Origin of the sequence: Streptomyces sp. NPDC086077 (assembly GCF_040686175.1) — a bacterium.
Classification (GTDB): Bacteria; Actinomycetota; Actinomycetes; order Streptomycetales; family Streptomycetaceae; genus Streptomyces.
In genome coordinates this window covers 1-53,480 of the sequence record NZ_JBFBJT010000041.1, presented here as the reverse complement: position 1 = coordinate 53,480, position 53,480 = coordinate 1, and the positions used below count along the sequence as shown (strand labels likewise).

Genomic DNA, 53,480 nt, shown 5'->3' with positions numbered 1-53,480 from the left:
GCGTCGTCCTGCGTCGGGCACGCCACCCGGACGATCTGACAGCCGGAAGCCGTCAACTCGGCGATCTGCTGAAGCGTGGCCCCGATGTCCGACGTACGCGTCGTCGTCATCGACTGCACCGACACCGGTGCCCCGCCCCCGACCGCCACCGGCCCGACCTGGATCTGCCGCGACACCCGCCGTTCGGCGACCGGCCGCACCGGCACCTCGGGAACGCCCAGGGAGATGGCGGTCATGACATCACTCCCGGTTTCCGGAGACCGTCTCGCGCATGGCGCGCAGCGACTCCTTCAGCGACCCCATGGTGGCGAGGACGGCGGTGGGCTCGTAGCCGCAGTGCGCCATGCAGTTGGCGCAGCGCGGGTCCTTGCCGCGGCCGTACTTGTCCCAGTCGGTCTCCTCGATCAGTTCGCGGTACGTCGGCACGTACCCGTCGCTCATCAGGTAGCAGGGGCGCTGCCACCCGAAGAGCGAGTAGTTCGGGATCGCCCACGCGGTGCACGGGAAGTCGACCTTGCCCTCCAGGAAGTCCAGGAAGAGCGGCGAGTGGTTGAGCCGCCAGCGGCGCCGGTTGCCGCCGGAGAAGGCCTTCTTGAACAGTTCGCGGGTCTGCTCCACGCCCAGGAAGTGCTCCTGGTCGGGCGCCTTCTCGTAGGCGTAGGCGGGCGAGATCATCATCTCGTCGACCTTGAGGTCGTCGTTGAGGTAGTTGAGCACCTCGACGATGGTCTGGGGGGTGTCGGTGTTGAAGAAGGTGGAGTTGGTGGTGACGCGGAAGCCGCGCCCCTTGGCCTCCTTGATGGCCGCCACCGCCTCGTCGAACACGCCCTCCTTGGCGACCGACTCGTCGTGCCGCTCACGCAGGCCGTCGATGTGCACGGCGAAGGCGAAGTAGGGCGACGGAGTGAACTTGTCCATCTTCTTGCGCAGCAGCATCGCGTTGGTGCACAGGAAGACGTACTTCCGCTTGGCCACCAACTGCCGCACGATCTCGTCGATCTGAGGGTGCATCAGCGGCTCGCCGCCCGCGATCGACACCATCGGAGCCCCGGACTCCAGCACCGCTCCCACGGCCTGCGCGACGGGCATGCGCTGCTTGAGCACCCCGGCGGGGTGCTGGATCTTGCCGCAGCCCTCGCACTTCAGGTTGCAGGCGAACAGGGGCTCCAGCTCGACGATGAGCGGGAACTTGTCGCGCCTGCGGAGCTTTTGTTCAGCCAAGTATGTAGCGACCTTGATGGACTGGCGCAATGGCATGGCCATCGGGCTCACCTCCTGGGGAGCAGCACATTACGGTGCCATTCAAAGAATGCGGGAAGAAGGGAACGAAGGACGCGGAAAGCCGATATTCCACCGCGCACCGTGCCGATACGGACGAGTTCATGTTCTGGAGCGTCCACGACCACCCGGACGGCCGCAACCGGACGTGCCCCTGCGCGCCCGGCGCTCAGGAGCGTTGCGGCGGACTCCATGTCGACGGCGATCGCGCCGGTGGCCAGCAGATCGGACCGTTCCTGCCCGCGCACGACGTGGCCGGAGCCGGTGACCGGGCCGGTGTGGACGGTGCGGCCGGGCACCGCACGCCTGAGTTCCCTGACGAGCAGGTCGGTGCCCTCGCAGGGCGTGGTGCCGCGCGGATCCCGGGCCTCCTCGGCGACGACCAGGTCACCGGGGTGCATGCCGGGTGCCAGCCCCGCGCAGAAGCCGGTGGCCAGCACAGCGGCCCCGGCGAGCGCCGGGTCGGCCAGCGCCCGCGTGACGGACCGCTCGGCCGCGGTGGGCCCCATGCCCGTGCGCAACACGGTCACCGGCCCGTCGGCACCTCCCCGCTCCCCCAGTCGCAACGCCAGCCGTTCGATGCCGAGCGCACAGGCGATCAGCAGGGGTTCCGGAGCGGAGCGGGCGCTCATCCGCTCCCCTTGGCCCCGGCGAGCGCCGTCCGGGCGAACGGCTCACCGTGCACATAGCGGCCCAGCGCCGTGAGCGGGAAGACCTGCCGGTACAGGTGGTAGTTGATCGAGAAGTCCCACGGGAAGCCGGTACCCGTGAAGTACGGCTCGTCCCAGGAGCCGTCCTCCCGCTGGGTCGCGGCGAGCCATTCGACACCGCGTTCGACCGCCGGCGAGTCCCGCTCCCCGGCCGCCAGCAGCGCCATCAGCGCCCACGCGGTCTGCGAGGCGGTGGAGGCGCCCCTGCCGCTCCACTCCTTGACGTACCGGTACGAGCGCAGGTCCTCGCCCCAGCCGCCGTCGTCGTTCTGCACGCTCTCCAGCCAGGTCACCGCCCGCCGGATCGCCGGGTGCGAGACGGGGAAGCCGGCGGCGGTCAGCGCGGGCACCACCGATCCGGTGCCGTAGATGTAGTTGACACCCCAGCGCCCGAACCACGAACCGTCCGGCTCCTGTGCGGCGAGCAGCCATTCGATGCCCCGCCTGGTGCGCGGGTCGCGGGTGAGGCCCTCCACCGCGAGCATCTCCACCACGTGCGCCGTCACGTCCGCCGACGGCGGGTCGATGACCTCGCCGAAGTCGCAGAACGGCAGCCGGTTGGGGAACGGGCTGGTGTTGTCGACGTCGAAGGCGCCCCACGCGCCCTCCTTCGACTGCATGCCGAGGTTCCAGCGCACCCCGCGCGCGATGGCCTTGTCCATCCGCTCCGGGTCGTGATGCCGGACGCGGCGCAGCGCGAGGACCACCTCGGCGGTGTCGTCGATATCGGGGTAGTTGTCGTTGTGGAACTCGAACGCCCAGCCACCCGGCGGCAGTTGCGGTCGGCGGACCGACCAGTCGCCCGGCCGCACCACCTGCTCCCCCAGCATCCAGTCGGCGGCCCTCACCAGCTGTGGATGGTCCGCGGGAACCCCGGCGTCGAAGAGGGCGATGGTCGCCAGGCAGGTGTCCCACACCGGCGACTGGCAGGCCTCGATCATCCGGGCCCCGTCCTCGCGCCACACGGCGTACCGGTCGAGGGACTTCAGACCGGCCCGCATCACCGGGTGCTGGAGGTCGTAGCCCAGCAGGTGGAGGGCGATGAGCGAGTACACGGCCGGCGGCTGGATGCCGCCCCAGCAGCCGTCGTTCTCCTGCCGCTCGATGATCCAGCGCGCGGCCGACCGCATCGCCGCGCGCCGCAGGGTCCGCGGCACGACCTTGCGCAGGGCGTGCAGACCCTTGTCCAGCCGCTGGAAGGCGCCGTCCCAACTCACCACCGGGGCCAGGGGTTTCGCCGGGTTCGGATGCTCCGGATCGGTGTGCAGCTCGTCCAGCGGGAAGGGGGCGGGCCGTACCGGGCGCTTGGCGGAGACGACGGTCAGCGGGACGATCGTCTGCCGGGCCCAGCATCCGAAGTCGTAGATGTTGAGCGGCAGCCACTTCGGGAAGTACATGAGCTCCGGCGGCAGTTCGGGCAGGTCCTCCCACTTCCACCAGCCGAACAGGGCGAGCCAGATCCGGGTGAAGACCCGGGCCGCGGCGATGCCGCCCCGGGAGCGGATCCACTCGGCCGCCCGGACCATGTGCGGCGCGTCCGGCGCGTCGCCGGCCAGGCGCAGGGCGACGTACGCCTCGATGGTGGTGGAGAGTTCGCCGGGCCCGCCGTGGAAGGTGGCCCAGGTGCCGTCCTCGCGCTGCTCGCCGCGGATGAAGAGGGCGGCGGCGGTCGTCGTGGACTCGTCGCGGATGCCCAGGAACTGACGGAGCAGCAGGTCCTCGGCGTCCATGGTGACATTGGTCTCCAGGTCGCCCTTCCACCAGCCTTCCGCGTCCTGCCGGGCGAGCAGGTGGTCGGTGGCGCGCCGGACGGCGCGTTCGGCGGCTTCGTGGACCCCGGCCGCCACCGGGGTGGTGCTGTCGCTTTCGCTGGCCGCGGCAGCGCGGGGCGACACGGCCCCGGTGCTTCCGTCGGTCGTCGCTGTCATGGCTTCCCCTTCGTGCAGTGCTGCAATCGGTGCGTCTGCTGTGGGTCCGCCGTCGGCCGGTGCACACGAGAATCCCGCGGCACCGGCCGGCGACTAAGCGAGGGCTATGAGGCCGATAGTGATCATCTCTTTCGTACGACGACGAAGTCGGCGAGGGCCACGAACCGGTCCCGCACCCGGTCAGGCATGTCGACGGCGTCGAGGGCTTCGATGGCGACACGGTGCTGACGGCGTGCCTCTTCGGCGGTCCACTCGCGGCCGCCGGCCTCCTCGATCAGGGCGGCGCGGGCCGCGAACTCCTCCTCGGAGAACTTCGCGAAGTCGCTGCTCTTGGCGTCGGCGGCGAGCAGCTCACCGAGCCGCTCGGAGGCGCTGCCCCCGGCCGCGAGGGCGGCGACGACCGGCAGGGACTTCTTGCGCTGGCGCAGATCGCTCCAGGTCTGCTTGCCGGTGGCCTCCGGGTCGCCCCAGATGCCGAGCAGGTCGTCTACGGCCTGGAAGGCCAGGCCGAGGTGGTAGCCGTACTTCTCCAGGGTGTCGGCGGTACGGTCGTCGGCGCCGCCCAGCACGGCGCCGATGGAGCTGGCGCAGGCCAGCAGGGCGCCGGTCTTGTTGCCCTCCATCTCCAGGCACTCCTCGACGCTCACGCGGTCTCGGTGCTCGTAGGAGATGTCCTGGGCCTGGCCGTCGATCAGGGCACGGGTCGCGGTGGTCAGCCGGCGGGTGGCGCGGCCGGCCTCGACGGTGCCGAGTTCCAGGAGCACCTCGTTGGCCAGCGCGAACAGGGCGTCGCCGACCAGGATGGCCTGGGCGGGGCCGTGCACCTTCCAGACGGTGTCGCGGTGCCGGCGCTGCTCGTCGCCGTCCATCAGGTCGTCGTGCAGCAGGGAGAAGTTGTGGACCAGTTCGACGGCGACCGCGCCGGGAACGCCGACCTCGGGCGCGCCCCCGGTGACCTCGGCGGACAGGATGGCGAGAGCGGGGCGTACGGCCTTGCCGCCGTCGCCGTCGGCCGGGTTGCCAGCGGCGTCGATCCAGCCGAAGTGGTAGGCGGCGACCGTGTCCATGGGAGGGGCCAGGCGGTCGACGGCCGCCCGCAGTACCGGTGTGGCCAGGGTCCGGCCGCGCTCCAGGATCGCGGCCACGTCCACCGCGGTCTCTCGAGCGGCCTTCGAGGCCGGGGGCACAGTGGGCACTTTCTCTCCTCTTGTTGCGGTACCGGAGGTGCGGGGGCCTGCCGCGCGCTGCCTCGTCGTCACGCCGCCTCCTCGACGTCGAAGAGATGGCGGGGGCGGGGCCGGCCGAGGGCACGCAACGCGGCGTCCGCCGCGCCGATGCCGCTGCGGACCGCACTTTCCATGGTCGCGGGCCACCCGGTGGCGGTCCACGCTCCAGCCAGGTACAGGCCGGACGCCTTGGTGCCGGCGCCGGGCCGCAGCTGTCCGACGCCGGGCGCGGGAGCGAAGGTCGCGGTGCGCTCCCTGGTCACGAAGAAGTCCCTCACCTCGGCACTCCGGCTCCGCGGCAGCAGGCGCTCCAGCTCGGGCAGATAGCGCTCGCGCAGTGCGGCCACGGGCGCGTCGATCTCGTCCTGCGCGGCCGACTGCGACAGCGCGAGGTACTGGCCGGACCTCAGCCCCGAGGCGTCGGTGCGGTCGAAGACCCACTGCACGGGCGTGCCGAGCGCGGTGAGGAAGGGGGCGTCGACGACCTTGCGGTCGTAGACGACATGGATGTTGAGGATCGGCGCGGTACCGATCCTCAGCAGTCGTGCCGGATCGTCGAGCGCGCCGTCCGGCAGCAGGTCGTAGGTCTCGCGCTGGGGTACGGCGAGCACGACGGCGTCGGTCTCGATGACTTCGCCGGGAACCTGAACGCTCCAACGCCCGTTGCCGTTCTGGGAGATGGAGGTGACGCGTGAACGGATCCTGGTTCGGACGCCGACGGAGTCGAGCGCCCTGCGGGCCAGCCGGTCGTGCAGTTCGCCCAGCGGGACGCGCGCCCAGCCGATGTCGGCCGCGCCCGGGTCGGAGAGCAGACCGGTCTTGAACACCATCGCGGCGAGCCCCAGGGAGGCGTCGGCCGCGACCGCGTTGAGGGTGGCGACCCCGACCAGGTCCCACAGGGCCTCGACAGCACGCGCCGACTGACCGTGCGCGGTCAGCCAGCTGCCGAAGTCCTGTGCGTCCAGCGTCGGATCGGCGAGGTCGAGACCCTTGAGTGCGAGCGCGGCCCGGCCGACCTTGGCGCGCTCGGCGAGTGAGAGATGCGGATACGTGGCGAGGCTGCGCCCCAGATGCAGGGGCACCGGCAGCGCGTCGCGCCGCAGCCTGCCGAGTCGCCTGCCCTCGGGCTTGGTGACGTCGAGGACGGGCACGTCGAGACGGTCCTGCAGCGGGGCAAGTGCCGCGCCGCCGATCCGGTCGAGGAACCAGCGGTAGGCGGTGCAGCAGCGCAGATACACGTGCTGGCCGTTGTCGACGGCCAGCTCACCGCGCTGGAAGGAGAAGGCGAGGCCACCGAGTCTCGGCCTGCCTTCGAGCAGGGTGACGCGCACCCCGGCGTCGGCGAGCGCGAGCGCGGCGGTGACTCCGGCGAGCCCTCCGCCGACCACCACCGTGTCCCGTGCGGGCCCGGACCGCATGTCGTCGGTCATCGCGCACCCTCCCCTGCGCTCCCGCCGCGACGCGTCACAGCGCCCCGGCAGGCCGTCGCAGTCAGGGACGCCATCCGGCCGCGGAGGGTTGCGTGCCGCTTTCCGCCGTCGGCGTCACCTTGCCCCAGGCTGTCCATCAGGCGCGCCTCCTGACGGCCCGCCGGGTCACATGCCGAGCGTCCAGACCGGACAGGCCGCGCACGGCGACGTAGGCCTTCTCGCGTCCGGGCAGCGAGACCCGGCCGCGCAGCACGGCCTCGGGTTCACGCTCGATGCGGTCGAGGAGGCGGCGGTAGATACCCGCCATGGCCGCGACGCAGGCGCCGCTGCGCCGGTCGAGCATGGGCAGCAGCTGGTAGCCCTCGGCGAAGAGGGCTCGGGCCCGCCGCACCTCGTAGTGCACGAGGCCCGCGAAGTCGGAGCCCTTCGGCGGGTTCGGCCCGCTGAACCCGGCCGAGCAACCGAACTTGGCGAGGTCGTCGGCGGGCAGGTAGACGCGCCCGCCCTCGGCGTCCTCGCGGATGTCCCGCAGGATGTTGGTGAGCTGGAGCGCGAGCCCGAGCGTGTCGGCGTACTCGGGCGCGCGCTCGGCGCCGCGCGCCCCCGGTTCCGTACCGAAGACACCGAGCGAGAGCCGGCCGATGGCCCCGGCCACACAGCGGCAGTAGACTTTCAGGTCGTCCCAGGTCTCGTAGGTCTCGCCGCGTACGTCCATCAGGACGCCGTCGATGAGCTCGTCCAGGCCGTCGAGCGGGATCGGGAAGTGCCGGGCGGCGTGGGCCAGGGCGACGCCGACCGGGTCGGTGTCGTCCTCGCCGATCTCGTCCTCACGAATGCGGTCGAGCAGCGACCGGGTCTCCTGGAGCCGGTCGAACTTCAGGTCGTCGGTGAGCTCACCGTCGCCGATGTCGTCGACCCGCCGGGAGAACGCGTACAGCGCCGACATCGCGCGGCGCTTGGGCGTCGGCAGCAGCCTGATGCCGTAGGCGAAGTTACGTGCCTGCTGTCCGGTGACGGCCTCGCAGTAGCTGTAGGCGGCGAGTACCGGTGCGGACACGTGTGGTGCAGACTCCACTGTCCGGATCACCCCTCTCCTCGCAGGGTCACGCCCACCTCACGCAGCAACCGGAGCTTGCCGGGCTTGGGCGGGCCGGGAAGTACGTCGTACCGGGCGGCGGCGATCGCCTCGACGGCCGCCCTTCCCCCCGCCACGAACCCCGCGAGCAACAGCCTCAGTCTGCCGTGCACGCTACCCACGAGGGGGGCGCCTTCATTCAGGAGGTCGCGGGCGCGTTGCGCTTCGTACGCGACCAGTGCGCGCACCGATGCGCCGGTGGTCGCCGCGGCGAGATCAGCCTCCTGGACGTGAAAGCGCTTCATGTCCTCGGCGGGCAGATAGACGCGGTCGCGGCCGAGGTCCTCGGCCACGTCCTGGAGGTGCTCGACGATCTGCAGGGCCGTGCAGATCGCGTCCGAGCGGCGGACGCGCTCGGGGGTGGAGGTTCCGGTGACGCCGAGGACGAGCCGGCCCACGGGGTTCGCGGACAGTTCGCAGTAGGCCAGCAGGTCGTCGTAGGTCTCGTACCGCTTGACGAGCTGGTCCTGGCGGTTGGCGGCGATCAGGCCGAGGAAGGGCTCGGGCGTCAGGGCGCGGCGGCGGACGGTCGGCTGGAGACGGCGCAGCAGGGGGTGGCGCGGGGCCGAGTCGAAGACGCGGTGAAGGTCTGCTTCGAAGGCGTCCAGCAGGGCCATGCGGTCGCCGGCCCGCTCGGACGGCACGCCGAGGAGGCGGGCGTCGGCCCCGCCGGGGGCGAGATCGCCGTCACCGATGTCGTCGACGAGGCGGGCGAAGCCATAGACGGCCATGAGGTCGGTGCGCCAGGCCCGGGGCAGGAAGAAGGGGGCCACGGGGAAGTTCTCTGCCGTGGCCTTGTCCAGCGTCGCGCGCTCCGTGTCGTCGTCGCGCGCCGTGGCGGTTCCGGTCACCGTTCGCTTCCCAGGGCGGGGACGGCACATGCTTCGCGGAGCTGGGGAGTTTCCGTAGCCATTGCCGTCACATCTCCCGTTCTACACTGCCGACCCAATTCACACTATTTCGGACACGCCGCCATGCGTTCAGGCGGCTATCACCTTGGAGGGTGTCGCGCATTATGGCCCTACTTGCCGTGTTTCGGCGCTGGTACAGCTTACGTTGTACAACGCGGCGCGGACCGAGGGGGTGTCCCGCGCATCACAAGAACACACCGATTGGCTTCAAGATTCCTACGGTCGGCCAGAGTTGACGCTTCCTTTGCGGCCGGCACAAGGGCCCTTCGCCGATGACGCAGGGCCCCGCCGGAGCAGTTCCGGCAGGGCCCTGAACGGCTGTCTACTTACCCGTGAACTTCTCGTACTCCTTCAGGACCTCGCCCGTGGGTCCGTCCATGCGCAGTTCGCCACGCTCCAGCCACAGCACGCGGTCGCAGGTGTCCCGGATCGACTTGTTGTTGTGGCTGACCAGGAACACCGTACCGGCCTGCTTGCGCAGCTCGCGAATGCGCTCCTCGGAGCGCTTCTGGAACTTGCGGTCGCCGGTGGCCAGCGCCTCGTCGATCATCAGGACGTCGTGGTCCTTGGCGGCCGCGATCGAGAACCGCAGGCGGGCGGCCATGCCGGAGGAGTACGTCCGCATCGGCAGCGTGATGAAGTCGCCCTTCTCGTTGATGCCGGAGAAGTCGACGATCTCCTGGTAGCGCTCCTTGACCTGCTCACGGGTCATGCCCATCGCGAGTCCGCCCAGTATGACGTTGCGCTCACCGGTCAGATCGTTCATCAGGGCCGCGTTCACACCGAGCAGCGAGGGCTGGCCGTCGGTGTAGACCTTGCCGCTCTCGGCGGGCAGCAGTCCGGCGATGGCACGCAGCAGGGTCGACTTGCCGGAGCCGTTGGAGCCGATCAGGCCGATGGCCTCGCCCCGGTACGCGACGAACGAGACACCGCGCACCGCGTGCACCTTGCGCACCCCGCGGTCCTCGCGACGCTTGACGATGCGGCTGAGGGCGGCGGTGGCGCTGCCCCTGCCGGACTTCGCGCCGTTGACGCGGTAGACGATGTGCAGGTCGTCCGCGACGACGGTGGGGATGCGTTCCTCGGTCGTATGGTCAGCCACGGCCGTACCTCTCCTCCGCCTTCCAGAAGTACACGAAGCCGCCCAGGGCGAACAGCACCGCCCAGCCGCCGGCGATCGCCCAGACATGGTCGGGGAGGTTCTCGGAGCCGTAGCCGTCGATCAGCGCGAAGCGCATCAGGTCCATGTAGATCGCGGCCGGGTTCCACTGGAGGATGTTGGCGATCCAGGACGGCTTGTCGGCCAGCATGATCGGGATGGAGTACATGACACCGGACGCGTACATCCACGTCCGCATCACGAACGGCATCAGCTGCGCCAGGTCCGGGGTCTTGGAGCCGGCCCGGGCCATGATCAGCGCGAGGCCGGTGTTGAAGCAGAACTGCAGCGCCAGCGCCGGCACGATCAGCACCCAGGACAGATCCGGGTAGCTGCCGAAGACGCAGGTCACGGCGAACAGCACGATCATCGAGAAGAGCAGCTGCTGGAGCTGCTGGAGCGCGAAGGAGACCGGCAGCGAGGCACGCGGGAAGTGCAGGGCGCGCACCAGGCCGAGGTTGCCGGAGATCGCGCGGACGCCCGCCATCACCGAGCTCTGCGTGAAGGTGAAGACGAAAACACCCGTCACGAGGAACGGGATGTACACCTCCCGCGGCATGCCCCGGTCGGCCTCCAGGATCACGCCGAAGACGAAGAAGTACACGGCCGCGTTGAGCAGCGGCGTGACGACCTGCCAGAGCTGGCCGAGCTTGGCCTGGCTGTACTGGGCGGTCAGCTTCGCCCGCGAGAACGCGAGGATGAAGTGACGACGGTCCCAGAGCTGGCGGACGTACTCGACGAGGGAGGGGCGGGCGCCGCTCACGGTCAGGCCGTACTTCGCGGCGAGCTCAGCCGCGGACAAACCCTCGTCGGGTGACACGGGCGCGGTCACCGCGACTGTGCCGTCGTGTGTGGTCTCACTCACTAGTCGAAACTTTCGTCTTCGAGATGCGCAGCCTGTGCGGGCTGGGCAGCGGCCGGGAGCCGAGCGTTACGCCCCGAATGCTCTCAGGGACGAGCTTGTCAGATGACAGGAGGTCGGCCCAGTCGAGTCAGCCGCCACACCGTACGCCACTTCATGGGCCGGCGGGGCCCGCAGGGGGACCTCCAGCCTTCCCGGAAGCCACCGAACCATGCCCGCAGGGCCGGCCGCGAGGGGCGGCGCAGCAGCGTGAGGGCAAGCCAGATGCCCAGGTAGACCGGGACGAGGGCGGCCGGCAGGTTGCGGCGGGCGAGCCAGACGCGGTTGCGGGCGACCATGCGGTGGTAGACGGCGTGCCGCGAGGGCGCGGTCGTCGGGTGGTAGAGCACCATGTCCGACCGGTAGTCGATCAGCCAGCCCGCGTCGAGGGCGCGCCAGGCCAGGTCGGTCTCCTCGTGCGCGTAGAAGAAGTCGTCGGGCAGGCCGCCGACCTCGGCGAACACCCGGGTGCGGACCGCGTTGGCGCCACCGAGGAAGGTGGTGACGCGCGAGGAGCGCATCGGGTCGGAGGCCCGCAGCCGGGGGACGTGGCGGCGCTGGGTGACGCCGGTGTCGGGGTCGGCTATACGGAAGCTGACGATGCCGAGCCGGGGGTCGGCCTCGAAGGCCTCGCGGCACAGCTCGGCGGTGTCGGCGCGGGCGAGCAGGCCGTCGTCGTCGAGAAACAGCAGTATGTCGACGTCACGCCCGCTGGGGCCGAACGCCTCGATGCCGACGTTGCGGCCGCCCGGGATGCCGAGGTTCTCCGGCAGCTCGACGGTACGCACTCCGGCGGGGACCTCGGGCACCGGTGAGCCGTTGCCGACGACCACGACGTCTATCGGGTCGCCGTCCTGCTTGGCGACCGACTCCAGCAGCGCGCGCAGTTCCTCGGGCCGGTTGCCCATCGTGATGATGACGGCCCCGACCCGCGTCCCGGGGCTCACCGGAGCCTGCTCGAAACGAGGATGGACACCAGGTGCAGCAGTGTCTGGAGCAGCGCGATCCCGGCGAGCACGGCGACGCCGAGCCGGGTGAAGAACAGGTCGCCGCGGCTCGCGTCGAGGATCGCGAGGACCAGGATCAGCAGCGACGCCTCGATGCCGAGGACCAGCCGGTGGAACTTGAGCGCGGCGGCGGCCCGGCGGGCCAGCGCCATGCCTGAGGAGCGCGGCTCCGAGGCCGCCTCCTTGACCGGCGGCAGCCCGCCCTGGTGCCGGGCGACGCCGACGAGGTCGGTCTCCGCCTTGATCAGGATCGCGCCGAGGGCGGCCAGGGTGCCGAGGAAGGCCCACAGCCAGTCGACGCGGCCGCTGCCCCACAGGTCGGCGGCGCGCAGGCCGAGGCCGACGAGCACGGCCGCGTCGGTGAGGTAGGCGCCGACCCGGTCCAGGTAGACGCCGCCCAGCGAGAACTGCTGCTTCCAGCGGGCGATCTCGCCGTCGACGCAGTCCAGCAGCAGGTACAGCTGGACCATCACCACGCCGAGCACGGCGCCCGGGATGCCCGGCACCAGCAGGGCGGGGGCCGCGAGCACGCCGCAGACGGTCATCAGGTACGTGAGCTGGTTGGGCGTGACCCTGGTGTTCACCAGGTAGCGGTCGATCCGCAGAGACACCTCACGCATGTAGAGGCGTCCCGCCCAGTGCTCACCGCTGCGCCGGTCCTTCACCCCGGCGGGGTGGACGACGGGGCGGAGTTCAGCTACCGATGGCCTTGACATAGTCGGCGTAGGTGTCCTTGATCTGGTGGGTTTGCAGGTCGAGGTGTTCGAGGATCGTGTAGCGGCCGGGCCGGGTCCGCGGGGCGTACTCCACGACCCGGACGAATTCGTCCGGGGTGAAGCCGATCTCCTCCGGCAGCACCGGCAGCCCGTGCCGGCGCAGCACCTCGGCCATGTACGCCGATTCCTCGTGCGCGCCGCGCAGATACATGGCGAAGGCCGCGCCCAGTCCGCACTGCTCGCCGTGCGCGGCCGCCCGCTGGGGGAAGAGCAGGTCGAAGGCGTGGTTGATCTCGTGGCAGGCACCGGAGGACGGGCGGGAGTCGCCCGAGACCGACATGGCGATACCGCTGAGGACCAGGGCCTCGGCCAGCACCTGGAGGAAGTCGTTGTCGCCGATGCCACCCGGGTGCCGCAGCACCGCTTCGCCGGCCTGGCGGGCCATCGCCGCGGCGAGGCCGTCGATCTTCTCGCCCTTGACGCGGTGGGCGAGCTCCCAGTCGGCGATCGCGGAGATGTTGGAGACCGCGTCGCCGATACCGGCCCGGACGAAGCGGACCGGGGCCTCGCGGATGACGTCCAGGTCGATGACGACGGCGATCGGGTTGGGCACGCCGTACGAGCCGCGTCCGGCGTCGTTGTCGAGGGTCGCGACCGGAGAGCACAGGCCGTCGTGCGCGAGGTTCGTCGGCACGGCGACCAGCGGGAGGCCGACGCGTGCCGCGGCGAACTTGGCGCAGTCGATGATCTTGCCGCCGCCGAGTCCGACGAGCGCGTCGAAGTGGCCCGTCTTCATGTCGCTCGCCAGCCGCACCGCGTCGTCCAGGGTGCCGCCGTCCACCTCGTACCAGGTGGCGCCGGGCAGTTGGGGAGCGACGCGGTCGCGCAGCCGGGCGCCGGAGCCGCCGCTGACGGCGACGGCGAGCCTGCCGGAGTGCGATATGCGCTCGTCGGCGAGCACGCCGGCCAGGTCGTCGAGGGCACCCGGGCGGATGTCCACGACGACCGGAGTCGGAACGAGCCTGGTCAGTACCGGCACGCGATCTCCCGTCCCCGGGCCAGGTCGTCGTGGTTGTCGATCTCGACCCACGGCACGTCGCCGATCGGGGCCACGTCGATCTTGAAGCCGCGGTCGACGAGCTCCTGGTAGCCGTGCTCGTAGAACTGCTGGGGGTCGCTCTCCCAGACGGTCCGCAGGGCGTCCGCCAGTTCGGGGGCGGCGTCGCCCTCGATGAGGGTGACGCCTATGTACTCGCCGGTGGCCTCCGCCGGGTCCATCAGCTTGGTGATCTTCCGGACGCCCTGCTCGGGGTCGACGACGACCTTCATCTCCTCGTCGGCCAGCAACTTCACGGTGTCGAGGGCGAGGATGATCCGCCTGCCCTCACCGCGCGCGGCGAGCAGCGTCCGCTCGACGGAGACCGGGTGGACGGTGTCGCCGTTGGCGAGGATCACGCCGTCCTTGAGCGCGTCACGCCCGCACCACAGGGAGTAGGCGTTGTTCCACTCCTCGGCCCTGTCGTTGTCGATGAGCGTGAGCTTCAGGCCGTACTTGCGCTCCAGCTCGGCCTTGCGGGCGTACACGGCCTCCTTGCGGTAGCCGACGATGATCGCGGCCTCGCTCAGGCCGATCTCGGCGAAGTTGGCGAGGGTGAGGTCGAGCACCGTGGGACCGTCCTCGTCGCCCGCGGGCCCCACCGGCACCAGCGCCTTGGGCAGGGTGTCGGTGTAGGGGCGCAGACGCCGGCCGGCGCCGGCCGCCAGCACGAGGCCGATCATGCGGGTTCTCCTTCGTCGTGTACGGCGGGTGCGCCCTGTCGATGGGCGGACACCCAGAACCGGATGCTCTCCAGGAGCACCAGCAGGGCGACGGCCACGGCGAGGACCGTGAGCGCGACCGTGAACTGCGCGGCGGTCAGCACCACGGCGAGCACCACGACCACCAGCGTCCGGCCCTCGTGCCCCCCGATCGCCCGCACCAACCAGTGCGGGGGCGCACCCGCGTCGCCACGGATGCGGTAGACCGTGTCGTAGTGATGGTAGGCGACGGCCGCAACCAGCCCGAAAGCCGCGGGAAGTGCCCCGTTCACCTCCGATTCAGCCGCCAGGGTCAGCACGGTCCCGTACTCGGCGGCCCGGAAGAAGGGCGGAACCAGCCAGTCCAGCGCGCCTTTGAGGGGGCGTGAGACGGCGGCCGCGGAGAGCGCGACGTAGGCGAGCGCGGCGAGCAGGGTCGGCCAGGTCGCGCCCAGGAGTGCGGCGGAGGTCACGACGAGGAGACCGCCGACGGCCGCGCAGAGGGGCGCCGCGGCTACGCGCGCCTTGCGTGTGAGAAGTTCCACCAGGGGCCCGCTGTCCGCCAGATCGGCCAGCGCCCGTGCCGCGCGGTCGGTTCGCACGGCCTTGCGGTTCAGCGACCGCAGGACGCGGCCCGCCGTGGTGTAGCTCGCGGCGAACGCGCAGCCGATGAGCAGCACGTAGAAGGTGATGCGCGGGGTCGTGAGGGCCGTGAGCACGGCGATCAGCGCCCAGCGTTCACCGATCGGCAGGACGATCATCCGGCGCACCCACACCGTCCAGCCGACACTGTCCAATTTGTCAGAAAATGCGGCGGTAGGACTGGTGTTGGCGGTGGCGGACGGATCTCCGACGTTCGCCTCGTTGAAGGAGAAGTCGACGACATGCCGGCAGGTCTGCAGGATCATCGCGCCGAGGGCGAGGGCCCACACGTCGTCGCCGCCCCGGGCGGCGCCGAGGGCGAGGCCCGCGTAGTAGGCGTACTCCTTGGCGCGGTCGAAGGTGGCGTCCAGCCAGGCGCCGAGGGTGGAGTACTGCAGGGAGTAGCGGGCCAGTTGGCCGTCGGTGCAGTCCAGCACGAAGGAGGCGATGAGCAGCACGCCGGCCGCGACGAACCCGCCGCGGGTGCCGGTGGCCGCGCAGCCCGCCGCTATCAGGGCGGTGAGCAGGGAGGCGGTGGTGACCTGATTGGGGGTCAGCCCGCGCCGGGCGCACCAGCGGGCGACGTAGCGGGAGTACGGGCTGATGAAGTGGGTGGTGAAGAAGCCGTCGCGCGACTTGACCGCCGACTTCAGGCGTACGGCCTCGTCGTCGACGGCGGCGACGGCCTGCCGGGCCTCGTTGCGGGCCTGCGGGTCGGCGGGCACGACGGCGACCAGGCTGCCGAGCTCGGGCCGGTGCACGTCCGTGTCCAGCGTGCCGGTGATCCGGTCGGGGAGGCTGTCGACCAGCAGCGCCCCCTGGGCGGAGGTCTCACGGGCCAGCGCGCGCGTCAGGGCCTGACGGCCGGCGGGCTGGGCCGTGACGGCGCCGGGGATCGCGGCGAGCGGGAAGCGCGGGTCGGTGAGGCCGAGGCGCAGTGCGTGCAGATGGCCGACGAAGCGGGCGTCGACCACGGCGACGCGCTGGTCGCCCGGCACCTGGGCGAGGAGGGTCTCGGTCTCGGCGGGGTCGGCGGCGATGCGCACCTCGAAGCCGAGCGACCGCAGATCGCCCTCGATCGACGATCCGGGGACCGGCTGACCGGTGAGGATGGCGGTCGGCAACCGAACTCACTCCCTGGTGGCCGGCGTTTCCGCGCCGGTCGCGTGCATGGTGGGGCGCCCTCTGGGGCAGACGGAGCTGCACCGGCGGACGGCATGTCGGCAGAGGCTATCGGATGATAGGAAGCCCGTGTTCACCGGCCGTTAACGGTCCGGTCGACACGGTCTGCAGGCACCTCCGCGGCGATCATCATCGGGGATGCCCGGGCCGGCGTACAAGATCGGGCTCCCGGAAGCGGGCAAGCATGGCATACGGGACACAGGACCGGGCCGGGGCGGGCGTCGACCGGGATTAGGGTGGGCCACCATGACATGGCTGATCACCGGCGGTGCCGGATACATCGGAGCGCATGTGGCGCGGGTCATGGCGGAGGCCGGGGAGCGCGTCGTCGCGCTGGACGACCTCTCCGCCGGGGTGCCCGCGCGGCTCCCGGCGGACGTGCCCCTGGTGCGGGGCGCGGCCGGGGACGCCGAACTGCTGAAGCGGGTGTTCGCCGAGCACGCGGTGACGGGTGTGGTGCATCTCGCGGCGCGCAAGCAGGTCGGCGAGTCCGTCGCACAGCCCACGCGCTACTACGAGGAGAACGTCGGCGGTCTCGCGACCCTGCTGGACGCGGTCGCCGGCGCCGGGATCGGGCGCTTCCTCTTCTCCTCCTCCGCGGCCGTCTACGGCAACCCCGATGTGGAACTCATCACGGAGGACACACCGTGCGCCCCGATGAGCCCCTACGGCGAGACCAAACTCGCCGGTGAGTGGCTGGTGCGCGCGGCGGGCCGGGCACACGGCATCGCCACGGTGTGCCTGCGCTACTTCAACGTGGCGGGCGCGGCCGCGCCGGAGCTGGCCGACACCGGCGTGTTCAACGTGGTCCCCATGGTCTTCGACCGGCTGACGCGCGACGAGGCCCCGCGGATCTTCGGCGACGACTACCCGACGCCGGACGGCACCTGCGTGCGCGACTACATCCATGTCGCCGACCTCGCCGACGCGCACCTCGCGGCGGCCCGGCGGCTGTCGGTGCCCGAGGCCTCGGGCGACCTGACCGTGAACATCGGCCGCGGCGAGGGTGTCTCGGTACGTGAGCTGGTCACCCTGATCGGCGAGGTGACCGGCGACGCGCGTCCCGCCGTCGTCGAGGCGCGCCGGCCCGGGGACGCGCCGCGTGCCGTCGCCTCGGCCGCGCGGGCCGCCTCGGAGCTGGGCTGGGCCGCTCGGCGCGGAGTACCCGAGATGGTCGAATCGGCATGGCGGGGGTGGCGGCTCCACCACGGCCGCTGAGCGCCTTCCCGATCACCGCAGCGCCCTGACCTGCCGGTCGTTTCCGCAGGTCAGGGCACATGACAACGGTGTTCAGTGCCGCGTTGCCGGATACCCCCCACCCGTAGTTGACTGGGGTCCGGACCCGATTGCAGGAGGCGGCTTTCATGGGGGCAGGGCACGACCACGGGCACGCGCACGGCGCGCCGGTCACCGGTACGGCCGCCGCGGCATACCGTGGCCGGCTGCGGATCGCGCTGGGCATCACGCTCACCGTCATGGTGGTCGAGGTCGTCGGCGGCGTGCTCGCGGACTCCCTCGCGCTGATCGCCGACGCCGCGCACATGGCAACCGACGCGCTCGGTCTGGGCATGGCGCTGCTGGCGATCCACTTCGCCAACCTGCCGGCCAGCGCCAACCGGACCTTCGGGTTCGCGCGTGCCGAGATCCTCGCCGCGCTCGCCAACTGTCTGCTGCTGCTCGGGGTCGGCGGCTATGTGCTCTACGAGGCGATCCAGCGGTTCGTCACGCCGGCCGCCACCGAGGGCGGGCTGACCATCGTGTTCGGCGCGATCGGTCTGATCGCGAACATGATCTCGCTCACGCTGCTCATGCGAGGTCAGAAGGAGAGCCTGAACGTGCACGGCGCGTTCCTGGAGGTCGCCGCCGACGCGCTGGGCTCGGTCGCGGTGCTGATCTCGGCGGCGGTGATCCTCACGACCGGCTGGCAGGCCGCCGACCCGATCGCCTCGCTGGTCATCGGCCTGATGATCGTGCCGCGCACGCTGAAGCTGCTGCGCGAGACGCTCGACGTGCTGCTGGAGTCGGCCCCCAAGGGCGTCGACATGGCGCAGGTGCGCACGCACATACTGGAGCTCGACGGGGTGGAGGACGTGCACGACCTGCACGCCTGGACGATCACCTCGGGCATGCCGGTGCTGTCCGCGCACGTCGTCGTCCGTTCCGACGTCCTGAACGCGATAGGGCACGAGAAGATCCTCCACGAGCTCCAGGGCTGCCTGGGCCACCATTTCGACGTGGAGCACTGCACGTTCCAGCTGGAACCGAGCGGCCACGCGGAACACGAGCCGAGACTGTGCCACTGAGCGCCGGGGCGGCGCACACAAGCCCGCCCGAGGCGGGACCGGCCGTCGCCGGAGCCTCCGGAGCGCGTCGCGCCGCCGCGCGCCCCGGCGACTTCCTGTACAGCCCGTAGCGGATGGTTCCTTCTCCGTGAGCCGGGCACGATCACCTTCCGGGGCCCTCTTCCGGTGCCGACGCGCCGGGAAGTGCCTGGAGTGCCGGATTCGTACGGCAGACTGGGGCGCGAGGAACGAGGCGAAGGATGGGTATGCCGATCACACCTGCCACCGCGACGCACAGCTCGTCGAACGGCACCGCGGAAGCGATCCTGCTGGAACTGGTCGACGAGAACGGCGCGACGATCGGTACCGCGGAGAAGCTCGCCGCCCATCAGCCACCGGGTCAGCTGCACCGGGCGTTCTCGGTGTTCCTCTTCGACGAGTACGGCCGTCTGCTGCTCCAGCAGCGGGCCCTGGGCAAGTACCACTCCCCCGGTGTGTGGTCCAACACCTGCTGCGGCCACCCCTACCCCGGCGAGGCCCCCTTCGCCGCGGCGGCCCGGCGGACGTTCGAGGAGCTCGGTGTCTCCCCGTCGCTGCTCGCCGAGGCGGGCACCGTGCGCTACAACCACCCGGACCCCGCCTCGGGCCTGGTGGAGCAGGAGTACAACCACCTCTTCGTGGGACTGGTACAGGCACCGCTGAGGCCGGACCCGGAGGAGGTGCACGCCACGGCGTTCGTCACGCCGGGCGAGCTGACGGACCGGCACGCCAAGGACACCTTCTCGGCCTGGTTCATGACGGTGCTGGACGCGGCCCGTCCCGCGATCAGGGAGCTGACCGGTCCGTCCGAGGGCTGGTGAGCCTCAGATCAGCCTTCCGGGGTTGAGCGGCAGGGCGGCCCAGATCACCTTGCCGCCGCTCGCCGTGTGCTCGACGTCGCACACCCCACCCACCTCCCGGGTGATCTCCCGCACCAGCAGCAGGCCCCGGCCACCGGTCCGGCCGTGGTCGGTCTCCAGGGCGGTCGGGCGGTAGGGGTGGTTGTCCTCGACGGACACCCGCACCCACTCGGCGCCGACGGCGACCTCCACGGCGAGCACCGGCGAGAGCACCGCCGCGTGCCGTACGGCGTTCGTGACCAGCTCGGAGACGATCAGCAGCAGTCCCTGGAGCACCTCGTCCGTGACCGGCACCCGCTGACGCAGGAGCAGATCCCGTACCGCGTGCCGGGCCTGGGGGACCGAGGCGTCGATCGCGGGGGCGGTGAACCGCCATACGCCCTCGTAGGGCAGTGGATCGCGCGTCCTCGGCTCGACGGGTGCGTCTGTGCCGCCTTCGGGGCGTGGGGCGGGCCCGCGCCCGTGGTCGTCCATGGTCCGGTCGCCACCCTTGTGCTCGATTGTCACCACACGTCGAGTGTTGGTACCGGACCGCTCCCCACCGGAGGACTGAACAGAAGTCAGCGACTATCGAACGCTTCTGACCGTTGGCGTATGACCCCGTCAGTTGTGGGACTGCATCCTGTCCCGCCGGTGCCGACTTTACGAACTATTCGGCTTGTACGGGTTTCGTGGTGTCCTCCTGGGCGCCCTGAGTGCCCTCGCCGGCGTCGGTGGCGTCCTCCACCATGCCGACGACCCGGCGGCCGCCGAAGCCGGTGGCGATCAGGCCCAGGCCGTCGAAGAGCAGGGCCAGCGAGATGAACGTGCCGATGACGTACTGGCTGCTGCTCGGCCAGGAGCCCAGCACCGCGATGCCCAGCAGCAGGTCGAAGGCGCCCAGGAGCAGCGTCCAGCCGAACTGCGCTCCGCGCACCACCAGGCCGCCCACCAGCCGGAAGAGCCCTGCGGTGAGGAACAGCAGGGCGGCGAACATGGTCAGGGCGTCGGCGGCGGCCTCGGGGCTCTTCAGGATCACGACACCCGCCGCGATGTTCAGGGCCGCGACGATCGCCGCGAGCCAGAAGAAGTTGCTGCCGCGTCCCTCGATGGCGTGCAGCAGTCCGACCACGCCACCGATGAGCAGCAGCCAGCCGAACAGCAGCATGGACGTCAGGGTGGCCACGCCGGTGTACACGAGCCCGACGAGACCGCCGAGGACCAGCAGCACGCCCAGCGCGACCAGCCGGCCGAAGCCGCGCCGCAGTTTCGCCTTCTCGTCCTTCGCGGTCCTGGCCATCGGCTGCCGCCTCCTCTCAGGGCCCCCTCGTCGATCGTAGTGAGCGGGGGTACGGCTAGCATCCGGCACATGGAGCCCCAGCTGCTGCACGGTGTCGCCGATTCGGTCGCCACGGTCGTCATCGCCCATCCGGCCAAGCGGAACGCCATGACGGCCGAGATGTGGCGGGCGCTGCCTCCGCTGCTGGCCACGCTGGCGGCCGACCCCGGGGTACGGGCCCTGGTACTGACGGGTGAGGGCGGCACGTTCTGCGCGGGCGCCGACATCTCCACGCTGCGGGAGTCGCCCGCCGAGGCTCAGGGGCTGTCCGTGCTGGCCGAGGAGGCGCTCGCCGCGTTTCCCAAACCGACGCTGGCGGCGGTCCGCGGGCACTGTGTGGGGGGTGGGGCGCAGCTCGCGGCGGCCTGTGATCTGCGGTTCGCGCAGGAGGGCGCGCTGTTCGGGGTGACACCGGCGAGGCTGGGGATCGTGTATCCGGCCTCGGCGACCCGGCGGCTGGTGTCGCTGGTGGGTCCGGCCACGACCAAGTACCTGCTGTATTCGGGCGAGTTGATCGACACCGGCCGGGCGTTGCGCACCGGGCTGGTCGATGAGGTGCTCCCCGAGGGTGAACTCGGCAAGCGGGTGGCCGAGTTCACCCGGATCCTGGTCTCCCGCTCGCAGCTGACGCAGGCGTCGGCGAAGGAGTTCGCCGACGGGCGCACCGACCGGGACGCCCACTGGGCCGTGCACGCGCGCGGCAACGCCGACACGGCGGAGGGCGTCGCCGCGTTCCTGGAGCGGCGGGAGCCGCGCTTCACCTGGACGGTGCCTGCCTCAGGATGAACCGGCTCCGGGCGCGCAGGGCCTCGACGATGTGCGCGGGCGCCTTGTGCGGGGACCCGGCGCCGTAGGGCGGCTGCGGGTCGTACTCCGTGGCCAGTTGGACGGCTTGGGCGTGGTCGTCACCCGCGATCCGGCCGAGCAGGGCGAGCGCCATGTCGATGCCGGAGGAGACGCCGGCGGCGGTGACGTACTTTCCGTCGAAGACGACCCGCTCCCCGGTCGGTTCGGCCCCGAACGGCCGGAGCTGGTCGAGGGCGAGCCAGTGTGAGGTGGCACGCCGCCCGGTGAGCAGGCCGGCCGCGGCGAGCAGCAGGGAACCGGTGCACACGGAGGTCGTCCAGGTGCTGGTGGCGTCCACGGCGCGCAGCCAGTCCAGTACGGCCTCGTCGTCCATCAGGGCGCTCTGGCCGGGGCCTCCGGCCACGACCACGAGGTCCGGACCGGGGACCTGGTCGAGCGCCTTGTCGGCGGTGAGGGCGAGCGCTCCGGTGTCGGCACGGACGGGGCCCGCCTCCTTGGCGACGAAAACGGTCTCGGCGTCCGGGATCCGGGAAAGGATCTCGTAGGGGCCGACGGCGTCGAGGGCGGTGAACCGGTCGTAGACGAGCAGGGCGATCTGCATGGCAGGCCTTTCGGTGGGTGGCGGAGCCTCATGGGGCCGGGGCCGGGCGGAAACGCCGGCGGTATTCGGCCGGGGATGTGCCCAGGGCGTTGACGAAGGCGCGGCGCATGGCTTCCGGGGTGCCGTAACCGCTGGTGCGGGATATCTCCTGAACGCCGTCGCAGGTGTCCTCCAGCAGGCGGCGGGCGTGTTCGAGGCGGACGCGGTCCACGTAGCGGCCGGGTGTCATGCCGGTCTCGGCGCGGAAGGCGCGGGCGAAGTGGCGTGGCGAGAGGCTGGCGCGCGCCGCGAGGGCCTCGACGGTCAGCTCACCGGCCGGGTGCTCGGTGATCCACCGCTGGACCTCGCGCAGCGGTTCGCGCCGCGCGGTCTGGGCGGCCAGCTGGGCGCTGAACTGGGACTGGTTGCCGGGGCGGCGCAGGAAGACCACCAGGTGCCGGGCGATGGTCAGGGCCGTGTCGCGTCCCAGGTCCTCCTCGACCAGGGCGAGGGCCAGGTCGATGCCCGAGGTGACGCCGGCCGAGGTGGAGACGTGTCCGTCCCGGACGTAGATGGGGTCGGCGTCCACCCGTACGGACGGGTGGTCGCGGGCGAGGGTGGCGGCGTACGCCCAGTGGGTCGTGGCGTTCCGGCCGTCCAGCAGACCGGCCTCGGCCAGCAGGATGGCCCCGGTGCAGACGGAGACGAGCCGTTCGGCACCCGGCCCGCGCTCGCGCAGCCAGTCGGTCAGGCGCGGGTCGGGCCTGCGGGTGCCGCGCCCGCCGGGCACCACGAGGGTGTGCGGGTCGCGAGCGTCGACGAGCGCCTGATCCGGTACGAGGGTCAGTCCGCTGGAGGCGCGGACCGGGCCGCCGTCCAGGGAGGCGGTACGGATGCGGTACGACCCGGGCGTGTGCTGCTCGGCCCCCGCGAAGACCTCGACGGGCCCGGTGACATCGAGGCTCTGTACGCCGTCGAAGAGGACGACCAGAACGGTTCGCTGCGCCATACCGGCGATTCTTCGCGTGTTGCCGCAGGGCCGCAATGACGAGCTTCCCACCTTTCCTGCCACCGCCTTGATCGGCATGGGCCGCGAAGGACGAGGTACTCGGAGGGCGTCCGCCCGGCGCAGACCTGATGCGCCGGGGGACGAGAGACAGGCAACACCACCGACGAAAGGGGAACGACGTGTTCCGTGCCATCGCGGATGTCCTGCGCCAGATCGGCGGCGCCGTCGCCACGGTAGTGACGCTGCCGTTCCGGGCCGTGGCCCGCCTCCTGGGCGGCGCTTCCGGGTCCGGACGGCGTGGCGCGCGCCGGGTCTGAGAACCGCCGCCCCGCCACTTCCCGCCCTGGTCCCCTGTTGTCGGTGTCACCTGCCACAATTGCCGCGCAACCCGAAGTGGAGAAGGCGGTACGGGATCGTGACGACACCCCTCGTAGGGTCCATCGAAGGCAGGATCGCCGAGGAACTCGGCGTACGGGAGCGGCAGGTCAAGGCTGCCGTGGAGCTGCTCGACGGCGGTTCTACGGTGCCCTTCATCGCCCGCTACCGCAAGGAAGCGACCGAGATGCTCGACGATGCGCAGCTGCGCACGCTCGAGGAGCGGCTGCGCTATCTGCGGGAGCTGGAGGAGCGGCGGACGGCGATCCTGGAGTCGGTGCGCGAGCAGGGCAAGCTCACCGATGAACTTCAGGCGCAGATCCGGGCCGCGGAGACCAAGGCACGCCTGGAGGACATCTACCTGCCCTACAAGCCCAAGCGGCGGACGAAGGCGCAGATCGCCCGGCAGGCAGGTCTGGAGCCGCTGGCCGAGGGGCTCCTCGGCGACGCGTCCGTCGAGCCCCTCGCGGCCGCGGCCGCGTTCGTGGACGCGGACAAGGGCGTGGCGGATGCGCAGGCCGCCCTGGACGGCGCCCGGGCGATCCTCACCGAGCGGTTCTCGGAGGACGCCGACCTGATCGGTGAGCTGCGGGAGCGCATGTGGGCGCGGGGACGGCTGGCCGCGAAGGTACGGGAGGGCAAGGAGGAGGCCGGCGCCAAGTTCGCGGACTACTTCGACTTCGCCGAGCCGTTCACCGAGCTGCCCTCGCACCGGATCCTCGCGATGCTGCGGGGTGAGAAGGAGGACGTCCTCGACCTCGTCCTGGAACCGGAGGAGCCGACGGAGGGGCCCTCGTCGTACGAAAGGATCATCGCCGGCAGGTTCGGGATCGCCGACCGTGGGCGCCCCGGCGACAAGTGGCTGACGGACACGGTCCGCTGGGCCTGGCGGACCCGTGTCCTGGTCCACCTGGGCATCGACCTCCGTCTGCGGCTGCGCACGGCCGCCGAGGACGAGGCGGTCGGGGTGTTCGCGACGAACCTGCGGGACCTCCTGCTCGCCGCTCCGGCCGGTACGCGCGCCACGCTGGGCCTGGACCCCGGTTTCCGTACGGGGGTGAAGGTGGCCGTCGTGGACGCCACCGGCAAGGTCGTCGCGACCGACGTCATCCACCCGCACGTCCCGGCCAACCGGTGGGACGAGGCGATCGCCAAGCTGGCCCGGCTGGCCAAGGAGCACGCGGTCGAGCTGGTCGCGATCGGCAACGGCACGGCCTCCCGCGAGACCGACAAGCTCGCCGGTGAACTCATCACCAAGCACCCGGAGTTGAAGCTCACCAAGGTGATGGTGTCCGAGGCGGGCGCGTCCGTGTACTCGGCCTCCGCCTTCGCCTCGCAGGAGCTGCCCGACATGGACGTGTCGCTGCGCGGCGCCGTGTCGATCGCGCGTCGGCTCCAGGACCCGCTCGCCGAGCTGGTGAAGATCGATCCGAAGTCTATCGGGGTCGGCCAGTACCAGCACGACCTGTCCGAGGTGAAGCTGTCGCGCTCGCTGGACGCGGTGGTCGAGGACTGTGTGAACGGCGTGGGTGTCGACGTCAACACCGCGTCCGCGCCGCTGCTCTCGCGCGTGTCGGGCATCTCCTCCGGACTCGCGGAGAACATCGTGGCCCACCGGGACGCCAACGGCCCGTTCACGTCCCGTTCCGAGCTGAAGAACGTGGCGCGGCTCGGGCCCAAGGCGTACGAGCAGTGCGCGGGCTTCCTGCGGATCCGGGGCGGCGCCGACCCGCTGGACGCGTCCAGCGTGCACCCCGAGGCCTACCCCGTCGTTCGGCGGATGGTGAAGACCACCGGCCAGGAGGTGGCCGCGCTGGTCGGCAACACGAGTGTGCTGCGGTCGCTGAGGCCGCAGGACTTCGTGGACGAGACGTTCGGTCTGCCGACGGTCGGCGACATCCTCAAGGAGCTGGAGAAGCCGGGGCGTGACCCGCGCCCGGCGTTCAAGACGGCCACCTTCAAGGAGGGCGTCGAGAAGCTCGCCGACCTCGAGTCGGGGATGGTCCTGGAGGGTGTGGTCACCAACGTGGCCGCGTTCGGGGCGTTCGTCGACATCGGGGTCCACCAGGACGGTCTGGTGCACGTGTCCGCGATGTCGAAGACGTTCGTCAAGGACCCGCGGGACGTCGTCAAGTCGGGCGACATCGTCAAGGTGAAGGTCCTCGACGTCGACATTCCGCGCAAGCGGATCTCCCTCACCCTGCGTCTGGACGACGAGGCGGCGCCCCAGGAGCGGGGTGCCGGCGAGCGCCGCCCGCAGCGGGGTCAGCGCCCGCCGCAGCAGCGGCAGGGCGGTGGCGGTCGCCAGGGGGCCGGTGGTGCCCGTCAGGCACCGGCTCCGGCGAACAGCGCGATGGCCGACGCCCTGCGCCGCGCGGGACTGCTCGATCCCAAGAAGGGCGGCCGGGGCTGAGTCGGGCGGCCCGGGCCTTCGCGAGAGCGCGGGCCCGGACCTTCCCAGGTCGTGCCGCACCGTCCACGCGGGCCCGGTTTCCGTGGGCTTGGTGCGGTGGCGCGTGTCGTGGGGGGGAGGTTCCCCGTTCCCGCCCCCATAGGGTGGCGGCATGACCACTTCGCGTGCGGTGACCTGGGACGTCATGGCGAGTCATGGGTACGGCACCGCCTGGGTCGCGTTCGACGGGGAGACCCTGCGGGCGCGGGGTCGGGCGGTGGGGACGGATCCGGAGCCGTACTGGGTGTCGTACGAGCTCGAAACCCGCGACGGGTACGTGACCCGGCGGCTGCGGGTGACCACCGAGACCTCCGAGGTCACGCGGACCCTCGATCTGCGGCACGACGGGCGGGGCGAGTGGACCGCCGACGGCCAGCCGTTTCCGGAGGTACACGGGGCGCTCGACTGCGACCTGGGCCTGTGTCCCCTGACCAACACCATGCCCGTGCTCCGGTACGGGCTGCACCGGGCCGCCGGTGAACGGGAGTTCCTGATGGCCTGGGTGTCGGTACCGGATCTGGCCGTACGGCCGTCGGTGCAGACCTACACGCACCTCGCCGCCACCGGCGGCGGCGGCGGGCGGGTGCGGTTCGCGTCGGGTGACTTCCGCAGCGACCTGGACTTCGACGCGGACGGCCTCGTCGTCGACTACCCCGAGCTCGCGTCGCGGCTGACGCCTCGCTAGCGCTCGGTCACCTTGCCGTCGGCGACCTCCAACCGACGGGTGACATGGACCGCGTCCAGCATCCGGCGGTCGTGGGTGACCAGCAGCAGTGTGCCGGTGTAGGCGTCGAGGGCCGACTCCAGTTGCTCGATGGCGGGCAGGTCGAGGTGGTTGGTCGGCTCGTCGAGGACCAGCAGGTTGACGCCACGGCCCTGGAGGAGGGCGAGGGCGGCGCGGGTGCGCTCGCCGGGCGAGAGGGTGGCGGCCGGGCGCAGCACATGGTCCGACTTCAGACCGAACTTGGCCAGGAGGGTGCGCACTTCGGCCGGTTCGGTGTCGGGCACCGCCCGCTGGAACGCGTCGAGCAGGGTCTCCGGGCCGTGGAACAGCTTGCGGGCCTGGTCGACCTCGCCGACCAGCACGCCCGAGCCGAGCGCGGCGTGCCCGGCGTCGAGCGCGACGCGGCCGAGGAGCGCTCCGAGCAGCGTCGACTTGCCCGCTCCGTTCGCGCCGGTGACCGCGACCCGGTCCGCCCAGTCGATCTGGAGGGACACCGGGCCGAGCGCGAAGTCGCCGCGCCGGACCTCGGCGTCGCGCAGGGTCGCCACGACCGCGCCGGAGCGGGGCGCCGAGGCGATCTCCATGCGCAGCTCCCACTCCTTGCGCGGCTCGTCGACCACGTCCAGCCGCTCGATCATGCGCTGCGTCTGCCGGGCCTTGGCGGCCTGCTTCTCGCTGGCCTCGCTGCGGAACTTGCGGCCGATCTTGTCGTTGTCGTTGCCCGCCTTGCGCCGGGCGTTCCTCACGCCCTTGTCCATCCAGGAACGCTGCATCTGCGCCCGGTCCTGGAGGGCCGCCTTCTTGTCGGCGTACTCCTCGAACTCCTCGCGCGCGTGCCGGCGGGCCACGTCGCGCTCCTCCAGGTAGGCCGCGTAGCCGCCGCCGTAGAGGGTGATCTGCTGCTGGGCGAGGTCGAGTTCGAGGACCTTGGTGACAGCGCGGGTGAGGAACTCGCGGTCGTGGCTGACGACGACCGTGCCGGCGCGCAGGCCGCCGACGAAGCGTTCGAGGCGCTCCAGGCCGTCGAGGTCGAGGTCGTTGGTGGGCTCGTCGAGCAGGAAGATGTCGTAGCGGGAGAGCAGCAGGGAGGCGAGTCCGGCGCGGGCCGCCTGGCCACCGGAGAGGGACGTCATGGGCCGGTCGAGGCCGACGGCGAGGCCGAGCGAGTCGGCGACCTCCTCGGCGCGCTCGTCGAGGTCGGCGCCGCCGAGGCCGAGCCAGCGCTCCAGGCCGATGGCGTAGGCGTCGTCCGCGCCGGGTGCGCCGTCGACCAGGGCCTGGGTGGCGGCGTCCATGGCGCGCTGGGCCTCGGCGACGCCGGTGCGGCGGGCCAGGAACTCGCGCACCGACTCGCCGGGCCTCCCTCCAGACCCCGACTTCGCTCGCGCAGGGGGGACCGCCACCTCCGGTTCCTGCGGCAGATGCCCGACGGTGGCGGTGGGCGGGGACAGGCGCAGCTCGCCCTGCTCCGGGGTGGCGAGTCCGGCGAGCATCCGCAGCAGCGTGGACTTGCCGGCTCCGTTGGCACCGACCAGCCCGATCACGTCGCCGGGCGCGACGACCAGGTCGAGGCCGGTGAAGAGCGCGCGGTCACCGTGACCGGCGGCGAGGTTCTTGGCGACGAGGGTGGCAGTCATCAGACCGCCGATTCTAGTGGGCCCGAGCGGTCCGCCCATCGCCTCGGTCTCTCAGCGGGCCATCGCCTCCACCAGCACGCTTTCCGCCGTCCTGGCCACCAGGTACGACTCGCCCCGCACGGCCTTCGCGTCGAGCGGGATGCGGTGCCGGCCCGGTTCGAGCACGCCGTCGAAGACCTCGTGGGTGTGGGTACGGGAGAGCCGGTCGAGGCGGTACGCGGTGAGCCGGACCCGACAGGCGGAGGTGACCTCGACGCCCGCCTCGCCGTCGGCGGTCACGAGGCGTGTCAGTCGGCGCAGTTCGGCGGGGCCGCGGTCGAGGGCGTGCTCGATCTGGGCGACGAGCAGCGGGACGATCGGGGCGAGGCCGTCGACGTGGGCCACCTCGACCCCGGCGCGTTCGAAGGCGCCGCGTACCGCCGCGCGCTGCTCCTCGCCGACGCCCCGGGCGAAGGCGACGGCGCCGTAGCCGCGCAGTTCGTCGGCGGGGACGCCGTCGGCGTCGAGGGTGATGTCGGCGCCGATGCCGATGGTGCGCAGGGCGGCGGCGAGCTTGGCCACCAGGGCGACGCGGGCGCCGATCAGCAGCACGCGGCGGCGGCCACCGGGGCCGTCGGCGTCCAGCAGGGAGTGCAGCGCCGTGCGGTACTCGTCGCCGTGGAAGCGGAACGGGCCGATGCCCTGGTAGCCGTTCAGCGCCGGGTCGGCCTGCTCGGCGGTCTGCCAGGCGAAGTCCCGCCACACGTAGTCGTCGCCGGCGCGCTCGATGACCGCGGTGACCGCGCCGCAGGCGAGGTCCGCGCACTCGGGGCAGCCGTAGATGACGTACCGCCCGTCGGGCAGCGGTGCCTCCGCCTCCAGCAGCAGGCTGCGTACCTGGGCGGTGAAGAGGGCGGGCGGGACGTCGGAGGCGAGCGGGGAGACGGCGTCCAGGTCCGAGAGCTGGAAGAGCAGGGGGCGCCCGTCGACGATGAAGTCCACGAAGTCCCGGTGCACCTGGTGACCACCGTCTGCGAGAACTCCTCCGGCACGCATCGCCGGTGCCAGGCCGAAGGTCGCGTACGCGGCAGACATACGGTGAGTATCCCCACACTTACGGCGCTCTGATCGCGGCATGACACATTCCGCTACCGTCCCCGCATGAGCAGTCACGCGAAGGACGAGGTGATCGTCGTCGGCGGCGGTGTCATCGGGCTCACGACGGCAGTGGCGCTGGCCGAGCGGGGCCTGCGGGTGCGGGTGTGGACGCGGGACCCGGCCGAGCGGACCACCTCGGCGGTCGCGGGCGCGCTGTGGTGGCCGTACCGGATCGAGCCGCCCGAGGCGGCGCGCGGCTGGGCGCTGCGCTCCCTGGATGTCTACGAGCAACTGGCCGAGCGCCCCGAGGTCACCGGCGTACGCCTGGTCGAAGGGGTGATGGGCGAGACGGATCCGGACAGGACGGACGCCTGGGCGGCGGGCCGGCTCAAGGGGCTGCGGGCGGCGACGCCCGAGGAGTACCCCGGTCCGGTGGGGCTGTGGGCGCGGCTGCCGCTGGTCGACATGGCGACCCATCTGCCTTATCTGCGGGACCGGTTGACGGCCGCGGGCGGGGTCGTGGAGCAGCGCACGGTGTCAGCGCTCACGGAGGTGGACGCGCCGGTGGTGGTGAACTGCACGGGGCTGGGCGCGCGGGAGCTGGTGCCGGACGCCTCCGTACGCCCGGTGCGCGGTCAGCTGGTCGTGGTGGAGAACCCCGGGATCCGCACCTGGGTCGTCTCCAAGGACGCCGCCGGTGAGATCGCGTACGTCTTCCCGCATGCGGGGCGGCTGGTGCTGGGCGGCACCTCGGAGGAGGACGTCTGGTCGCGGGCGCCGGATCCGGCGGTGGCCGAGGCGATCGTACGGCGGTGCGCGGCGCTGCGGCCGAAGATCGCCGGGGCGCGGGTCCTGGAGCACCGGGTGGGGCTGCGGCCGGTACGGGACACCGTGCGGCTGGAGCGCGAACCGCTGCCGGACGGGCGGGTGCTGGTGCACAACTACGGTCACGGGGGTGCGGGAGTGACCGTGGCGTGGGGATGCGCGGAGGAGGCGGTACGGCTGACCGCCTCCTCCTGACACGGGGACCGGACAGGCGTCAGTGCTTGCCGATCGGGTCGCCCTCCACGTCGGGGCCGCGGCCCGGGCCGATGCGGAGCTCGAACTCGCCGTCGTACTTCTTGTGGCCCTCGATGACGGCCAGTTCGACCGCCTCCGAGCCCATGGCGTTACGGACGATCACGGGGTCGCGGCGCAGGTCGCGCATGAGCGCGACACACATGAAGATCATCACGACGACGAACGGGGCCGCCGCGAGGATCGTCAGGTTCTGCAGACCGGTCAGCGCGTCGCCCTGGCCGCTGCCGACCAGGAGCATGATGGCGGCCACCGCACCGGTGAGCACACCCCAGAACACCACGACCAGGCGGGCAGGTTCGAGGGCGCCCTTCTGGGAGAGGCTGCCCATGACGATCGAGGCCGCGTCGGCGCCGGAGACGAAGAAGATGCCGACGAGGATCATCACCAGCAGGCTGGTGACGGTGGGGATGGGGAACTCCTGCAGGAGCGCGAAGAGCTGACCCTCGGGGGTGGACTCCTCGCCGAGCCGCCCCTGCTCCTGCATCTTCATCGCCGAGCCCCCGAAGACGGCGAACCAGACCAGGCTGACCGAGCTGGGCACGAGGATGACACCGCCGACGAACTGCCGGATCGTACGGCCCCGGCTGATGCGGGCGATGAACATGCCGACGAACGGCGTCCAGGAGATCCACCAGGCCCAGTAGAAGACGGTCCAGCTGCCCAGCCAGTCCGCGACGCCCTCGCCGCCGCTGGCCTCGGTACGGCCCGCGAGCTGCGGGAGATCACCGAGGTAGGCGAAGACCGAGGTCGGCAGCAGGTCGAGGACGATGACCGTGGGGCCCGCGACGAACACGAACAGGGCGAGTACCAGCGCCAGCACCATGTTGGTGTTGGACAGCCACTGGATGCCCTTCTCCACACCGGAGACCGCGGAGGCGACGAACGCCAGGGTGAGCACCGCGATGATCGCGACCAGCAGCCCGGTGCTCACGTCGTCCATCCAGTCCAGCTCCCGCACGCCGGAGCCGATCTGCAGCGCGCCGAGCCCGAGCGAGGCCGCGGAGCCGAAGACGGTCGCGACGATCGCGAGGACGTCGATGACCCGGCCGGCGGTGCCGTTGGCGTGCTTACGGCCGATGAGCGGCGTGAAGACGGCGCTTATGGTCTGACGGCGGCGCCTGCGGAAGGTGCTGTAGGCGATGGCGAGACCGACCACGGCGTAGATCGCCCATGGATGGAGCGTCCAGTGGAACAGGGTGGTGGCCATGGCCGTCTCCATGCGCTCGCCGGAGTCGGCCGGGTCCGTGCCCGGCGGTGGCGTGGTGTAGTGCGCGAGCGGCTCGCTCACGCCGTAGAACATCAGGCCGATGCCCATGCCGGCGCTGAACATCATCGCGACCCAGGACACCGTGCGGAACTCCGGCTCCTCGCCCTCGGCGCCGAGGTGGATCCGGCCGTAGCGGCTGGCCGCGAGCCAGAGGGCGAAGACCACGAACCCCGAGGCGGTCAGCATGAACGCCCAGCCGCCGTTGTGCATCAGCCCGCTGAGCATGCTGCTGGAGACGCTCTCCAGGGAGTCCGTCGCGGTCGCGCCCCAGATCACGAAGGCCAGCGTGAGCACGGCGGTGACCCCGAACACGATCCGGTCGGTCCTGGGCGGTCCCTGCCCGGGAAGACCCGCCTCCGAACCCGGCAGCGAGTCCCCTGCCGGGCGGTGGTGGTCGGTCGGTCGGTCATTCGTCACGGGCGGCACCTTTCGTCAGAGCCACGGAGGTCACAGGTGATCCCTCCGTCTCGCCCCTACCCATGTGGCGGAAAATAGGCCTGTTTCATCGGCCCGTGCCGGGACACGCCGCGCCGGTGTCACCGCCTTGCGTCCGGCAGGCGCTGGGCGGTGCGTGGATCGCGTACGCCGCCCAGTTCGGTGGCCGGGAGGGCGGCGTCCGTGTGCGCGCCGGCGGTGGCGCGGACGTAGGCGGCCGTTCCTCCGACGACCGTGACGCGTGCGGAGGTGCGGGACAGGTCCAGGGTCAGGGCCGGGGTGTCGGCCGGCCGGTCGATGAGGTCCTTGTCGGTGCCCGCGACGATCAGCCCCAGCCGGTGTCCGGCCGGGACGACGTGGTCGGTCGCGGCCAGGTCGAGGGTGAGGGTGTACCGCTTGCCCGGGGTGAGCGGGCGGCCGGTGCGGTCCGATGCGTGGTTGCCCAGGTCGGCCCAGCCGCGGCTGACGATCGTGTAGCCGACGTCGGTCTTCTTGGCCCGGGTCTCCTTGTAACAGGAGCTGTCGCCGGTGGTGGAGGGGCCCCAGCAGGTGCGCTCGGGGAGGGTGGTGACGCCCTCGGCGGCGTCGGCGTAGTCGCGGATCGTGGCGGGGCCGAGGTCCACCAGGACGGCCGAGAGGTGCGCCGTGGGGGTCGTGGGGGTCGCCGTCACGGTGACCTCGGACGAGCCGGCGAGGCGCAGGTCGCGGCCGAGGGGGCGGGTGACGAAGCCGGCCTTGTCCGGGGTGGTCAGGTCGATCCGCGCGGCCCAGTCGGTCTCGCCGTGCCGCGGGTCGTCCGTGAAGGTCTCGGTGCCCTCGCCGGGGCGCAGGCCCAGGGTGCCGACTCCGGGCCGGGTGCCCTGGGCGGGATTCAGCCGTACGGTTTCCGTGCCGCGCGGCGGCCAGGACTTCGACGTCACCCACTGGTCGGGGTGGCGTTCGATGTCGGCCATGGGCTCGCGGTCGATGCCGTTGTCGTAGCCGAGGAGTTCGTGGTCGAACCAGCGGTGCAGGGTCTTCACCCAGGCGGCGCGGCGGAAGTCGAAGGGGTCGACGTGGCCGGTCTGGGAGAGCCAGATCTTGCGCCGCACGCCGTTCTCCGCGAGGGCGTCCCACCACGGGCCGACGTGTTGCATGCGCACGTTGAGGTCCTGCATGCCGTGGACCAGGAAGACGCTCGCCCGCACCTTGTCCGCGTCCCTGACGTGGTCGCGCTCGCTCCACAGCGGCGTCCAGTCGCCGGTGCGCGGGGCGCCGTCGGCGAGCCTGCGCTGCACGGCGCCGCAGCGGGCGCGGGCTTCGGGGCTGTTGACGTGGTCGGAGAGCCAGTCGGGGCCTGAGCCGTACAGCGGGGCGCCCTTGGCGAAGTAGTAGTCGTACCAGGAGGAGATCGCGCTGATCGGCACGATGGTCTCCAGGCCCTCGACGCCGGTGGCGGCGACGCCGTTGGCGATGGTGCCGTCCCAGCTCTTGCCGATCATCCCCGTTCTGCCGTTGCTCCAGCCGGCCTCGGCCCGGGTGGTGCCGGTGCGGGTGGTGTAGGCCTTGCCGCGCCCGTTCAGCCAGTCGACGACGGCCTTCGCGGACCGCACGTCGGACCGGCCGCCGACGTCGACGCAGCCGTCGGAGCGGTTGGTGCCCGCGAGGTCGACGGCGACGAACGCGTAGCCGCGCGGCACGAAGTAGTTGTCGTAGTACAGCGGCATCTGGACGACATCGCCGTCCGCGTCGTACGTCTTGCGCTGGCTCTCGTTGCCCCGGCCGCAGCACGAGTAGTACGGGCTGGCCTCCATGACGACCGGCACCTTGCGGCCCTGCTGGGCGGGTTCGCGCGGGCGCACGATGTCGACGGCGACGCGGTCGGACCGGCCGTCGCCGTCGCCGTCGAGGCGGGTGTCCACCCAGACCGCCTCGCGAACGGCGGTGTCGTACGCGTAGACGGGGCGGCTCTCCCGTGGCGTTCCCCCCGGCGCGCCCTGTGCGGCGGCGGGGGTGAGCAGAGTGGCCGTCAGGGCGGCGGTGGCCGCCGTCGCGAGCGGTCTCCAGGTCGTGAAGCGCGTACGTGTCGGCATGCGCCGGACGGTACCGCCGTCAACTGCTGTGCAGAAGGGGGCGGCTGACGACGCGCCGCAGTGGATGCGAGTGGCGAAAAACCGACGTCGGGGTGTCCGGGTGTATGAAGGCTAATGGCGATCTTGTGACAGCAGTTGTCGTGGGACAAGCCAGGTACGTCTGAGCACAACAGGCTCCGAACAGCCCTTTCGCCCTACGACTTGGAGATTCAGTGCACCGCAGAATCACGACGCCGGGCGCACTCGCGGCGGCGTCCCTGTTGCTGGCGATCCCGGCATCGGCCGCGAGCCACTCCCCCGGCGCCCCGGGCATCGGCGACCCCTACTACCCGGCGTACGGCAACGGCGGATACGACGTCTCCCACTACGACCTGCGGCTGAAGTACCAGCCCGCGGACGACCGGCTGGAGGGCACGGCGACCCTGCTGGCGCGAACCACGCAGGACCTGTCCCGGTTCGACCTGGACTTCCTGCTGGATGTGAGCGAAGTGCGGGTCAACGGAGCCAAGGCGGCGTTCAGCACCTCCGGCCAGCACGAACTGGAGATCACGCCGAGCCGGCCGTTGGCCAAGGGGACGTCCGTCACCGTGGTGGTGCGCTACAGCGGGGTGCCGTCGTCGAAGCAGGCCTACGGCTTCACCAGCTGGCTGCGGACGGCGGACGGCGGGGTCGCGGCCGGTGAACCCGAGTCGGCGTGGTGGTGGTTCCCGAGCAACGACCACCCGCTGGACAAGGCCACCTTCGACGTGTCGGTGCAGGTCCCGGACGGGACGCAGGCCATCTCCAACGGCACGCTCCAGTCGAGGACTTCGAGGGCCGGGTGGACCCGCTGGAGCTGGCGGTCCAACAAGCCGCAGGCCACCTACCTCGCCACGCTCGCGGTCGGCAGGTTCGACATCACGACCGGGACGTCGGACAGCGGCGTCCCCGTCGTCAACGCCTACTCCAAGGATCTGGGCGACCTCGACGGCGCGGCGCGGGCCAGTGTCGGGCGGACCGGTGAGATCGCGGACTGGCTCACCGACTACTTCGGGGCGTATCCGTACAACGCGCTCGGCGGCTACGTCCCGGACACCGACACCGGCTACGCGCTGGAGACGCAGACCCGGCCGTTCTACAGCCCGCGGCAGTTCACGAACGGGTCGAACACGTCCGTGGTCGTGCACGAGCTGGCCCACCAGTGGTACGGCGACCTGGTGTCGGTGTCCCACTGGAAGGACATCTGGGTCAACGAGGGCTTCGCCCGCTACTCCCAGTGGCTGTGGTCCGAGAACGAGGGCGAGGGGACGGCGCAGGAGATCGCGGACTACGTGTACGCGTCGCACCCGGCGGACGATCCGTTCTGGACGGTACGCCCCGGTGACCCCGGGCCGGAGAACCAGTTCCACCTGGCCGTCTACGACCGGGGTGCGCTGGCCCTGCAGGCGCTGCGCAACGAGATCGGCGACGAGGACTTCTTCGCCGTCCTCAAGGGCTGGCCGCGGAAGTACGCCCATGGCAACGCCTCGGTGGCCGACTTCCGCAGGTACGCCGAGGGGGTTTCCGGGAAACGGCTGGGCGGGCTGTTCGACACCTGGCTGTTCCAGCCGTCGAAGCCGGGGACGCCGGCGGCGCGGGACGCCTCGATCTCCGCCCGGGCGCTGGGGGCGAAGGGGGCACCGGAGCAGCCGAAGTCGTGGAAGAAGATCGCGGCGACCAATGGTGTGCACGACCATGAGCACGGCGGGTAAGGGCGCGTACGTGCAGTCGTGGGCAGCGGAGTGGGCCCGGGGTGGGCGGACGCCGCCCCGGGCCGCTTCGGCCACTCGTCATCCGCTCATCTCGGCCGCGCGTTCGAGGAGTTCGTCCCGCCCGATCGCGTCCGCCTCGGTCGACGGCACCGTGCACGCGTGGGCGCCGGCGATCGCGCCGAACAGGGCGCATCGGTGGGGCGGTTCGCCGCCCAGGTGGCCGAAGAGGAAGGCCGCGGCGAAGGCGTCCCCCGCGCCGTTGGAGTCCACCACCGGGGCGGGCGGCGGCACCGCCGGGACGCGGGTCAGGTCGCCGTCGGCGAGGACGTACGCGCCTTGGGCGCCTGCCGTGGCGACGACGATCTGGGCACGGCCGCGCTCGGCGATGCGGCGCAGGGTGCGCTCGGGGTCGGTGAGCGCGGCGGCGGAGACGAAGACGATGTCCGCGGCGAGGGCGAAGGGCTCGTGGTAGGCGTTCTCGCCGTCCCAGTCGTGCAGGTCGGTGGAGAGGGGCACGCCGGTGTCGCGGAGCACGGGCAGGGCGTGCGCGCAGGGGTGGGTGATGGCGACGTGGACATGACGGCTCGACTCCGCCAGTACCCGGACCGTCGCCTCGGGCAGCCGGTCGTCGGCATGCGCGCGGCTCGTGTCGTACAGGGAGAGGCGTCTGCCGTCGGGGCCGACGAGGTTGACCGCGCGCTTGGTGCCGGCCGGTTGCGGGACGGCGGTGAGGGCGATGCCCTTGTCCCGGTGCAGGGCGCGGACCAGGTCGCCCCTCGGGGTCGTCGCCGAGCAGGTCGAGGTGATGGGTGCGCAGGCCCAGCGCGCCGAGGCCGAGGGCGACGAAGTCCCCGGTCTGGCCGGCGCGGGTGCGGATCCCGGAGTCGATCATGTAGCTGTCGGCGTACGGCAGGGGCAGCTCCGGCACGTACACGATGGTGTCGACCCCTGCCCCACCCAGCACGAGAACATCGGCGCCGGCGCTCAACTCCCGCCCTCCCCGTGGTCGTGGACCGTCACGGCGAACCGGTCTCTCGCCGTGGGCGCCACGGACGGTGAGTCGCTGCGGGTCGTTCGGGGCCGGCCGCGCAGTTCCCCGCGCCCCTTCACGGCGCGCCCCCGACGTGGCGGACAGAGGCCGGTGGCGTCACCCCGGACATACTTGATCTCCGACATGACGCCACCGTAGGCGGTGCCACTGACAGTGGTTGCGGGGCCGCGGGCTACTTCGTCAGGCGGGACAGCTCCTGGTCCGAGTCGCGCGAGGTGCGGCGGCGCAGGGCGTACCAGCCGCCGACGATCATGATCGCGATCAGCGGGATGAGCAGCAGTGTCCTGTGGCCGACCTGGGGGTCGTTCCCCATCATGGCGAGGCAGGCCAGCAGGAGGACGATCGTGGTGGTCTCCGTGACCGGGGGCTTGTTTCTCACACAGTCACCCCATGTCCATCCCACGATCATCTTCGGTTCATCACAGGGTGCCGTCGGGGTGCGCACGAGGTTTCACAGCACTGGTGAGACAGCGATACTGCTGCGCATGACGACCGACGCCGAGGAGCCGACCCTCACGATCGACGAGCTGGCCGCGCGGGCGGGCGTCACGGTGCGCACCGTGCGCTTCTACGGCACCAAGGGCCTGCTGCCGCCGCCTGAGATCGGCCCGCGGCGCGTGGGGCACTACGGGCGGGAGCACCTGGCCCGGCTGGAGCTCATCGAGGAGCTGCAGCGCCAGGGCATGACGCTGGCTGCCATCGAGCGCTATCTGCGACAGCTGCCGCCTGATCTCAGCGCGCACGACCTGGCGATCCACCGGGCGGTGGTGGCCTCCTGGGCGCCGGACACGGTGGAGACGATGACGCGCGCGGAGCTGGAGCGGCGGGCGGGGCGGCACCTGACCGACGCCGACACCGAGCGGCTGACCGCGATGGACGTGGTCCGGCCCGGCGACGGCGCCTACGCCGTCGACCTCGGGCTGCTGCGGCTCGGCGTCCGGCTGCTGGACGTGCCGGTCTCGCAGGAGGCGATCCTGGCGGCGCGCAAGGTCCTCATCGAACACTCACGCGCCGCGGCGCACGAGCTCGCCCAGCTCTTCCGCGGTGAGGTGTCGGAGCGCGGGCCGCGGGACGTGAAGTCCCTGTCGGCCCACATGCACCCCTTGGTGGTGCAGGCGCTCCTGACCACCTTCCAGCGGTCGCTGAAGGAGGAGCTGGGCGAGTGGCTCGCGGAGTCAGGAACGGGCTGAGTCGCTGAACCGCTCCCCCTTCTCCGCCTTCTCCACCAGCAGCGCCGGCGGCAGGAAGCGGTCGCCGTAGCGCTCGGCGAGCTCCCGCGCGCGTGCCACGAAGCCGGGCAGGCCGCCGTCGTAGCCGTTGACGTACTGCAGGACCCCGCCGGTCCAGCCGGGGAAGCCGATGCCGAAGATCGAGCCGATGTTGGCGTCGGCGACCGACGTCAGCACGCCCTCCTCCAGCAGCCGGACCGTGTCGAGCGCCTCGGAGAAGAGCATCCGCTCCTGCATGTCCCGGAAGGGGATCTCGGTGCCCGCGCGGGTGAAGTGCTCCCGAAGGCCCGGCCACAGGCCGGCGCGCCTGCCGTCCTCGCCGTACTCGTAGAAGCCGGCGCCACCGCTGCGGCCGGTGCGGCCGAACTCGTCGACCATGCGGTCGATGACGGCCTCCGCCGGGTGCGGGGTCCAGGTGCCGCCCGCCTCCTCGACGGCGCGCTTCGTCTCGCTGCGGATCTTGCGCGGGAGGGTGAGCGTCAGCTCGTCCATCAGGGAGAGCACCTTGGCCGGGTAGCCCGCCTGGGCCGCCGCCTGCTCGACGGACGCGGGCTCGATGCCCTCGCCGACCATCGCCACGCCCTCGTTGATGAAGTGGCCGATGACGCGGGAGGTGAAGAAGCCGCGCGAGTCGTGCACGACGATCGGCGTCTTGCTGATCTGCCGGACCAGGTCGAAGGCGCGCGCCAGGGCCTCGTCGCCGGTCCGCTCGCCCTTGATGATCTCGACGAGCGGCATCCTGTCGACCGGCGAGAAGAAGTGCAGCCCGATGAAGTCGCCCTGGCGCTGCACGCCCTCGGCGAGGGCGGTGATGGGGAGCGTGGAGGTGTTGGAGCACAGCAGCGCGTCCGGCGCGACGACCTGCTCGATCTCCTGGAACACCTTGTGCTTGAGCGCGGTGTCCTCGAAGACGGCCTCGATCACCGCGTCGCAGCCGGCGAGGTCCTGGGCCTCCGCGGTGGGGGTGATGCGGGCGAGCAGCGCGTCGGCCTTCTCCCGCGTCGTACGGCCCTTGGCGACGGCCTTGGCGCACAGCTTCTCGGAGTACTCCTTGCCCTTGAGGGCGGCCTCCAGGGAGACGTCCTTCAGCACGACGTCGATGCCGGCGCGGGCGCACGAGTAGGCGATGCCGGCGCCCATCATCCCGGCGCCCAGGACGGCCACCCGGCTGACCTGGCGGCGCTCGACTCCCTGGGGGCGGTTGGCGCCGGAGTTGACGGCCTGGAGGTCGAAGAAGAACGCCTGGATCATGTTCTTCGAGGTCTGCCCGGCGGCCAGCTCCACGAAGTAGCGGGCCTCGATGACCTGGGCGGTCTCGAAGTCGACCTGGGAGCCCTCGACGGCGGCGGCGAGGATGTTGCGGGGTGCCGGGTAGGGGGCGCCGTTCGTCTGCTTGCGCAGGTTGGCCGGGAAGGCGGGCAGGTTGGCCGCGAACTTCGGGTTGGCGGGTGTGCCGCCGGGGATGCGATAGCCGGGCCTGTCCCAGGGCTGCTGCGACTCGGGGTGGGCGTCGATGAATGCGCGGGCCTTGGCGAGCATCTCCTCGGGGGTCTCGGCCACGTCGTCGACCAGGCCGTTCTCCAGGGCGCGGCGGGGGCTGTACTGGGTGCCCTGGAGCAGCACCTTGAGCAGGGCGTCGGCGATGCCCAGCAGGCGTACGGTGCGGACCACGCCGCCGCCTCCGGGCAGCAGGCCGAGGGTGACCTCGGGGCAGCCGATCTTCGAACCGGGCGCGTCCAGGGCGACCCGGTGGTGGCAGGCGAGGGCGATCTCGTAGCCGCCGCCCAGGGCCGCGCCGCCCAGCGCGGCGACGACCGGCTTGCCGAGCGTCTCGATGCGGCGCAGATTGCGCTTGATGGCCAGGCCGCCGTCGAACAGCTCCTGGGCGGTCTCCGGGGTGACCCGGATCAGGTCGCGCAGGTCGCCGCCGGCGAAGAAGGTCTTCTTGGCGGAGGTGAAGACGATGCCGCGGATGGAGTCCCGCTCGGCCTCCAGCCGGTCGGTGATCACGGCGAGGGAGTCGCGGAACGCCTTGTTCATGGTGTTCGCGGACTGGCCCGGGTCGTCGAGGACGAGGGTGACGACGCCGGTCTCGTCCTGCTCCCAGCGGATGGTGGTGCTCTCGGTCATTGCTACTCCGTATCGGGATCTGGGACGGGCCGGGTCAGATGCGCTCGACGATCGTGGCGATGCCCATGCCGCCGCCGACGCACAGCGTGGCGAGGCCGAACCGCTTGTCCTGGCGCTCCAGTTCGTCGACGAGGGTTCCGAGGATCATCGCGCCGGTGGCGCCGAGCGGGTGGCCGAGGGCGATGGCGCCGCCGTTGACATTGACCTTGTCCAGGGACAGGCCCATGTCCTTCACGAAGCGCAGGACGACCGCGGCGAAGGCCTCGTTGATCTCGACGAGGTCGATGTCTTCGATGGTGAGCCCGGCCTTGGCGAGCGCCTTGCGGGTCGCGGGGGCGGGGCCGGTGAGCATGATGGTGGGCTCGGAGCCGGAGACCGCGACGGAGACGATCCGCGCGCGGGGGGTGAGCCCGAAGCGCTCGCCGACCTCCTTGGAGCCGATCGCGACGAGGGCTGCGCCGTCCACGATGCCGGAGGAGTTGCCCGCGTGGTGCACGTGGTCGATCTTCTCGACCCAGTGGTACTTCTGCAGCGCCACGGCGTCGAAGCCGCCGAGGTCGCCGATGTCCGCGAACGACGGCTTCAGCTTGGCGAGCGAGTCGGCGGTGGTGCCGGGACGCGGGTGCTCGTCGTGGTCGAGGACGACGAGGCCGGCGCGGTCCTTCACCGGCACGACCGAGCGCGCGAAGCGGCCCTCCTTCCAGGCGGTCGCCGCGCGCTCCTGCGACAGGGCCGCGTACTCGTCGACGTCACGGCGGGAGAAGCCCTCGATGGTGGCGATCAGGTCGGCGCCGATGCCCTGCGGGACGAAGTCGACCGCGAGGTTGGTCATCGGGTCGTTGAACCAGGCGCCGCCGTCCGAGGCCATCGGCACCCGGGACATCGACTCGACGCCGCCCGCGAGGACGAGGTCCTCCCAGCCCGAACGGACTTTCATCGCGGCCATGTTGACGGCCTCCAGGCCGGACGCACAGAAGCGGTTCTCCTGCACGCCCGCCACCGTGTCCGGCAGCCCGGCGGCGACGGCGGCGATCCGGGCGATGTCGGAGCCCTGGTCGCCCACGGGCCCGACCACGCCGAGCACGATGTCGTCGACGGCGGCGGGATCGAGGTCCGGGAAGCGGTCGCGGAGTTCGTGGATGAGCCCGACGACCAGGTCGATGGGCTTGGTGCCGTGCAGGGCGCCGTTCGCCTTGCCACGTCCGCGCGGGGTGCGGATCGCGTCGTACACATACGCTTCGGTGGTCACTGGGGGGCCTTTCGGTGAGGGGCTTTCGCAGGGGCCGGGGACGTCAGGGGCCCGTCGTGCGTCAGGCTCGGTACGTCCCAGTCGCGGGCCACGTCCGCGGTGCCGGCGCCGGGCTGCGCCGGGCCGCTGCGGACGGCGGTCGGGGTGGCGGAGAAGCGGGGCGCGGGGGCGGGCTGGGTGATGCCGCCGTGGTCGGTGAAGGTGCCGCGGGCGGCGAGGTGCGGGTGGTGCGGGGCCTCGCGCAGCGACAGCACGGGCGCCACGCAGGCGTCGCTGCCCTCGAAGAGGGCGGTCCACTCGTCCCTCGTACGGGTCTTGAAGCGGGCGGCGACGGCCTCGCGCAGTTCGCCCCAGCGGGTGATGTCCTTGCGGGCCGGGGCCTGGTCGGCGATGTCCAGCAGCCTGACGAACTCGTCGTAGAACTGCTGCTCCAGCGCGCCCACCGCCATGTACTGGCCGTCGGCCGTCTCGTAGGTGCCGTAGAACGGGCAGCCGCCGTCGAGGAGGTTGGCGCCGCGCCGGTCCTGCCAGCCGCCGGCGGCGAGCATGCCGTGGATCATCGCGGCGAGGTGGGCGGTGCCGTCGACGATGGCGGCGTCGACGACCTGGCCGGTGCCCGTGGCACGGGCGTGGTGCAGAGCGGCGAGGACGCCGACGACCAGGTAGAGGGAGCCGCCCGCGTAGTCGCCGACCAGGTTGGCCGGGACGGCGGGGGGCTCGCCGGGGCGGCCGATCATGCCGAGGGTGCCGGTCGGCGCGATGTAGGCGATGTCGTGGCCGGCGCGCCGGGCGAGCGGGCCGTCCTGGCCCCAGCCGGTCATCCGGCCGTAGACCAGCGCCGGGTTGCGGGCGTGGCAGGCCTCGGGGCCGACACCGAGGCGCTCGGCGACGCCGGGGCGGTTGCCCTCGATCAGGACGTCGGCGCGGGCGGCGAGGTCCAGGACGCGGGCGGGGCCGTCCGGGGACTTCAGGTCGACGATCACCGAGCGTTTGTTGCGGTTGGTGATGTCGTACCGGGGGTCGATCGCGAGGCCGCCGCCGCCGGGGCGGTCCACGCGGACGACGTCGGCGCCGAGGTCGGCGAGGAGCATGGCGGCGAAGGGGCCGGGGCCGATTCCGGCCAGCTCGACCACGCGTACGCCGGTGAGCGGGCCGTGCGGTGGCGTCTTCGCCATGGTCTTCAGCCCCTGTCGCTGTGACACAACTGATGTAACACCGGTGATGGTAAGAACGTGTTCCAGTGGGCACAAGGCCTGGACGAGCAAGCGCTTAGACATCCAGGGTGCCAGGTGGTCGGCCGCACCACCACGCCGGTGCGGCGTCAGCGTGCGTCCATCTCCGCTATCAGGCGCTTGGGGGCGATGACGCGGTAGCTCTCCTCGACCCAGTCGCAGAGGAGCTCCGCCATCGGGGCGCCCTCCGACCGGACCGGGATCCTCACCCAGCCGGACCTGCCCAGGCCGTAGCCGGCGGGCTCGGCGCCCGGGGCCGTCAGGGCGTGGGCGTGGCTGGTGTCGTCCCTGAGCTTGACGGTGACGCCCGGGGGGTGGCTGCCGTCGCCCATGCCGAGGAACACGAACACCTTCGTGTCGACCTTGGCGACCGACTCGCCCCAGGGGAACTCCTCGACCGCGCCGGGCAGCCCGAGCGCGAACTCGCGCACTTTTTCCCACTTCTTCAGGGCGTTCCTGGGCACGGTCACCGTCCACCTCCGGGCTCGTCGTCGGGCTCCGCAGTGCTCACGCTAGCCTCAGCCACCGACAGCGGCGCGGGCTGCGGAAGCGAGGGGTGTCATGAGCAAGCCGTCCAGGGCTGATCGGCCGTACGACATCGTGCTCTTCGGAGCCACGGGCTTCGTGGGCACACTGACGGCCGAGTACCTCGCCGAGCACGCGCCGAAGGACCTGCGCTGGGCCGTCGCCGGCCGGAGCGAACTGCGGCTGGCGCGACTGCGGGAGGGGCTGCGGGAGCAGTCGCCGGGCGGCGCGGAGATCGGGGTGCTGCGGGCCGACGTGACCGACCCTGCGTCGCTGCGCCGCCTCGCCGAGCAGGCGCGCGTGGTGGCCACGACGGTGGGCCCCTATGTGACGTACGGCGAGGAACTCGTGGCCGCCTGCGCGGACAACGGGACCGACTATCTGGACCTGTCGGGTGAGCCCGAGTTCGTCGATCTGACGTACGTGCGGCACGACACCCGGGCGCGGGAGACCGGCGCCCGGCTGGTGCACGCGGCCGGGTTCGACTCGGTGCCGCACGACCTGGGCGTGTACTACACCGTCCAGCAGCTTCCCGAGGGTGTTCCGCTGACGGTGGACGGGTTCGTCACGGCCGACGCCGCCTTCTCGGGCGGGACGTTCGCCTCCGCGCTGAACCAGTTCGCGCGGCCCCGGCAGATGGCGGCCGCCGCGCGGGAACGGCGCCGGCACGAGCCGCGGCTGGTGGGGCGGCGGGCGACGACACCGTCCGGGGCGCCGCGGTTCGTCCCCGAGGTGCGCGCGTGGGCGCTGCCGCTGCCGACCATCGACCCGCAGATCGTGCGCCGCTCGGCGAAGGCGCTGGCACGGTACGGCCCCGACTTCCGCTACCGGCACTACGCCGCCGTACGGCGGCTGCCGGTCGCGGTGGGTGGGGTCGCGGCGGTGGGCGCGCTCGCGACCGCCGCCCAACTCCCGCCCGCCCGGCGCTGGTTGTCCGACCGGCTCAAACCCGGGCAGGGGCCGAGCGCGGAGAAGCGGGCGAAGAGCTGGTTCTCCGTGCGCTTCGTGGGCGAGGGCGGTGGACGGAAGGTGTTCACCGAGGTCGCGGGCGGCGACCCCGGGTACGGCGAGACGGCGAAGATGTTCGCCGAGGGCGCCCTGTCCCTGGCCTTCGACACCCTGCCCGCGACCGCCGGCCAGGTCACCACGGCGGTGGCGATGGGCGACGCGCTCCTGGACCGCCTACGCACGGCAGGCATCACGTTCCGCCTGGCAGCGAGCAGGTAGTCCCGACGCCGGCGAGCCGGTGACTCCGGCGACGGACCGCTGCTCCCGGGCCCGGATGGCAACGCACCGCGACCCTGGTCGCAGGCGGGACGCGCGCCTACGTCGTCCACTCGGCCAGGGTGTAGATCATCGCGCCGAGCCAGGCCAGTCCGGCCAGCACGGCGAGGGCCAGGGCCGCCGTCACGGGGCGGCTCGGGTGGGTGACGGGCTCGGGGGCGCGGTGTGTCGTCATGCGGCTCAGCCTGCCGATCATGACGGTGCACCGGCATCCGTACGGGTACTCAGACGGGCCTTGTCCCGCGTGGCCGCGTACTCACCTACGCGTCCGCCGCGCCTGCCGTCGCCTCGCGAAGGGCGCGGCGGCACAGGGAGTCGGCGAGGCGGGTGGTCTCGGGCAGGCGGTAGCGCGGGCTGAGGCGCAGTACATGGGCGCAGGCCGTGTCCAGAAGGACGCGGTGCCCGACGGACACGTACACCGGCTTGATGCCCTGCTGGGTGCGCAGGGCGCGGCCGACCTCCTCGTCGCCCGCGAGCAGCGGGGCCGACGACCCGCGCGCGGGTGCCAAGTCGGCGTGGGTGAAGGTGAACGGGTTCTTGGCGACGCCGATCGTCGGCAGTCCCGTGAGGACCCCGAGGTGGCTGGCGAGCCCGAAGCGGCGCGGGTGGGCGAGGCCGTAGCCGTCGCAGACCACCAGGCCGGGCGGGACGGGCAGGGCGTCGAGGGCGGCCAGGACGGTGGGGATCTCGCGGAAGGCGAGCAGGCCGGGCACGTACGGGAAGGAGATCCGCCCGACGGCCGTGGCCTCGGCGACGACGTCGAGCGTGGCCGCGTCCAGCACCACGGCCGCCGCCGCCACCACGGCCCGCTCGTCGTCGTAGGCGACGTCTACACCGGTGACACGACCCGTGCCGGGCGGCGGCCCCGGCTCGTCGAGCACCACCCTGCGGCGCAACTCGTCCTGGACGGCGTGGGCCTGTTCCTCGGTGGTGGGCCAGTCTACGGGGATGCGTACGGTCGTCGTCATGGTGAGGACGAGGTTACGGGGCCGGGCGGCCCGCCCGCCGGGCCGCCCGGGACCGGTTCACTTGCCGAGCGCGCGCTGCAGCTGCTGCTTGTTCATGTCCGAACGGCCGTGGATGTTGCGCCGCTTGGCCTCCTGGTACAGCTGGTCGTAGGTGGGGCCCTGAGAGCCCTTCCCGGACCGCTGGCCGCCCCGCCTGCCCGACGACATGTCCTGGGTGGACGTACGGCTTGCCGTCTTCGACTCGCCGGAGCGTGCGCGTTCCTTGTTCACCGTGCGGGCCGCGATCTCCTTGGCGCGCCCCGCGCTCTCGCCCCGGTCCTGAGCACTCTCCTTGATGTGCTCGTACTGCCGTTCCCGCTTGGGGCTCGAACCGCTTGGCATGTCCGCTCACTTCCTCTCGCGTCGGGCCAACGAGTACCCCCATCGTGGGTGAATACGACAAACAGGGCACGGCCGGCTCTCCAGACGGGCGACACGGCCCGCCGCCGACACCGGGCGCGGCCCCGCCGCCGACACGGAAGACGGTGACGCACGTCACTGCACGCGCGGGTGCACGGATGCGTGGATTCCGTCGTCTCACCCAGTACCCGGCCTCACACCGGAAGTCCGTCCGGCCGTCACAAGGGAGCAAGGCGATGTCCACCGTCATCGAGCAGTCAGTCGAGGCGCGCCTCGTCGCCGCCGCGCCGCGGATGCCGAGCATCCCCGCGACGCTCACCTACGACCTGACGGATCCGTTCGCGATCCGGATGACGTTCCCGGCCCAGGCCACGCTGGAGAACGAGGAGGTCTGCTGGACCTTCTCCCGCGAACTGCTGGCCGCCGGCATGCACGAGCCCGAGGGCCGCGGCGACGTGCGGGTGCGGCCGTACGGCTACGACCGGACGGTGCTGGAGTTCCACGCCCCCGAGGGCACGGCCGTCGTGCACGTCCGCTCGGGCGAGCTGCGCCGGTTCCTGGAGGCGACGCGCGTACTGGTGCCCGAGGGCCTGGAGCACGCCCGCCTCGACCTGGACCACGACCTGGCGGAGCTGATGCGGGACGCCTGCTGACCAGCCCCTTCCGATGTGCCGGTGCGCCCTGGCCGCGGACACCCGTTAATCCGTTGACAGGCCCCGGCGCCCCTCGTACGTTTTAGACGGTCCTGTTGCCGCCGATTGGAGAAGGACGTTGCTCATCTGAGGTCCTGAGACACCGCGTCACACCTGTCAGGTGTGCACGCCGCGTGCGACCTCGGCGTTCGAGCCGTCCTTGCGGAGCAGGGCATTCCTTGTGCTCCCCCACCCCTGGGCCCACGGCCCACGCGGTGGTCGCCGTCTTCCGGTGTCTCGATACGCGTTGCCCCTGAACGCTTCAAGCAACCGCGAGGCCCCTTTGCATACTTCGATCACCTGTACGTCCCTTGCCTTCGCCTGGCCCGACGGCACCTCCGTCCTCGACGGCCTCGACGCCTCCTTCGGCCCCGGCCGGACCGGGCTCGTCGGTGTCAACGGCTCGGGGAAGTCGACCCTGCTGAAACTGGTCGCCGGCGAGCTGACCCCGGCCGACGGCACCGTACGTGTCGCGGGCGAGGTGGGCTACCTCCCGCAGAACGTCACCCTGGACACCGCCCTGCGCGTCGACGAGGCCCTCGGCATCGCCGCCCGGCGTGCCGCGCTGCATGCCATCGAGGCCGGCGACGTGGCCGAGGAGCACTTCGAGACCGTCGGCGACGACTGGGACGTCGAGGAGCGCGCCCTGGCCACCCTGGGCGAACTCGGGCTCGGCCATGTCGAGCTGGACCGCACCGTCGGCGAGATCTCCGGCGGTGAGTCCGTGCTGCTGCGGCTGGCCGCGCTGCTGCTGCGCCGGCCGGACATCCTGCTGCTGGACGAGCCCACCAACAACCTCGACGTTTACGCGCGCAGGCGGCTGTACGCGGCCGTCGCGGCCTGGTCCGGCGTCATGGTGGTGGTCAGCCACGACCGTGAGCTGCTCGAACTGGTCGACCAGATCGCCGATCTGCGCTCCGGGGAGATCACCTGGTACGGCGGGAACTTCTCGGCGTACGAGGTGGCGCTCGAGACCGAGCAGGAGGCGGCCGAGCGGATGGCGCGGGTCGCCGAGGCCGACTTCCGCAAGCAGAAGCGCGAACTGGCCGACGCTCAGGTCAAGCTGGCCCGCCGTAAGCGGTACGGCCAGAAGATGTTCGAGCAGAAGCGCGAGCCGAAGATCGTCATGGGGGCGCGCAAGCGCGCGGCACAGGAGTCGGCGGGCAAGCACCGCATCCTGCACGAGGAGAAGCTCGCCGAGGCCAGAGAACGGCTCGACGAGGCCGTGGACGCCGTACGGGACGACGACGAGATCCGCGTCGACCTGCCGTACACCGCGGTGCCGCAGGGCCGGAGCGTGCTCACCCTGCGGGACCTGGAGCTCGCGTACGGCGCCCGGGTCGAGGGCGGCTTCGATCTGTACGGTCCCGAGCGGATCGCGCTGGTCGGGCGCAACGGCGCGGGCAAGACGACGCTGCTGCGCACCGTGGCCGGGGAGCTGGCGCCGGTGTCCGGGGAGGCGACGGCGCATGTACCGCTGCGCTTCCTGCCGCAGCGGCTGGACGTCCTCGACGGCGGGCTGACGGTCGCCGAGAACGTGGCCCGGTTCGCGCCGGGCGCCACCAACAACCGGATCCGGGCGCGGCTGGCCCGCTTCCTGTTCCGGGGCGCCCGGGCCGACCAGCAGGCGGCCACGCTGTCCGGCGGGGAGCGCTTTCGCGCGACCCTGGCCGCACTGATGCTGGCGGATCCCGCCCCGCAGCTGCTGATGCTGGACGAGCCGACGAACAACCTGGACATGGCGAGCGTGCGGCAGCTCACCACGGCGCTGGAGGCGTACGAGGGAGCGCTGGTCGTGGCCAGCCACGACCTGCCGTTCCTGGAGTCGATCGGGATCACGCGCTGGCTGCTGCTGGAGGGAGAACTCAGAGAAATCACGCCAGAAGCTGTCGGGTATCCCTCCTAGCTTGGGAGGCATGAACGAGTTCATCACGCTGACCGGAGCCCGTGAGAACAACCTGAAGGACGTCACCCTCCGCATCCCGAAAGGCCGGCTGACCGTGTTCACCGGCGTTTCGGGATCGGGAAAGTCCTCCGTCGTCTTCGACACGATCGCGGTCGAGTCGCAGCGCCAGCTGAACGAGACCTTCACCTGGTTCGTGCGCAACCGGCTGCCCAGGTACGAGCGGCCGCACGCGGACGCGCTGGAGGACCTCGCGCCCGCGATCGTCGTCGACCAGCGGCCGATCGGGGGCCACTCCCGGTCCACGGTCGGCACCATGACGGACGTCTACTCGGTGATCCGCGTGCTGTTCTCGCGGCACGGCACGCCGAGCGCCGGCCCGGCAACGGCGTACTCGTTCAACGACCCGTCGGGCATGTGCCCCGGCTGCGACGGTCTTGGCCGCACCGTCCAGCCGGACTGGGACCGCATCCTCGATCCGGCCAGGTCGCTGGCGGACGGCGCGGTCCGCTTCCCGCCGTTCACGGCCGGGACCTGGCAGGGGCAGACGTACACCAACAGCGACGAGCTGGACCCGGGCAAGCCGGTGGGAGCTTTCACCGTGGCCGAGCGGGAGTTCCTGATGCGGGGGCGGCCCGGCAGCAAGGTCACCGTGAGCGGTTCGGGCGGCACCTGGACCACGGACTACGAGGGGCTCGCCGACCGTTTCGAGCGGCTCTACCTGAAGCGGGACCTGTCGGCGCTGAGCCAGAAGACGCGCGACCTGGTGCGGGAGTACCTCGTCGAGGGGAACTGCCCGCAGTGCGAGGGCGCCCGGCTGAACGCGGCGGCGCTCGCGACCCGGATCAGCGGCCTCACGATCGCCGACTGCGCCCGGATGCAGGTCACCGACCTCATCGACGTGCTGAAGGACATCGACGACCCGGTGGCGGGACCGATCGCCCGGGCCGCCGTCGCCGCGCTGGAACGCATCGAGGCGATCGGCCTCGGCTACCTCAGCCTCGGCCGTGAGACGTCGACGCTCTCCGGCGGTGAGGGGCAGCGGCTGAAGACCGTGCGTCACCTGGGCTCCAGCCTGACCGGGATGACGTACATCTTCGACGAGCCCAGCGTCGGGCTGCACCCGCGCGACGTCGGCCGGCTGGGCGATCTGCTGCTGCGGCTGCGGGACAAGGGCAACACCGTGCTGGTCGTCGAGCACGACCCCGACGTCATCGCGCTGGCCGACCATGTCGTCGACATGGGGCCGGGAGCGGGCGCCGACGGCGGGCGTGTGGTGTTCGAGGGGACGCCGGACGAGCTGGCGGCCGCCGGCACCCTGACCGGGCGCTGTCTGGGACGCCGTACGGCGGTCAAGTCACCCGCCCGCCGGGCGACCGGTGGGCTGTGGGTGAAGGGCGCCGGCCGGCACAACCTGCGGGACGTGACGGTGGAGTTCCCGACCGGGGTGCTGACCGCGGTGACCGGGGTCGCCGGGTCCGGCAAGAGCACGCTGGTCGCGCAGTTCACGGCCGCGCACACGGACGCCGTGGTGGTCGACCAGTCCTCCATCGGCATCTCGGCGCGGTCGACCCCGGCGACGTATCTCGGGGTGATGGACACCGTACGGCGGATCTTCGCCCGGGAGACGGGCGTCGAGCCGGGGCTGTTCAGCTTCAACTCGGCGGGCGCGTGCGGGACGTGCGAGGGGCGAGGGATCCTCTTCACGGACCTCGCCTTCATGGACCCGGTGACCACGACGTGCCCCGACTGCGAGGGTCGGCGGTTCCGGGAGGAGGTGCTGAGGCTGACGGTCGGGGGCACGTCCGTCGCCGACGTGCTGGAGATGACGGCCGACCAGGCGCTGGCGTTCTTCTCGGAGGCGGGGGTACGACGCCGGCTGCGCGCCCTCAAGGAGGTCGGGCTCACCTACCTGACCCTGGGGCAGCCGCTGTCCACGCTCTCGGGCGGTGAGCGGCAGCGGATCAAGCTGGCGACACGGCTGCACCGCACCGGCACGGTGTACGTCCTCGACGAGCCGACGACCGGGCTGCACATGTCGGACGTCGACGGGCTGCTGCGGCTCCTGGACGGGCTGGTGGACGCCGGGAACACGGTGATCGTCGTGGAGCACGACCTGGACGTGGTGGCGCACGCCGACTGGGTGATCGACCTGGGCCCCGGTGGTGGCCGGGACGGCGGACAGGTGGTCTTCGAGGGGACGCCGGGCGACCTGCTGAACTTCGAGGGGTCCTTCACGGGGGAACACCTGCGGAGGGTGGCGGCGCAGGTGCGGGCTCAGGGGGCTGTCCTCTCCCACAATGTCCCTGCATGATGTCGGCGCATGAGGTCGGCCCGCCCCGACAGGTTTCGGCCGGACCCGGGTAACCGGACAGCGAGAACGCCCCATCCGATACGGAGACCGAACGTGCCCAGCAAGAAGGCCCTCATCCGTCGCCCCGGCCCGCGCCTCGTCGAAGGCCTGGTGACACACATTCAGCGGGAGAAGGCCGATGCCGAGCTGGCGGGCCGGCAGTGGGAGGCGTACGCGGAGGCGCTGGACACCCACGGCTGGGAGACGCTCGAGGTGGATCCGGCCGACGACTGCCCGGACGCGGTGTTCGTCGAGGACACGGTGGTCATGTACAAGAACGTCGCCCTGATCGCGCGCTCCGGGGCCGAGTCCCGGCGGGACGAGACCGGGGGCGTCGAGGAGGTCGTCGCCCGTCTGGGCTGCTCGGTGAACTGGATCTGGGAGCCGGGCACCCTGGACGGCGGTGACGTGCTGAAGATCGGCGACACGATCTACGTCGGCCGGGGCGGGCGCACCAACGCCGCCGGCCTGCGGCAGCTGCGGGCGGCCTTCGAGCCGCTGGGGGCGCGCGTGGTCGCCGTGCCCGTCAGCAAGGTGCTGCACCTGAAGTCGGCGGTCACGGCGCTGCCCGACGGGACCGTGATCGGGCACATCCCGCTGATGGACACGCCGTCGCTGTTCGGGCGTTTCCTGCATGTGCCGGAGGCCTCCGGCTCCCATGTGGTACTGCTCGGTGGCGACAAGCTGCTCATGGCCGCCAGTGCCCCGAAGACCGCGGAGCTGTTCACGGACCTCGGCTACACCCCGGTGCTCGTGGACATCAGCGAGTTCGAGAAGCTCGAGGGGTCTGTGACATGCCTCTCGGTACGGCTCCGTGAGCTGTATGCCTAGAGCTCCTGAACAGCGGTCTTTACGGCGCACTTAACCTACGTCTTCGTAACCTACGGATTCGTAGCCTACGATCCCGTAGGTTCCGGCGCCGCTCGCCGGTCCGACTCTCTTTGTCCCACGTCCCCCTGGAGTACCCGTGACGATCACCTCTCCGCACCTCGGCAGCCCCTCCGTCTGGACCGACGCCCGGCTGCTGTACGCCCTGGAGGAAGTGGTCGAGAAGGAGCTCAACCGCCACCTGAAGGTCGCCAAGGACTGGATGCCGCACGAGTACGTGCCTTGGTCCGACGGCCGTAACTTCCCCGGACTCTTCGAGGACGGCGAGGCCTGGGAGAAGGACCAGTCCAAGGTCACCGAGATCGGCCGGATCGCGCTGGTCGTCAATCTGCTGACCGAGGACAATCTCCCCAGCTACCACCACGAGATCGCCTCCCTCTTCGGCCGCGACGGCGCCTGGGGCACCTGGGTGCACCGGTGGACCGCCGAGGAGGGCCGGCACGGCATCGTGATGCGCGACTACCTGCTGACCTCGCGTGCGGTGGACCCGGACAAGCTGGAGCAGTTCCGGATGTCGCACATGAGCGAGGGCTTCGAGTCGGACAACCGGCACTCGATGCTGCACTCGGTCGCCTACGTCGCCTTCCAGGAGCTCGCGACCCGCATCTCGCACCGCAACACCGGCCACCAGTCGGGTGACCCAGTCTGCGACCGGATGCTGGCGCGGATCGCCACCGACGAGAACCTGCACATGGTCTTCTACCGGAACCTGCTGAAGGCGGCCTTCGAGCTGGCGCCCGACCTGACCATGCAGGCGGTGCGGGACGTCGTCGTCGACTTCCGCATGCCGGGCCACGGCATCCCCGGCTTCGAGCGGGCCGCCGCGCAGATGGCCATCGGCGAGGTCTACAACATGCGCATCCACCACGACGACGTGCTCCAGCCGGTGCTGCGCTTCCTGAAGATCCTGGAGATGGACGGGCTCGGCCCCGAGGGCCTCAAGGCCCAGGAGGAGCTCGGGCTCTTCATGAACGGGCTGGACGCGGAGGCGCTGAAGTTCGACGAGAAGCTGGCGGCGCGCAAGGCGCGGATGGCGGCACGCGGGGCGGTCTGACCGACCCGGCCGAAGGGGGGGCGGGGCCCGGCGCTGGACCGCCGCCCCGCCTGCCTGGGCCTCACTGGGCGAGCCGCGCCGTCCGGTGCACGCCGCGGACGGCTGCCGCGGAGCGACTCCTCGCACAGGCCCGGTGCTTGGCGTGGATCGTGGAGGTCGACGGCTCCCGATCCTCGGGGCGAGCTGGAAGCCGATCTTCATCCGGCCACCGGTGAGCGGTGCCCCGCGCCCACCGAGGTCGGAATCGACCTGTCGATGGAGCGACTTGCAGATGTGGCAACGGCGCGGTTTGCGGTGGACGACGGCCGTGACCGCGACCGGCGCGCCCGACCGGTGCGAACCGGCGTGTCCACCTCTGAGAAGGCGGCGAGTCGGCCTCTGCTCCCCAGGACCCTTGCGCGTCCTGGGGAACGGATCAGGTCAGGCCGGTCTACAGGCGGTGCGGCGTAGCTGGAGGCGTTCCTTCTCGGACAGGCCGCCCCAGACGCCGAAGCGCTCGTCGTTCGCCAGGGCGTAGTCGAGGCAGGCGGTGCGCATCTCGCACAGGCCGCAGATGCGCTTCGCCTCACGCACCGAGCTGCCCGGCTCGGGAAAGAAGAAGTCCGACCCCGTCTGTGCGCACAGGGCCTCGGCCTGCCAGGCGGTGTCCGCGGGGGTGCTGGTCTCGAAGTGCATGACGCAGAGCCTGCCGGGGCGCGAAAAACGTTCGATCAACGCGCGCTCAACGCCCGGGCCCAGGGCCCGGGCCCGCCCCGAT

49 protein-coding genes and 1 pseudogene are annotated in these 53,480 nt (G+C 71.6%); 16 read left to right on the top strand and 34 right to left on the bottom strand.

Annotated elements, in window-relative coordinates:
- The 16 genes from AB0O67_RS14785 to AB0O67_RS14710 all read right to left on the bottom strand — a co-directional run.
- The coding region (locus AB0O67_RS14785; RefSeq protein ID WP_365449866.1) for a flavodoxin-dependent (E)-4-hydroxy-3-methylbut-2-enyl-diphosphate synthase at positions 1-236 on the bottom strand (236 nt) is incomplete at its 3' end.
- A 4-nt stretch (positions 237-240) separates the two neighbouring features.
- On the bottom strand, positions 241-1,263 hold the full coding sequence (gene hpnH, locus AB0O67_RS14780) for an adenosyl-hopene transferase HpnH (protein ID WP_365449864.1): 1,023 nt from the start codon (positions 1,261-1,263) through the stop codon (positions 241-243).
- 5 nt (positions 1,264-1,268) lie between these two features.
- Positions 1,269-1,910, bottom strand: coding sequence for a 1-hydroxy-2-methyl-2-butenyl 4-diphosphate reductase (locus AB0O67_RS14775; RefSeq protein ID WP_365449862.1), 642 nt, complete (start codon positions 1,908-1,910; stop codon positions 1,269-1,271).
- On the bottom strand, positions 1,907-3,916 hold the full coding sequence (gene shc / locus AB0O67_RS14770) for a squalene--hopene cyclase (RefSeq protein ID WP_365449860.1): 2,010 nt from the start codon (positions 3,914-3,916) through the stop codon (positions 1,907-1,909). Before shc ends, AB0O67_RS14775 begins: the two co-directional genes overlap by 4 nt.
- A gap of 122 nt (positions 3,917-4,038) precedes the next feature.
- Positions 4,039-5,103, bottom strand: coding sequence for a polyprenyl synthetase family protein (locus AB0O67_RS14765; RefSeq protein ID WP_365449872.1), 1,065 nt, complete (start codon positions 5,101-5,103; stop codon positions 4,039-4,041).
- Between the two features lie 68 nt (positions 5,104-5,171).
- Positions 5,172-6,572: a hydroxysqualene dehydroxylase HpnE gene (gene hpnE, locus AB0O67_RS14760; protein WP_365449858.1), complete on the bottom strand. Its 1,401-nt coding sequence runs from the start codon at positions 6,570-6,572 to the stop codon at positions 5,172-5,174.
- Positions 6,569-6,709, bottom strand: coding sequence for a DUF6380 family protein (locus AB0O67_RS14755; RefSeq protein ID WP_365449856.1), 141 nt, complete (start codon positions 6,707-6,709; stop codon positions 6,569-6,571). Before AB0O67_RS14755 ends, hpnE begins: the two co-directional genes overlap by 4 nt.
- Positions 6,709-7,659, bottom strand: coding sequence for a presqualene diphosphate synthase HpnD (hpnD, locus tag AB0O67_RS14750; protein WP_365449854.1), 951 nt, complete (start codon positions 7,657-7,659; stop codon positions 6,709-6,711). The genes AB0O67_RS14755 and hpnD overlap by 1 nt, the downstream gene beginning before the upstream one ends.
- Entirely contained in the window at positions 7,656-8,558 is a 903-nt protein-coding gene (gene hpnC, locus AB0O67_RS14745) for a squalene synthase HpnC (protein ID WP_365449852.1), read from the bottom strand. Before hpnC ends, hpnD begins: the two co-directional genes overlap by 4 nt.
- Before the next feature lie 382 nt (positions 8,559-8,940).
- Complete coding sequence (locus AB0O67_RS14740; protein WP_365449850.1) at positions 8,941-9,720, bottom strand: ABC transporter ATP-binding protein; 780 nt, start codon at positions 9,718-9,720, stop codon at positions 8,941-8,943.
- Positions 9,713-10,642: an ABC transporter permease gene (locus AB0O67_RS14735; protein ID WP_365449848.1), complete on the bottom strand. Its 930-nt coding sequence runs from the start codon at positions 10,640-10,642 to the stop codon at positions 9,713-9,715. Before AB0O67_RS14735 ends, AB0O67_RS14740 begins: the two co-directional genes overlap by 8 nt.
- A gap of 98 nt (positions 10,643-10,740) precedes the next feature.
- Positions 10,741-11,586, bottom strand: coding sequence for a glycosyltransferase (locus AB0O67_RS14730; RefSeq protein ID WP_365449870.1), 846 nt, complete (start codon positions 11,584-11,586; stop codon positions 10,741-10,743).
- A 35-nt stretch (positions 11,587-11,621) separates the two neighbouring features.
- Positions 11,622-12,401 (bottom strand): CDP-alcohol phosphatidyltransferase family protein, encoded by a 780-nt coding sequence (locus AB0O67_RS14725; RefSeq protein ID WP_365449846.1) that lies wholly within the window; start codon positions 12,399-12,401, stop codon positions 11,622-11,624.
- Positions 12,379-13,440 (bottom strand): iron-containing alcohol dehydrogenase family protein, encoded by a 1,062-nt coding sequence (locus AB0O67_RS14720; protein WP_365449844.1) that lies wholly within the window; start codon positions 13,438-13,440, stop codon positions 12,379-12,381. Before AB0O67_RS14720 ends, AB0O67_RS14725 begins: the two co-directional genes overlap by 23 nt.
- Complete coding sequence (locus AB0O67_RS14715) at positions 13,428-14,180, bottom strand: phosphocholine cytidylyltransferase family protein (RefSeq protein ID WP_365449842.1); 753 nt, start codon at positions 14,178-14,180, stop codon at positions 13,428-13,430. The genes AB0O67_RS14720 and AB0O67_RS14715 overlap by 13 nt, the downstream gene beginning before the upstream one ends.
- Complete coding sequence (locus AB0O67_RS14710; protein WP_365449840.1) at positions 14,177-15,964, bottom strand: DUF5941 domain-containing protein; 1,788 nt, start codon at positions 15,962-15,964, stop codon at positions 14,177-14,179. The genes AB0O67_RS14715 and AB0O67_RS14710 overlap by 4 nt, the downstream gene beginning before the upstream one ends.
- 304 nt (positions 15,965-16,268) lie before the next feature.
- Here AB0O67_RS14710 and galE point away from each other — a divergent pair, with 304 nt between their 5' ends.
- The 3 genes from galE to idi all read left to right on the top strand — a co-directional run bounded on the left by galE (position 16,269) and on the right by idi (position 19,164).
- Positions 16,269-17,240 carry a UDP-glucose 4-epimerase GalE gene (gene galE, locus AB0O67_RS14705; RefSeq protein ID WP_365449838.1) on the top strand — a complete coding sequence of 324 codons (972 nt, stop codon included), beginning with the start codon at positions 16,269-16,271 and terminating at the stop codon, positions 17,238-17,240.
- A gap of 146 nt (positions 17,241-17,386) precedes the next feature.
- Positions 17,387-18,325 (top strand): cation diffusion facilitator family transporter, encoded by a 939-nt coding sequence (locus AB0O67_RS14700; RefSeq protein ID WP_365449836.1) that lies wholly within the window; start codon positions 17,387-17,389, stop codon positions 18,323-18,325.
- A 245-nt stretch (positions 18,326-18,570) separates the two neighbouring features.
- Entirely contained in the window at positions 18,571-19,164 is a 594-nt protein-coding gene (gene idi / locus AB0O67_RS14695; RefSeq protein WP_365449834.1) for an isopentenyl-diphosphate Delta-isomerase, read from the top strand.
- A gap of 3 nt (positions 19,165-19,167) precedes the next feature.
- On the opposite strand, the gene AB0O67_RS14690 is transcribed toward idi, so the two are convergent.
- Both AB0O67_RS14690 and AB0O67_RS14685 read right to left on the bottom strand, forming a co-directional pair.
- Complete coding sequence (locus AB0O67_RS14690) at positions 19,168-19,677, bottom strand: ATP-binding protein (RefSeq protein WP_365449868.1); 510 nt, start codon at positions 19,675-19,677, stop codon at positions 19,168-19,170.
- Positions 19,678-19,852: 175 nt separating this feature from the next.
- Positions 19,853-20,482, bottom strand: a complete 630-nt coding sequence (locus AB0O67_RS14685) for a DUF308 domain-containing protein (RefSeq protein WP_365449832.1) — start codon at positions 20,480-20,482, stop codon at positions 19,853-19,855.
- Between the two features lie 69 nt (positions 20,483-20,551).
- On the opposite strand from AB0O67_RS14685, the gene AB0O67_RS14680 reads away from it, so the two are divergent.
- The gene (locus AB0O67_RS14680; RefSeq protein WP_365449830.1) at positions 20,552-21,307 is read left to right on the top strand and encodes an enoyl-CoA hydratase-related protein; all 756 of its coding nucleotides are present in this window, start codon (positions 20,552-20,554) and stop codon (positions 21,305-21,307) included.
- On the opposite strand, the gene AB0O67_RS14675 is transcribed toward AB0O67_RS14680, so the two are convergent.
- Together AB0O67_RS14675 and AB0O67_RS14670 are read right to left on the bottom strand one after the other, a co-directional pair.
- Entirely contained in the window at positions 21,279-21,929 is a 651-nt protein-coding gene (locus AB0O67_RS14675; RefSeq protein WP_365449828.1) for a DJ-1/PfpI family protein, read from the bottom strand. The genes AB0O67_RS14680 and AB0O67_RS14675 overlap by 29 nt on opposite strands.
- A gap of 28 nt (positions 21,930-21,957) precedes the next feature.
- Positions 21,958-22,917 (bottom strand): GlxA family transcriptional regulator, encoded by a 960-nt coding sequence (locus tag AB0O67_RS14670; RefSeq protein ID WP_365449826.1) that lies wholly within the window; start codon positions 22,915-22,917, stop codon positions 21,958-21,960.
- 179 nt (positions 22,918-23,096) lie between these two features.
- Here AB0O67_RS14670 and AB0O67_RS14665 point away from each other — a divergent pair, with 179 nt between their 5' ends.
- From AB0O67_RS14665 to AB0O67_RS14655, 3 genes are all read left to right on the top strand, one after another.
- Positions 23,097-23,234, top strand: a complete 138-nt coding sequence (locus tag AB0O67_RS14665; protein ID WP_218512358.1) for an LPFR motif small protein — start codon at positions 23,097-23,099, stop codon at positions 23,232-23,234.
- 98 nt (positions 23,235-23,332) lie between these two features.
- On the top strand, positions 23,333-25,705 hold the full coding sequence (locus AB0O67_RS14660) for a Tex family protein (protein WP_365449823.1): 2,373 nt from the start codon (positions 23,333-23,335) through the stop codon (positions 25,703-25,705).
- 151 nt (positions 25,706-25,856) lie between these two features.
- Positions 25,857-26,429 carry a putative glycolipid-binding domain-containing protein gene (locus tag AB0O67_RS14655; protein ID WP_365449821.1) on the top strand — a complete coding sequence of 191 codons (573 nt, stop codon included), beginning with the start codon at positions 25,857-25,859 and terminating at the stop codon, positions 26,427-26,429.
- On the opposite strand, the gene AB0O67_RS14650 is transcribed toward AB0O67_RS14655, so the two are convergent.
- Both AB0O67_RS14650 and AB0O67_RS14645 read right to left on the bottom strand, forming a co-directional pair.
- Positions 26,426-28,105 carry an ABC-F family ATP-binding cassette domain-containing protein gene (locus AB0O67_RS14650; RefSeq protein WP_365449819.1) on the bottom strand — a complete coding sequence of 560 codons (1,680 nt, stop codon included), beginning with the start codon at positions 28,103-28,105 and terminating at the stop codon, positions 26,426-26,428. The two genes, AB0O67_RS14655 and AB0O67_RS14650, sit on opposite strands and share 4 nt — an antisense overlap.
- Before the next feature lie 51 nt (positions 28,106-28,156).
- Entirely contained in the window at positions 28,157-29,179 is a 1,023-nt protein-coding gene (locus tag AB0O67_RS14645) for an oxidoreductase (protein ID WP_365449817.1), read from the bottom strand.
- A gap of 66 nt (positions 29,180-29,245) precedes the next feature.
- Between AB0O67_RS14645 and AB0O67_RS14640 the strand changes: the two genes are divergently transcribed.
- A complete protein-coding gene (locus AB0O67_RS14640; RefSeq protein ID WP_365449815.1) occupies positions 29,246-30,202 on the top strand; it encodes an FAD-dependent oxidoreductase in 957 nt (318 codons plus the stop codon).
- Positions 30,203-30,221: 19 nt separating this feature from the next.
- Here AB0O67_RS14640 and AB0O67_RS14635 read toward each other — a convergent pair whose 3' ends face one another.
- Positions 30,222-31,946, bottom strand: coding sequence for a BCCT family transporter (locus AB0O67_RS14635; protein ID WP_365449813.1), 1,725 nt, complete (start codon positions 31,944-31,946; stop codon positions 30,222-30,224).
- A 119-nt stretch (positions 31,947-32,065) separates the two neighbouring features.
- Positions 32,066-34,036, bottom strand: coding sequence for a Xaa-Pro dipeptidyl-peptidase (locus AB0O67_RS14630; protein ID WP_365449811.1), 1,971 nt, complete (start codon positions 34,034-34,036; stop codon positions 32,066-32,068).
- Positions 34,037-34,248: 212 nt separating this feature from the next.
- Between AB0O67_RS14630 and AB0O67_RS14625 the strand changes: the two genes are divergently transcribed.
- Positions 34,249-35,766: a M1 family metallopeptidase gene (locus AB0O67_RS14625; RefSeq protein ID WP_365449809.1), complete on the top strand. Its 1,518-nt coding sequence runs from the start codon at positions 34,249-34,251 to the stop codon at positions 35,764-35,766.
- A 78-nt stretch (positions 35,767-35,844) separates the two neighbouring features.
- On the opposite strand, the pseudogene AB0O67_RS14620 reads toward AB0O67_RS14625, so the two are convergent.
- A pseudogene (locus tag AB0O67_RS14620) lies at positions 35,845-36,754 on the bottom strand (PfkB family carbohydrate kinase).
- A 235-nt stretch (positions 36,755-36,989) separates the two neighbouring features.
- Positions 36,990-37,196, bottom strand: coding sequence for a hypothetical protein (locus tag AB0O67_RS14615; protein WP_365449807.1), 207 nt, complete (start codon positions 37,194-37,196; stop codon positions 36,990-36,992).
- Positions 37,197-37,302: 106 nt separating this feature from the next.
- Between AB0O67_RS14615 and AB0O67_RS14610 the strand changes: the two genes are divergently transcribed.
- Positions 37,303-38,007, top strand: coding sequence for a MerR family transcriptional regulator (locus tag AB0O67_RS14610; RefSeq protein ID WP_365449805.1), 705 nt, complete (start codon positions 37,303-37,305; stop codon positions 38,005-38,007).
- Here AB0O67_RS14610 and AB0O67_RS14605 read toward each other — a convergent pair.
- The 4 genes from AB0O67_RS14605 to AB0O67_RS14590 all read right to left on the bottom strand — a co-directional run bounded on the left by AB0O67_RS14605 (position 37,993) and on the right by AB0O67_RS14590 (position 43,127).
- Positions 37,993-40,176, bottom strand: a complete 2,184-nt coding sequence (locus AB0O67_RS14605) for a 3-hydroxyacyl-CoA dehydrogenase NAD-binding domain-containing protein (RefSeq protein WP_365449803.1) — start codon at positions 40,174-40,176, stop codon at positions 37,993-37,995. The genes AB0O67_RS14610 and AB0O67_RS14605 overlap by 15 nt on opposite strands.
- 34 nt (positions 40,177-40,210) lie before the next feature.
- A complete protein-coding gene (locus tag AB0O67_RS14600) occupies positions 40,211-41,425 on the bottom strand; it encodes an acetyl-CoA C-acetyltransferase (RefSeq protein WP_365449801.1) in 1,215 nt (404 codons plus the stop codon).
- On the bottom strand, positions 41,422-42,600 hold the full coding sequence (locus AB0O67_RS14595) for a CaiB/BaiF CoA-transferase family protein (RefSeq protein ID WP_365449799.1): 1,179 nt from the start codon (positions 42,598-42,600) through the stop codon (positions 41,422-41,424). Before AB0O67_RS14595 ends, AB0O67_RS14600 begins: the two co-directional genes overlap by 4 nt.
- A 146-nt stretch (positions 42,601-42,746) precedes the next feature.
- Positions 42,747-43,127 (bottom strand): MmcQ/YjbR family DNA-binding protein, encoded by a 381-nt coding sequence (locus AB0O67_RS14590; protein WP_365449797.1) that lies wholly within the window; start codon positions 43,125-43,127, stop codon positions 42,747-42,749.
- 91 nt (positions 43,128-43,218) lie between these two features.
- Between AB0O67_RS14590 and AB0O67_RS14585 the strand changes: the two genes are divergently transcribed.
- Positions 43,219-44,409: a saccharopine dehydrogenase NADP-binding domain-containing protein gene (locus AB0O67_RS14585; RefSeq protein WP_365449795.1), complete on the top strand. Its 1,191-nt coding sequence runs from the start codon at positions 43,219-43,221 to the stop codon at positions 44,407-44,409.
- Positions 44,410-44,506: 97 nt separating this feature from the next.
- On the opposite strand, the gene AB0O67_RS14580 is transcribed toward AB0O67_RS14585, so the two are convergent.
- The 3 genes from AB0O67_RS14580 to AB0O67_RS14570 all read right to left on the bottom strand — a co-directional run bounded on the left by AB0O67_RS14580 (position 44,507) and on the right by AB0O67_RS14570 (position 45,815).
- Positions 44,507-44,641 carry a hypothetical protein gene (locus AB0O67_RS14580; RefSeq protein WP_365449874.1) on the bottom strand — a complete coding sequence of 45 codons (135 nt, stop codon included), beginning with the start codon at positions 44,639-44,641 and terminating at the stop codon, positions 44,507-44,509.
- A gap of 85 nt (positions 44,642-44,726) precedes the next feature.
- Entirely contained in the window at positions 44,727-45,434 is a 708-nt protein-coding gene (locus AB0O67_RS14575; protein ID WP_365449793.1) for an endonuclease V, read from the bottom strand.
- Positions 45,435-45,491: 57 nt separating this feature from the next.
- On the bottom strand, positions 45,492-45,815 hold the full coding sequence (locus AB0O67_RS14570; protein ID WP_365449791.1) for a plasmid stabilization protein: 324 nt from the start codon (positions 45,813-45,815) through the stop codon (positions 45,492-45,494).
- A gap of 254 nt (positions 45,816-46,069) precedes the next feature.
- Between AB0O67_RS14570 and AB0O67_RS14565 the strand changes: the two genes are divergently transcribed.
- The 5 genes from AB0O67_RS14565 (at position 46,070) to AB0O67_RS14545 (ending at position 52,723) form a co-directional block, all read left to right on the top strand.
- Positions 46,070-46,486 (top strand): SsgA family sporulation/cell division regulator, encoded by a 417-nt coding sequence (locus AB0O67_RS14565; protein WP_365449789.1) that lies wholly within the window; start codon positions 46,070-46,072, stop codon positions 46,484-46,486.
- Between the two features lie 322 nt (positions 46,487-46,808).
- On the top strand, positions 46,809-48,431 hold the full coding sequence (locus AB0O67_RS14560; protein ID WP_365449787.1) for an ABC-F family ATP-binding cassette domain-containing protein: 1,623 nt from the start codon (positions 46,809-46,811) through the stop codon (positions 48,429-48,431).
- Positions 48,432-48,441: 10 nt separating this feature from the next.
- Positions 48,442-50,742 carry an excinuclease ABC subunit UvrA gene (locus AB0O67_RS14555; RefSeq protein ID WP_365449785.1) on the top strand — a complete coding sequence of 767 codons (2,301 nt, stop codon included), beginning with the start codon at positions 48,442-48,444 and terminating at the stop codon, positions 50,740-50,742.
- A 93-nt stretch (positions 50,743-50,835) separates the two neighbouring features.
- Positions 50,836-51,612 carry a dimethylargininase gene (gene ddaH / locus AB0O67_RS14550; RefSeq protein WP_365449782.1) on the top strand — a complete coding sequence of 259 codons (777 nt, stop codon included), beginning with the start codon at positions 50,836-50,838 and terminating at the stop codon, positions 51,610-51,612.
- 136 nt (positions 51,613-51,748) lie between these two features.
- On the top strand, positions 51,749-52,723 hold the full coding sequence (locus AB0O67_RS14545) for an acyl-ACP desaturase (protein WP_365449781.1): 975 nt from the start codon (positions 51,749-51,751) through the stop codon (positions 52,721-52,723).
- A 420-nt stretch (positions 52,724-53,143) separates the two neighbouring features.
- Here the strand turns inward: AB0O67_RS14545 and AB0O67_RS14540 are convergent, their stop codons facing one another.
- Positions 53,144-53,398 carry a WhiB family transcriptional regulator gene (locus AB0O67_RS14540; RefSeq protein ID WP_365449779.1) on the bottom strand — a complete coding sequence of 85 codons (255 nt, stop codon included), beginning with the start codon at positions 53,396-53,398 and terminating at the stop codon, positions 53,144-53,146.
- Between the last annotated feature and the right edge of the window lie 82 nt (positions 53,399-53,480).

Bases quoted from the DNA above. Each gene is read 5' to 3' on its own strand.
- hpnH (WP_365449864.1), bottom strand. From the start codon at position 1,263: ATGGCCATGCCATTGCGCCAGTCCATCAAGGTCGCTACATACTTGGCT.
- AB0O67_RS14775 (WP_365449862.1), bottom strand. From the start codon at position 1,910: ATGAGCGCCCGCTCCGCTCCGGAACCCCTGCTGATCGCCTGTGCGCTC.
- shc (WP_365449860.1), bottom strand. From the start codon at position 3,916: ATGACAGCGACGACCGACGGAAGCACCGGGGCCGTGTCGCCCCGCGCT.
- hpnE (WP_365449858.1), bottom strand. From the start codon at position 6,572: ATGACCGACGACATGCGGTCCGGGCCCGCACGGGACACGGTGGTGGTC.
- AB0O67_RS14755 (WP_365449856.1), bottom strand. From the start codon at position 6,709: ATGGACAGCCTGGGGCAAGGTGACGCCGACGGCGGAAAGCGGCACGCA.
- AB0O67_RS14730 (WP_365449870.1), bottom strand. From the start codon at position 11,586: ATGGGCAACCGGCCCGAGGAACTGCGCGCGCTGCTGGAGTCGGTCGCC.
- AB0O67_RS14725 (WP_365449846.1), bottom strand. From the start codon at position 12,401: ATGTCAAGGCCATCGGTAGCTGAACTCCGCCCCGTCGTCCACCCCGCC.
- AB0O67_RS14715 (WP_365449842.1), bottom strand. From the start codon at position 14,180: ATGATCGGCCTCGTGCTGGCGGCCGGCGCCGGCCGGCGTCTGCGCCCC.
- galE (WP_365449838.1), top strand. From the start codon at position 16,269: ATGACATGGCTGATCACCGGCGGTGCCGGATACATCGGAGCGCATGTG.
- AB0O67_RS14700 (WP_365449836.1), top strand. From the start codon at position 17,387: ATGGGGGCAGGGCACGACCACGGGCACGCGCACGGCGCGCCGGTCACC.
- idi (WP_365449834.1), top strand. From the start codon at position 18,571: ATGCCGATCACACCTGCCACCGCGACGCACAGCTCGTCGAACGGCACC.
- AB0O67_RS14690 (WP_365449868.1), bottom strand. From the start codon at position 19,677: ATGGACGACCACGGGCGCGGGCCCGCCCCACGCCCCGAAGGCGGCACA.
- AB0O67_RS14685 (WP_365449832.1), bottom strand. From the start codon at position 20,482: ATGGCCAGGACCGCGAAGGACGAGAAGGCGAAACTGCGGCGCGGCTTC.
- AB0O67_RS14680 (WP_365449830.1), top strand. From the start codon at position 20,552: ATGGAGCCCCAGCTGCTGCACGGTGTCGCCGATTCGGTCGCCACGGTC.
- AB0O67_RS14675 (WP_365449828.1), bottom strand. From the start codon at position 21,929: ATGCAGATCGCCCTGCTCGTCTACGACCGGTTCACCGCCCTCGACGCC.
- AB0O67_RS14670 (WP_365449826.1), bottom strand. From the start codon at position 22,917: ATGGCGCAGCGAACCGTTCTGGTCGTCCTCTTCGACGGCGTACAGAGC.
- AB0O67_RS14655 (WP_365449821.1), top strand. From the start codon at position 25,857: ATGACCACTTCGCGTGCGGTGACCTGGGACGTCATGGCGAGTCATGGG.
- AB0O67_RS14650 (WP_365449819.1), bottom strand. From the start codon at position 28,105: ATGACTGCCACCCTCGTCGCCAAGAACCTCGCCGCCGGTCACGGTGAC.
- AB0O67_RS14645 (WP_365449817.1), bottom strand. From the start codon at position 29,179: ATGTCTGCCGCGTACGCGACCTTCGGCCTGGCACCGGCGATGCGTGCC.
- AB0O67_RS14640 (WP_365449815.1), top strand. From the start codon at position 29,246: ATGAGCAGTCACGCGAAGGACGAGGTGATCGTCGTCGGCGGCGGTGTC.
- AB0O67_RS14630 (WP_365449811.1), bottom strand. From the start codon at position 34,036: ATGCCGACACGTACGCGCTTCACGACCTGGAGACCGCTCGCGACGGCG.
- AB0O67_RS14610 (WP_365449805.1), top strand. From the start codon at position 37,303: ATGACGACCGACGCCGAGGAGCCGACCCTCACGATCGACGAGCTGGCC.
- AB0O67_RS14605 (WP_365449803.1), bottom strand. From the start codon at position 40,176: ATGACCGAGAGCACCACCATCCGCTGGGAGCAGGACGAGACCGGCGTC.
- AB0O67_RS14595 (WP_365449799.1), bottom strand. From the start codon at position 42,600: ATGGCGAAGACGCCACCGCACGGCCCGCTCACCGGCGTACGCGTGGTC.
- AB0O67_RS14585 (WP_365449795.1), top strand. From the start codon at position 43,219: ATGAGCAAGCCGTCCAGGGCTGATCGGCCGTACGACATCGTGCTCTTC.
- AB0O67_RS14580 (WP_365449874.1), bottom strand. From the start codon at position 44,641: ATGACGACACACCGCGCCCCCGAGCCCGTCACCCACCCGAGCCGCCCC.
- AB0O67_RS14575 (WP_365449793.1), bottom strand. From the start codon at position 45,434: ATGACGACGACCGTACGCATCCCCGTAGACTGGCCCACCACCGAGGAA.
- AB0O67_RS14570 (WP_365449791.1), bottom strand. From the start codon at position 45,815: ATGCCAAGCGGTTCGAGCCCCAAGCGGGAACGGCAGTACGAGCACATC.
- AB0O67_RS14565 (WP_365449789.1), top strand. From the start codon at position 46,070: ATGTCCACCGTCATCGAGCAGTCAGTCGAGGCGCGCCTCGTCGCCGCC.
- AB0O67_RS14555 (WP_365449785.1), top strand. From the start codon at position 48,442: ATGAACGAGTTCATCACGCTGACCGGAGCCCGTGAGAACAACCTGAAG.
- AB0O67_RS14540 (WP_365449779.1), bottom strand. From the start codon at position 53,398: ATGCACTTCGAGACCAGCACCCCCGCGGACACCGCCTGGCAGGCCGAG.